The sequence below is a fragment of the Paenibacillus terrae genome (assembly GCF_005217525.1).
Lineage (GTDB): Bacteria > Bacillota > Bacilli > Paenibacillales > Paenibacillaceae > Paenibacillus > Paenibacillus terrae_C.
Window position 1 is genome coordinate 138,877 of the sequence record NZ_PNXQ01000016.1, and the last position, 57,671, is coordinate 196,547.

At 44.8% G+C, this 57,671-nt stretch carries 48 protein-coding genes and 1 pseudogene (1 of these 49 running past the window's edge); 33 read left to right on the forward strand and 16 right to left on the reverse strand.

All coding sequences use genetic code 11. From position 1 onward, the window contains the following. From C1I60_RS25800 to C1I60_RS18260, 3 genes are all read left to right on the forward strand, one after another. Positions 1-997, forward strand: a 997-nt coding sequence (locus tag C1I60_RS25800) for an HAD-IC family P-type ATPase (RefSeq protein ID WP_252361773.1), incomplete at its 5' end; no start/stop codon positions are given. Between the two features lie 37 nt (positions 998-1,034). Beyond that, complete coding sequence (locus C1I60_RS18255; RefSeq protein WP_137063025.1) at positions 1,035-1,298, forward strand: DUF5132 domain-containing protein; 264 nt, start codon at positions 1,035-1,037, stop codon at positions 1,296-1,298. A gap of 13 nt (positions 1,299-1,311) precedes the next feature. Further along, positions 1,312-1,536, forward strand: coding sequence for a hypothetical protein (locus tag C1I60_RS18260; RefSeq protein WP_137063026.1), 225 nt, complete (start codon positions 1,312-1,314; stop codon positions 1,534-1,536). A 74-nt stretch (positions 1,537-1,610) separates the two neighbouring features. On the opposite strand, the gene C1I60_RS18265 is transcribed toward C1I60_RS18260, so the two are convergent. Together C1I60_RS18265 and trhO are read right to left on the reverse strand one after the other, a co-directional pair. Continuing rightward, positions 1,611-2,537 carry an AEC family transporter gene (locus C1I60_RS18265; RefSeq protein WP_137063838.1) on the reverse strand — a complete coding sequence of 309 codons (927 nt, stop codon included), beginning with the start codon at positions 2,535-2,537 and terminating at the stop codon, positions 1,611-1,613. 222 nt (positions 2,538-2,759) lie between these two features. Then, positions 2,760-3,653 carry an oxygen-dependent tRNA uridine(34) hydroxylase TrhO gene (gene trhO / locus C1I60_RS18270; RefSeq protein ID WP_137063027.1) on the reverse strand — a complete coding sequence of 298 codons (894 nt, stop codon included), beginning with the start codon at positions 3,651-3,653 and terminating at the stop codon, positions 2,760-2,762. A gap of 222 nt (positions 3,654-3,875) precedes the next feature. Between trhO and C1I60_RS18275 the strand changes: the two genes are divergently transcribed. The 4 genes from C1I60_RS18275 (at position 3,876) to C1I60_RS18290 (ending at position 9,204) form a co-directional block, all read left to right on the forward strand. Continuing rightward, positions 3,876-5,165, forward strand: coding sequence for a glycoside hydrolase family 27 protein (locus C1I60_RS18275; protein ID WP_137063028.1), 1,290 nt, complete (start codon positions 3,876-3,878; stop codon positions 5,163-5,165). A 207-nt stretch (positions 5,166-5,372) separates the two neighbouring features. Then, positions 5,373-6,416, forward strand: coding sequence for a carbohydrate kinase family protein (locus C1I60_RS18280; RefSeq protein WP_137063029.1), 1,044 nt, complete (start codon positions 5,373-5,375; stop codon positions 6,414-6,416). Between the two features lie 61 nt (positions 6,417-6,477). Next, positions 6,478-7,158 (forward strand): P-loop NTPase family protein, encoded by a 681-nt coding sequence (locus tag C1I60_RS18285; protein ID WP_137063030.1) that lies wholly within the window; start codon positions 6,478-6,480, stop codon positions 7,156-7,158. Positions 7,159-7,497: 339 nt separating this feature from the next. Further along, positions 7,498-9,204, forward strand: a complete 1,707-nt coding sequence (locus tag C1I60_RS18290) for a proline--tRNA ligase (protein WP_137063031.1) — start codon at positions 7,498-7,500, stop codon at positions 9,202-9,204. 108 nt (positions 9,205-9,312) lie between these two features. On the opposite strand, the gene C1I60_RS18295 is transcribed toward C1I60_RS18290, so the two are convergent. Further along, the gene (locus tag C1I60_RS18295; protein ID WP_137063839.1) at positions 9,313-10,077 is read right to left on the reverse strand and encodes a spermidine synthase; all 765 of its coding nucleotides are present in this window, start codon (positions 10,075-10,077) and stop codon (positions 9,313-9,315) included. Between the two features lie 27 nt (positions 10,078-10,104). Beyond that, positions 10,105-11,028 carry an alkaline phosphatase family protein gene (locus tag C1I60_RS18300; RefSeq protein WP_252361842.1) on the reverse strand — a complete coding sequence of 308 codons (924 nt, stop codon included), beginning with the start codon at positions 11,026-11,028 and terminating at the stop codon, positions 10,105-10,107. Positions 11,029-11,230: 202 nt separating this feature from the next. Between C1I60_RS18300 and C1I60_RS18305 the strand changes: the two genes are divergently transcribed. Beyond that, positions 11,231-11,902: a response regulator transcription factor gene (locus C1I60_RS18305; RefSeq protein ID WP_137063033.1), complete on the forward strand. Its 672-nt coding sequence runs from the start codon at positions 11,231-11,233 to the stop codon at positions 11,900-11,902. Continuing rightward, complete coding sequence (locus tag C1I60_RS18310) at positions 11,899-13,305, forward strand: HAMP domain-containing sensor histidine kinase (RefSeq protein ID WP_137063034.1); 1,407 nt, start codon at positions 11,899-11,901, stop codon at positions 13,303-13,305. Before C1I60_RS18305 ends, C1I60_RS18310 begins: the two co-directional genes overlap by 4 nt. 65 nt (positions 13,306-13,370) lie before the next feature. Here the strand turns inward: C1I60_RS18310 and C1I60_RS18315 are convergent, their stop codons facing one another. Further along, entirely contained in the window at positions 13,371-13,994 is a 624-nt protein-coding gene (locus C1I60_RS18315; RefSeq protein WP_252361774.1) for an undecaprenyl-diphosphatase, read from the reverse strand. Between the two features lie 348 nt (positions 13,995-14,342). On the opposite strand from C1I60_RS18315, the gene C1I60_RS18320 reads away from it, so the two are divergent. The 3 genes from C1I60_RS18320 (at position 14,343) to C1I60_RS18330 (ending at position 16,738) form a co-directional block, all read left to right on the forward strand. After that, the gene (locus C1I60_RS18320) at positions 14,343-15,062 is read left to right on the forward strand and encodes a YebC/PmpR family DNA-binding transcriptional regulator (protein ID WP_137063841.1); all 720 of its coding nucleotides are present in this window, start codon (positions 14,343-14,345) and stop codon (positions 15,060-15,062) included. A gap of 204 nt (positions 15,063-15,266) precedes the next feature. Beyond that, on the forward strand, positions 15,267-15,851 hold the full coding sequence (locus tag C1I60_RS18325) for a TetR/AcrR family transcriptional regulator (protein WP_137063035.1): 585 nt from the start codon (positions 15,267-15,269) through the stop codon (positions 15,849-15,851). 122 nt (positions 15,852-15,973) lie between these two features. Then, complete coding sequence (locus tag C1I60_RS18330) at positions 15,974-16,738, forward strand: NAD(P)H-binding protein (protein WP_137063036.1); 765 nt, start codon at positions 15,974-15,976, stop codon at positions 16,736-16,738. Here C1I60_RS18330 and C1I60_RS18335 read toward each other — a convergent pair. After that, positions 16,724-18,445 (reverse strand): hypothetical protein, encoded by a 1,722-nt coding sequence (locus C1I60_RS18335; protein WP_137063037.1) that lies wholly within the window; start codon positions 18,443-18,445, stop codon positions 16,724-16,726. The genes C1I60_RS18330 and C1I60_RS18335 overlap by 15 nt on opposite strands. 279 nt (positions 18,446-18,724) lie before the next feature. After that, positions 18,725-19,561 (reverse strand): COG4705 family protein, encoded by an 837-nt coding sequence (locus tag C1I60_RS18340; protein ID WP_137063038.1) that lies wholly within the window; start codon positions 19,559-19,561, stop codon positions 18,725-18,727. A 277-nt stretch (positions 19,562-19,838) separates the two neighbouring features. On the opposite strand from C1I60_RS18340, the gene C1I60_RS18345 reads away from it, so the two are divergent. From C1I60_RS18345 to C1I60_RS18355, 3 genes are all read left to right on the forward strand, one after another. After that, the gene (locus C1I60_RS18345; RefSeq protein ID WP_170970844.1) at positions 19,839-20,285 is read left to right on the forward strand and encodes a CcdC protein domain-containing protein; all 447 of its coding nucleotides are present in this window, start codon (positions 19,839-19,841) and stop codon (positions 20,283-20,285) included. A 65-nt stretch (positions 20,286-20,350) separates the two neighbouring features. Beyond that, the gene (locus tag C1I60_RS18350; RefSeq protein WP_170970845.1) at positions 20,351-21,607 is read left to right on the forward strand and encodes a sensor histidine kinase; all 1,257 of its coding nucleotides are present in this window, start codon (positions 20,351-20,353) and stop codon (positions 21,605-21,607) included. Further along, entirely contained in the window at positions 21,604-22,278 is a 675-nt protein-coding gene (locus C1I60_RS18355; RefSeq protein WP_137063041.1) for a response regulator, read from the forward strand. The genes C1I60_RS18350 and C1I60_RS18355 overlap by 4 nt, the downstream gene beginning before the upstream one ends. 35 nt (positions 22,279-22,313) lie before the next feature. Here C1I60_RS18355 and C1I60_RS18360 read toward each other — a convergent pair. From C1I60_RS18360 to C1I60_RS18390, 7 genes and pseudogenes are all read right to left on the reverse strand, one after another. Then, positions 22,314-23,433: pseudogene (locus tag C1I60_RS18360) on the reverse strand (IS3 family transposase). Positions 23,434-23,684: 251 nt separating this feature from the next. Then, positions 23,685-24,440 carry a COG4705 family protein gene (locus C1I60_RS18365; RefSeq protein WP_137063042.1) on the reverse strand — a complete coding sequence of 252 codons (756 nt, stop codon included), beginning with the start codon at positions 24,438-24,440 and terminating at the stop codon, positions 23,685-23,687. Positions 24,441-24,606: 166 nt separating this feature from the next. Then, positions 24,607-25,800 (reverse strand): oxalate decarboxylase family bicupin, encoded by a 1,194-nt coding sequence (locus C1I60_RS18370; RefSeq protein ID WP_137063043.1) that lies wholly within the window; start codon positions 25,798-25,800, stop codon positions 24,607-24,609. 88 nt (positions 25,801-25,888) lie between these two features. Beyond that, on the reverse strand, positions 25,889-26,368 hold the full coding sequence (gene ybaK / locus C1I60_RS18375) for a Cys-tRNA(Pro) deacylase (RefSeq protein WP_137063044.1): 480 nt from the start codon (positions 26,366-26,368) through the stop codon (positions 25,889-25,891). Between the two features lie 81 nt (positions 26,369-26,449). Continuing rightward, on the reverse strand, positions 26,450-26,785 hold the full coding sequence (locus C1I60_RS18380) for a ribosomal protein L7/L12 (RefSeq protein ID WP_137063045.1): 336 nt from the start codon (positions 26,783-26,785) through the stop codon (positions 26,450-26,452). Between the two features lie 263 nt (positions 26,786-27,048). Next, the gene (locus tag C1I60_RS18385) at positions 27,049-28,824 is read right to left on the reverse strand and encodes a sensor histidine kinase (RefSeq protein WP_137063046.1); all 1,776 of its coding nucleotides are present in this window, start codon (positions 28,822-28,824) and stop codon (positions 27,049-27,051) included. After that, complete coding sequence (locus tag C1I60_RS18390) at positions 28,821-29,573, reverse strand: response regulator transcription factor (RefSeq protein WP_137063047.1); 753 nt, start codon at positions 29,571-29,573, stop codon at positions 28,821-28,823. The genes C1I60_RS18385 and C1I60_RS18390 overlap by 4 nt, the downstream gene beginning before the upstream one ends. 212 nt (positions 29,574-29,785) lie before the next feature. On the opposite strand from C1I60_RS18390, the gene C1I60_RS18395 reads away from it, so the two are divergent. From C1I60_RS18395 to C1I60_RS18460, 14 genes are all read left to right on the forward strand, one after another. Further along, entirely contained in the window at positions 29,786-30,802 is a 1,017-nt protein-coding gene (locus C1I60_RS18395; RefSeq protein WP_252361775.1) for a peptidoglycan DD-metalloendopeptidase family protein, read from the forward strand. Positions 30,803-31,033: 231 nt separating this feature from the next. Continuing rightward, a complete protein-coding gene (gene treC / locus C1I60_RS18400) occupies positions 31,034-32,761 on the forward strand; it encodes an alpha,alpha-phosphotrehalase (protein WP_137063843.1) in 1,728 nt (575 codons plus the stop codon). 96 nt (positions 32,762-32,857) lie between these two features. Beyond that, a complete protein-coding gene (gene treP / locus C1I60_RS18405) occupies positions 32,858-34,882 on the forward strand; it encodes a PTS system trehalose-specific EIIBC component (RefSeq protein ID WP_137063048.1) in 2,025 nt (674 codons plus the stop codon). Positions 34,883-34,959: 77 nt separating this feature from the next. Then, complete coding sequence (gene treR / locus C1I60_RS18410; RefSeq protein ID WP_137063049.1) at positions 34,960-35,721, forward strand: trehalose operon repressor; 762 nt, start codon at positions 34,960-34,962, stop codon at positions 35,719-35,721. Between the two features lie 220 nt (positions 35,722-35,941). Further along, the gene (locus C1I60_RS18415; protein WP_137063050.1) at positions 35,942-37,360 is read left to right on the forward strand and encodes a glycoside hydrolase family 1 protein; all 1,419 of its coding nucleotides are present in this window, start codon (positions 35,942-35,944) and stop codon (positions 37,358-37,360) included. Between the two features lie 203 nt (positions 37,361-37,563). Then, complete coding sequence (yfcE, locus tag C1I60_RS18420; protein WP_137063051.1) at positions 37,564-38,115, forward strand: phosphodiesterase; 552 nt, start codon at positions 37,564-37,566, stop codon at positions 38,113-38,115. Positions 38,116-38,282: 167 nt separating this feature from the next. Continuing rightward, positions 38,283-39,314, forward strand: coding sequence for an agmatine deiminase family protein (locus C1I60_RS18425; protein ID WP_137063844.1), 1,032 nt, complete (start codon positions 38,283-38,285; stop codon positions 39,312-39,314). A 30-nt stretch (positions 39,315-39,344) separates the two neighbouring features. Next, positions 39,345-40,220, forward strand: a complete 876-nt coding sequence (gene aguB / locus C1I60_RS18430) for an N-carbamoylputrescine amidase (protein WP_137063052.1) — start codon at positions 39,345-39,347, stop codon at positions 40,218-40,220. A 359-nt stretch (positions 40,221-40,579) separates the two neighbouring features. Beyond that, positions 40,580-41,671: an AI-2E family transporter gene (locus C1I60_RS18435; protein WP_137063053.1), complete on the forward strand. Its 1,092-nt coding sequence runs from the start codon at positions 40,580-40,582 to the stop codon at positions 41,669-41,671. A gap of 191 nt (positions 41,672-41,862) precedes the next feature. Then, positions 41,863-43,092, forward strand: coding sequence for a sensor histidine kinase (locus C1I60_RS18440; RefSeq protein WP_137063054.1), 1,230 nt, complete (start codon positions 41,863-41,865; stop codon positions 43,090-43,092). After that, positions 43,089-43,739 (forward strand): response regulator, encoded by a 651-nt coding sequence (locus tag C1I60_RS18445; protein ID WP_137063055.1) that lies wholly within the window; start codon positions 43,089-43,091, stop codon positions 43,737-43,739. The genes C1I60_RS18440 and C1I60_RS18445 overlap by 4 nt, the downstream gene beginning before the upstream one ends. Before the next feature lie 164 nt (positions 43,740-43,903). After that, positions 43,904-45,328: an efflux RND transporter periplasmic adaptor subunit gene (locus C1I60_RS18450; RefSeq protein ID WP_137063056.1), complete on the forward strand. Its 1,425-nt coding sequence runs from the start codon at positions 43,904-43,906 to the stop codon at positions 45,326-45,328. After that, complete coding sequence (locus tag C1I60_RS18455; protein WP_137063057.1) at positions 45,325-48,426, forward strand: efflux RND transporter permease subunit; 3,102 nt, start codon at positions 45,325-45,327, stop codon at positions 48,424-48,426. Before C1I60_RS18450 ends, C1I60_RS18455 begins: the two co-directional genes overlap by 4 nt. 147 nt (positions 48,427-48,573) lie before the next feature. Next, the gene (locus tag C1I60_RS18460; RefSeq protein WP_137063058.1) at positions 48,574-48,927 is read left to right on the forward strand and encodes an Asp23/Gls24 family envelope stress response protein; all 354 of its coding nucleotides are present in this window, start codon (positions 48,574-48,576) and stop codon (positions 48,925-48,927) included. Between the two features lie 210 nt (positions 48,928-49,137). On the opposite strand, the gene C1I60_RS18465 is transcribed toward C1I60_RS18460, so the two are convergent. Together C1I60_RS18465 and C1I60_RS18470 are read right to left on the reverse strand one after the other, a co-directional pair. Then, on the reverse strand, positions 49,138-51,417 hold the full coding sequence (locus C1I60_RS18465; protein WP_137063059.1) for an alpha-galactosidase: 2,280 nt from the start codon (positions 51,415-51,417) through the stop codon (positions 49,138-49,140). Positions 51,418-51,440: 23 nt separating this feature from the next. Continuing rightward, positions 51,441-52,445, reverse strand: coding sequence for a LacI family DNA-binding transcriptional regulator (locus tag C1I60_RS18470; protein ID WP_137063060.1), 1,005 nt, complete (start codon positions 52,443-52,445; stop codon positions 51,441-51,443). 166 nt (positions 52,446-52,611) lie between these two features. On the opposite strand from C1I60_RS18470, the gene C1I60_RS18475 reads away from it, so the two are divergent. From C1I60_RS18475 to C1I60_RS18490, 4 genes are all read left to right on the forward strand, one after another. Further along, positions 52,612-54,420: a sensor histidine kinase gene (locus tag C1I60_RS18475; RefSeq protein ID WP_137063061.1), complete on the forward strand. Its 1,809-nt coding sequence runs from the start codon at positions 52,612-52,614 to the stop codon at positions 54,418-54,420. Then, positions 54,413-55,516 (forward strand): response regulator, encoded by a 1,104-nt coding sequence (locus C1I60_RS18480; RefSeq protein ID WP_137063062.1) that lies wholly within the window; start codon positions 54,413-54,415, stop codon positions 55,514-55,516. Before C1I60_RS18475 ends, C1I60_RS18480 begins: the two co-directional genes overlap by 8 nt. A 194-nt stretch (positions 55,517-55,710) precedes the next feature. After that, positions 55,711-57,012, forward strand: a complete 1,302-nt coding sequence (locus tag C1I60_RS18485; RefSeq protein WP_137063063.1) for an ABC transporter substrate-binding protein — start codon at positions 55,711-55,713, stop codon at positions 57,010-57,012. A 79-nt stretch (positions 57,013-57,091) separates the two neighbouring features. Further along, positions 57,092-57,671, forward strand: the 5' portion of a protein-coding gene (locus C1I60_RS18490; RefSeq protein WP_137063064.1) for a carbohydrate ABC transporter permease. It continues 299 nt past the right edge of the window; the window shows 580 of its 879 coding nt (coding positions 1-580); the start codon lies at positions 57,092-57,094; its stop codon lies off the right edge, out of view.

A 57,671-nucleotide genomic window follows, 5' to 3' on the forward strand; every position in this document is an offset into this window, starting at 1 on the left:
GCAACTCGGAATTTACAGTGATGATGCGCAGAGTGTTATAACTGGGCATGAGCTTGACCGTTTATCAGACGAAGAGTTGAGCCAAATTGTGGAGCAAGTATCCATTTTTGCCCGGGTCACGCCTGAGCATAAGCTTCGCATTGTAACAGCGCTGCAAAAACGAGGACAAATCGTTGCTATGACTGGCGATGGCGTCAACGATACGCCTGCTATCAAACAAGCCAACGTTGGTATCGCAATGGGAAGAACAGGAACGGAAGTAACGAAGGAAACTGCGGATATGGTGCTAACGGAAGATCATTTCGGCACGATTCTGGAGGGGGTCAAAGAAGGCCGAACAATTATTGGAAATATTCGTAAGGCACTCGGCTGTTTATTAACCGGAAATCTGGCTGAGATCATCGTCACCAGCGTTGCCGTGATGGTTGGATTGCCGATCCCTTTGGTTCCTATTCAAATTCTGCTGATGAATTTGTTGACCGATGCTTTGCCGGCAATGGTTCTCGCTGTAAATCCAGGGCAGAAAACGAAGCAGCAGAAACGAATCGATTTCATCGATAAAGACCTGTACCAGAAAGTGATTACAAGAGGGGTTCTGCTGGGATTGGGATCGCTCGGCTTATTTGCTGCAAGCCTTGCAGTCGGTACGCCAATGCCTGTCGCTCAGAGCGTTGCTTTTGCAACATTGGTCTCAGGGCAATTGATCCAAACCTTTTCGTGGCGACAAGAAGGCTCTGAAGAAACAGTGCGCGATTGGACGAAAGATCGCTTTTTGATCGGGGCTCTCTGCGTTTCTTGGCTGGCTCTGCTAGGAGCGCTGTATATTCCGCCATTGGCTGGGTTTTTCCATACCGCCAGTCTGCCGCTGAAATATTGGATTCCCATCCTTGGTGTAGCCGGATCGGTATCTCTTTTGTCCAAACCGATTTTGGCTCTAATTTCAAAAAAGCAAGCAATCAGGGCTTTGCCTGCAAATCAAACCTATGCTGCGGCTTAAACGGCCGCAGTAATACTTAATTACTAGGAGGATCACGATGCTGCAAAATAACATTGATAAAATTGTAATTGGCACTGCGCTCGCCTTTGCCGCTTCTGCTTTGCTTCCTATTGCTAAAACTACTTTCCGCCCTCTTGCCGAAGCTGGTATGCAAGGCGGAGCCAACTTGATCAATCGGAGCAAATCTTACATTGAATTAGCCCGGCAAGAAGTGGAAGATATCGTTGCCGAGGCCCAATTTGAAAGAATGAAAAAGCAGCTTGACCAAGAAATCGCATTGCTTGACAATACCCAAAAATGAGGAGAACAGATAAATGAACGAACAAAGTATAGATAATCATTTACGCGAAGCCTTATTGCACTTGGAATCTGCCTTAAACCAGAGTGTAAGATGCGTCCTTGAAAACGATAGCACGAAAAAAGAAATAGGTTTAAAGTGGGAACGATTCCTTGGAGAATTTATGGGACAAATCCGGGAAAAGGGAAAAAAATCAAGATTAAATCTGCTGGGCTGGATCAGTTTTCCACGAATACGCTAATCAATTGTATGCAGCCTAAGTCGACAGCAGGCTGCATACTGGATTCTCTATACCCCAGAGAGTCTTTTTTCTAGCTATCCTGCTACAATCATAATGAGGATAGGTAAAATCAGGAATGAGGCTAAAGTGCTCCACAGGATACAGGTGGACACGAGTTTGGGCGATGCATTGAATTTTTCTGCCAAGATGACAGCATTCACGGCAACCGGCATGGAAGCCAGGATAAAGAGCACGGAGAACAAAAGGCCCGATATCCCCAGGATCAGCATGGCAAGACAGGCCGCAAGCGGAGAGAGCAGAAGCCGAATGATAAGCCCTGCGTAGCTGGCTTTTTTAATAGACGGCTCCAGCTTGAATATTTTTACATAAGCCATCTGGGTGCCAAGGATTGCCAGCACGACTGGAGAATAGGCTGCTGCAATCATCGAGACACCCGATTGGATGCCGGAGGGCAGATGCCAATCCAGTAGTCGAAGGCTCAGCGCGAGTAATGCCGCATAGATCGCAGGCAGCGAGAATACGGACTTAACGGCGCTTTGAACGGAAAATTCAGAGCGGGCCGCAAAGTAAACTCCAAGGGTATTGACCAGAATCATCTGGATGACAACATACACAGAGGCCTTGTCCAATCCAAGCTGTCCAAAGGCTAGTAAAATGAGCGGTAATCCATAATTTGCACTGTTGGTCAGCGTGGAGATCAAGGTGAGTCCAGCCGTTTCAGGGGCGCTTAGCTTAAAAATTTTTCCTGCAAGCTGTGCAATTCCCCATAACAGCAGCAGATTCAAGATCGAAAAGGCGGCTGTTTGCGCCACATCATGCAAAGAAAGCTGTGCCTTGAGCAACGTGTCCAGAATCATCGCGGGACTTAAAAAATATAAGTATAAAGTCGAGAGCGGTTTCGTTTCCAGCTTCATGAATTTGCCGAGTAAAAAACCGGCGATTACCGGAATGGACAGTGGAACGATAACGGATAGAAGGGTTGAAAGTACGATTTGAATCATGAAATCCACCAATCCTTTCTGTAATGACATTTTTCATTATAAGGCGCAGCTTTTAAGCCCGTCCAAGATGAAAATGCGATCAAGGCTATAGGTATATACTATGAATCTTTAGACAGCTATTCTAATTCGCAACGAGTAGAATAACAAAAAGGGATGCCCAGAGCCATGTTGATAGGCTAGTGGGGCATCCCTTTTTACGATGAAACCAATTATCCTGCTAATTTATGCAGAAGCAACGGCTTCTGCTTTGGTCCGGCATTCATCAGAGCAATAGTGTTGATGCTGCTCTTCACAGTCTGGACATACGATATGCTGGAGATTGCACACCGGGCAGTTGATATAATGATCGTTTGGCGTTTCACAATGGAAGCATGAGCCGACAATAACGTCCTCGTCGGTATGGTTGATCGGGATCGAGATGCGTTCATCAAACACATAACATTTTCCGTCAAACAAACGGCCTTGAACCTCCGGGTCCTTGCTGTAGGTTACAATGCCGCCATCCAGCTGGCCCACATCATCAAATCCTTCTTTGATCAGAAGACCGGACAGCTTTTCGCACCGGATTCCGCCAGTACAATACGTCAGTATTTTCTTGTCCTTGAACTGACTCATATTGTCGCGGATCCACTGTGGAAACTCACGGAAAGACTCGACTTCCGGACGAATGGCTCCACGGAAATGACCGATGTCATATTCATAGTCGTTACGTCCGTCCAGCACAACCACATCTTCACCTTGAAGCTGCTCATAAAATTCCTTCGGTGACAAACGCTTGCCACTGATTTCGTTAGGGTCCAGTTCATCCTCATGACGCAGCGTAACCAACTCCTGACGATGGCGTACAAATATTTTCTTGAACGCATGACTGTCAGACTCATCTATTTTAATAACGATATCGTGGAATTTCGGATTGGCGCGCAAATCACGGATGTATTGCTCGGTTTGCTCTACCGTACCAGACAGTGTTCCGTTAATTCCTTCCTGAGCGATCAAAATTCTTCCCTTGACGCCCAACTCCTTGCAGTAAGCCAGATGCTCTGCCGTAAAGGTGGCAGGATCTTCAATATTGACATATTTGTAAAACAACAAAATTCTGTAAGCATGCTTGCACACGTAAAATCACCCTCTGATTCAAGTCAAAGTTTTTTAACAACCAATTTTAAATGTACCACATTCTTTAAGTTAGTCAACTAATTTGTATGAAAAGTGGGACTGGAAAATAAAGAGGCAGGTGACGAGCGACAAAAGTAAGGGTTTACATTATAATAATACCGTAGTGACGAGGTGGATTTTGGCAGCAGGATGAGTATTCTTATGATGAAAGGATGAATCGGAATGAAGCATCATTTGGTAGCGCATACACCACCAATGGGGTGGAATAGCTGGGATTGCTACGGCGCAGCGGTGCGTGAGGAGGAGGTACGGGGAAATGCGCAGTATATGGCAGAGCACTTGAAGGAATACGGTTGGGAATATGTCGTGGTGGATATTCAGTGGTATGAGCCGGGAGCTGTTTCTTCACAATATCGCTCCTTTGTTCCACTGGAAATGGATTCATTTTCACGTCTCATTCCAGCGGTGAATCGTTTTCCTTCCGCAGCAGATGGACGCGGCTTCCAGGCTCTTGCGGAATATATACACCGTCTGGGTTTGAAATTTGGTATACATATTATGAGAGGCATTCCGAGGCAGGCGGTGCATCAGGATACGCCGATTTTGGGAACTCAGGCAACAGCAAAGCAGATTGCACATCCCAACTCCATTTGTCCCTGGAATACAGATATGTATGGGGTAGATGCTACCAAGGAAGGCGCACAGGAGTATTATAACTCGCTGTTTGATCAGTATGCCGAATGGGGTGTCGATTTTGTAAAAGTGGATGACATTGCGGCCTCCCGACTCTACGGCATTCATCTGGCGGAAATTGAATTGATTAGGCAGGCCATCGCCCAATGCGGGCGTCCGATGGTTTTGAGTCTGTCGCCCGGTCCGGCACCCCTGGAGCATGCAGCCGAATTAATCGCCAACGCCAATATGTGGCGCATGACAGACGATTTCTGGGATGTATGGCCTTTGCTGCATGGCATGTTTGAGCGCTGCGAGAAATGGGCTGAGCACGTGGGGCCAGGCCACTGGCCGGATTGCGACATGCTGCCACTGGGTCATCTGGGTATTCGCTCGGTAGATTCTGTAGATTCCGGTAGCCATGACCGCTGGACACGCTTTACGAAGGATGAGCAATTGACGATGATGACCCTGTGGAGTATTTTCCGATCCCCGCTGATGTTTGGGGGAGAATTGCGGGATAACGATGCGTGGACGCTTTCTCTGCTGACCAATGAAGAGGTGCTGGATGCTCACCGCAACGGTTTGGATGCCCGGCAGGTGTACAGAAAGGATGAACATATTGTCTGGACTTCGCATAACGAGGAGGGTCATGTATATGCGGCTTTGTTTAATGCTGGAGACAAAGCCTCGCGGGTCTGTGTATCGCTGCACGACCTGGGCATTGAAGGACAGGCCTGTGGCAGAGACTTATGGAATCGTGTGAATCTGGGCACTTTAGAGCAAGAACTGTCCGCAGAGCTACCTCCTCATGGAGCTGCTCTATTTATTTTAAAATAGCATATTGTAACGAAGGATTTAGGCTGTATTTTAAACCAAATCACCTATTCGTAAAAGGCTGGTATTTTTACGAATAGGTGATTTTTTAATGCAATCGACATTATTCTTGAGAATTTGACATTTGGAACATGTTAATTTGATATAGTACCTATTTCTGTACAAATTTAAAACATCCAATGCCCATAGACTTGCGAAAGGAGTCAAATGATGAAATTAAAACAGATTCACAAAAATGAACTGGACGAGCCTTGGCCCTCTAGACAAAAAATACTATGTATCGGGGGGGCTAATCTTGACCGTAAAATTATGATTAAAGGTACATTTCAGCTTCACACCTCCAACCCGAGCAGCACCAGGCAGCAATCATGTGGTGGGGTGGCTCGCAATGTAGCCGAAAATTTGGGGAGGCTAAGCCAACAGGTCAGTCTGTTAACCGCAGTTGGGGATGATGCGGAAGGCGAATTTATAGTCGAGCAGTCTAGACATTATATGAAAGTGATTCCTCTGCAAGTCAAAGGTGAACCGTCAACAGGAGTTTACACTGCTTTGCTGGACGAGCGTGGGGGCCTGATTGTAGCGACAGCAGAGATGGAAATTTATGATCAGATCCTTCCTTCAGTAATCTTTGAAAATACTCCTTTGATCGCCTCGTCCCGACTAGTGCTGCTGGACACGAATTTCTCTATGAACGTAATTGCTTCCATTATACGGCTATGCCATGAACATCGGATTCCGCTTGTCGTTTCTTCAGTGTCCGCTTCCAAAATGAGAAGGCTTCCTCGAAATTTGAATGGGGTGAGTTGGCTGGTATGTAACCAGGTAGAAGCTGAATCCTATTTGGGAATAGAACTTACGGATGATCAGAAAATGCTGGACGCAACCCGAATTTTTCATCAACTCGGGGTTCAAAATGTAATTCTTATTTGGGGAGCTGACCGTGTTTTGTTTGCCTCGCAGGATGGATCTCATGGACAAATTTTGATGCACCCAGTTCAGGAAGTTAAGGATGTCACGGGCGCAGATGATGCTTTTATTGCCGGAATGATATATGGCATTATCCAAGGATATCCTATGGAGCAAGTGTGTCAATTCGGAATCAGCTGTGTCGCCTTAACTATTCAAACAGATCGGACGGTTTCAGAGACTATTTCTCTAAATAATCTTCATTCCATGTTCAAAGAGCTGTACGGCATACATCCGCGAAATTTTGTGTTTTTTAAGGGGGTTTATTTTAAGGAGAAAGATACATAAATGAAGAAGAGAATCTAACCTACTTTTTGTTGCTGAAACTGTAAAAGGAGCAGGCCGCTTGATGAACAGTGTGAAATACGCTATCGTTTTTCTGCCGCTGTTCCTCCTGTATGTGTTTTTAAAGGGAGGTTCTTTCGTGGTAGGTTCGCTTTATCGACTGATCTATACAATGCTGCCCTTACATCGAAGGCTGAATGACGAAATTTTTGCTGTGCAGCACGCCAAACGTATTATCGTGATCGGTTCGCCGGGGAGCGGCAAAACCTTTTTTGCCAAACGTTTATCCAAGTGGACTCATTTGCCATACATCTCTCTGGATGATTTGTATTGGGGACCGGAGTGGAAGCGGAGCACGGATGAACAATTTTTCAAACAGCTGGGCGAAGTGCTCGAAAAGGAAGAATGGATTATCGAAGGGAATTATCATGATTATTATTTTACAGAGCGGCTCCAGCGCTCTGATACGATCATTGTGATGGATGTCAGCACGATTGAAGCGATAACAGGAGTTATTACACGATCGCTTAACCGTTTTCTCTTCTCCAATGAGTTGCCCAAAGGAATAGAACAGGAAGCGATTCGTATTTGGGACATTTCGCCTCGTTTTATCCGCTTTGTTTTAGGCTTTCGCAGGCGTATACGTCCTAAAATTTGGCCATTCATTATGCAATATGGAAAACAACGAAGTTTAATTATTTTGAAATCAAAATATCGTTCATGTCTCTGGAAGAATTCCAGATAGATAATTATCTGCTTGACCACGGCTTCCGTTTCGTGTAATGTAATGAAAATTGTAATATACAGGAATAGTGTAGACCAAGGACCAAAGGTTCAACAACCGCCGTACAGAGAAGAAATCCATGGGCTGAAAGGTTTCTCGCCGCGAATGAACGTTTCCCTGCCTTGCGAGCTGTAACGGTGTGTATTTTAGACCGTTACCGGTTAGACGCCGTTATCTGATGAAGGGCCGTTCCATACTATGGATATGGTCAAATTAAGGGTGGTACCACGACACATTCGTCCCTGACGGATGTGTCTTTTTTGCGTACATTTTATCGTCCATACAAGGAGGCAGCCACACATGCGCCAAAGTCGATTATTACTGACAACATTACGTGAATCGCCCGCAGAAGCCGAAGTGATCAGTCATCAGCTTATGCTGCGTGCAGGGTTTATCCGGCAACTCGCAGCCGGAGTGTATAGCTACATGCCACTCGGCAGACGTGTTCTCCGGAAAGTGGAGCAAATCGTACGGGATGAGATGGATCGTACAGGAGCTGGGGAGCTGTTAATGCCTGCATTGCAGCCTGCTGAGCTGTGGCAAGAGTCAGGGAGATACGATGTGTATGGTCCAGAGCTGATGCGTATTCAAGACCGACATGATCGGGAGTTTGCCTTGGGTCCTACCCATGAAGAGGTCATTACGTCATTAGTGCGAAATGAGGTGAACTCCTATCGAAAATTACCTGTAATGCTGTATCAAATTCAAACCAAGTTTCGGGATGAACGACGGCCACGATTTGGCCTGCTCCGTAGCAGAGAATTTTTGATGAAGGATGCCTATTCGTTTGATGCGAGCTGGGAAGGGCTGGATCAAGCTTATTGGAGTATGTTTAAGGCCTATCATCGTATTTTTACCCGTTGTGGCCTAAACTTTCGCGCAGTTGAAGCAGATGCGGGTGCTATTGGCGGCGAAGGTGGAACACATGAATTTATGGCGCTGGCTGACATTGGCGAGGATACGATTGCTTCTTGTAATTGCTGTGACTATGCCGCTAATCTTGAAAAAGCCGAGCCACGAAGCATGGAAAAATCAGAAGCATTAACTGCCGCAGATAAAATGGGAAAATTTCACACTCCAGGTCTGCGCACGATAGATCAACTGGTTGAATCGCTGCAAATACAGCCACAGGATATGATCAAAACATTGATTTATATGGCTGATGATCAACCTGTTGCTGTAGTCGTCAGGGGAGATCATGAGGTCAACGAAGTGAAAGTTAAACATATTTTAGGTAGTGAAAAATTCGAAATAGCAAGTTCAGATACCGTATCAAAGGCGACTGGAGCCCCTTCGGGGTTCATAGGTCCCTGGGGCTTGACGATCCCTGTGTGGGTGGATTACGCCGTTGTTCAAATGTCCAGCGGTATCGCAGGCGCGAACGAACTGGATTATCATTATCGGCATGTGAATCCAAGACGCGATATGGACCTTCGTCATGTGGCAGATTTACGCAACGTTATGGAAGGGGACCTATGTCCTCGCTGTGACAAAGGGGAATTGAAGCTTCATCGTGGAATTGAGATTGGACACGTGTTTAAACTGGGCACCAAATACAGCGATAAGCTGGGTGCGAATTTTTTGGACGCGTCTGGAGCAAATCAGATGATGATTATGGGCTGCTACGGCATTGGCGTTTCCCGAATCCTCTCTGCCATCGTTGAGCAAAATCATGATCAGAACGGAATGATATGGCCTCATGCGCTGGCCCCGTTTCAAGTTCATATTATTCCGATCTCTGTTAAAGACAGTCTGCAAATGCAGATGGCTGAGGATTTATACAACCAGCTACAGGATCACGGTGTCGAGGTGTTGATGGATGATCGAGAGGAACGCCCCGGGGTTAAATTCAAGGATTCTGATTTAGTGGGTATTCCCGTGCGCATCGTTGTGGGCAAAGATGCTGAACACGGGAAAATAGAGCTAGTAGATCGGAGAACCAGCAACAAAGAGACGATTCATATCAAAGATGTAGAGAGACGGATATTGGAGCTTATTCAACAATAGCTACTCAGCTTATTCATTTACAGGCCTGTACCACCTACGCTCCCACAATTCAATACGCCCGGACTATAATCGTGTGGGCGTATCTTTAACAACAATTACTATATATCATCAAGTATCTCTGTCTTGTAGAATGTGACCTTCTCCAAGTGCAATCTCATTGAAGCCAGCCATATGGCGTGCCTGAAATCGGATCGGCTTGTCTCGGCCTATCATAATGATATTTTGCAGGTCAGCAGCGCCTTCCGAGGGGAGGGAGAAAGCTGTGACATAAGCGAATACCCCACGCAACGTTGTATGAATGGCATTCATCAGATGATCGTGTTCACTTTTGCCCATTACATTCATAATCATGGACCCTTCCAAATCCAGCTTTTCTTTGACGATCCCGAAAAATTCTCTGGATATTAAATGCGGCGGCGTTCCCTGATCTGTGAAGGCATCTAAAATAATATAATCATAAGCATCTGGCGCTTCTTTCTCCAAAATGAGGCGACCATCACCGACAGTCACATTGTCCTTATTGTATCCAAAGAATGTACGACTGAACTCCACGACTTGTGCATCCAGCTCGGCAATCTTAAAACGTTTATCTGTAAAATGACCCGCAATCGTACCTATACCGTGCCCGATTACAAACACGTCTTCAAATGACGGATCGTTCAGCTCCATGAGATGGATGATTGCTCTCGGATATTCGAACAGAATGCGTTGAGGATGATTCAAATCCACCGCGCCTTGTACGGCTGCATTTGAAAACTGCATCACCCGGAATAATCCTTTTTCACCATACAGCTCTGTGGTATCGTATACCGTTATTTCATGATTATTGCTCAACTTTTTATATAGTACATCCAAGTGATCTATCCCCTTCAAGTCATACTCCACCATCATATTAGACATTTATGAGCCTGTTGTCCATATATTAAGCGGCGGTGCCGTTCTGCTCTTGCCCAGCAGCTCCAATCCGTATAATTGTTCGATCATGCGCAGCACGGAGAAATGATTGCTTTTCTCGTTGTATGGGCCGTTTTTCAAATGAGGACCTATGATCATAGTCGGGATTTTGTTGTTGCTGCTCATGTCATCTTCGTCCCATGTTACGACTAAAAGACTGTTATGCTGCGGCGCCCAGCGGGCATAAGAGGACAAGTGGGCTTGCAACCATTGATCTGCTTCCCGGATCGTGCCGTCGTGCATATCGTGGTTCAGGTTGGGAATGACAAAAGAAACGGCCGGCAACTGATTAAAATTTTGCGGAAAGCTGGTTAAAGGCATATTGATCGAGGCAGGCAGGTTGGTGAAATTCACCCACGGATTATGTTTTCTGGCATATCGGGTTTTCAGATCATAAGGGCCTGTAAATCCGGTTTTGGGCAGTCCCTCTGAGTAGCCCCCAAACGTATATCCATGTTTCGTAAGCTCCAATGCCAGATTGTTGGCGTTCATCTTCTTGGGAGTCAGGTCATTATTCACCCCTTGATTGGAACCGGAAAAAAGATCCAGATAGTTCGGTTGACTCGGGTGTTCGATCGCATAATGATTCATCAGAGAAACACCGTTTTTCATCAGGTCATTCATAAAGGGTGCGGAAGAATTGCCTGATATTTTTTTCGACGAATGATTTTCTTCCACAACAATGACGATATGATCCATACGGTGCGGAGACTTGGCGGCATTGGACTGCGTTGTTTCAGACTTGACGGGTGTGACCGCCAAAGCCGAGGGTTGAACGCCCTTAGCATCAGAACGGTTCGTAAACCAGTCGGAATGAGACATTATACAAAAGGCTACCGTTAGAGCGATGGCGGTCAACAGTATTTTCATTTTCAACAGAGGAACCTCATTTCATGATTAATTGATCACAGAACTGTGTTCATAGATTCATGATCAAGCTTACTCAGGACACATTAAAATATCATGAGAAAAATAAAGTGAAAAGATCATTATTTTTTAATGTACATAGAGTAAACTTATTTCTATATCAAGCATACTAGGAAAAGACGCCCCGAGCATAGAAAGGATAGCTATGAAGAAGATACTGCTGATCGAGGATGAGAAAAATTTGGCCCGTTTCATTGAACTGGAACTAAAGCATGAATCTTACGAGGTAACCGTCAACTATGAAGGTCGGAAGGGGCTGGAGTCTGCGTTAAACGAGGAATGGGATATCATCCTGCTGGATTTAATGCTTCCAGGTCTCAACGGAATCGAAGTATGCCGACGGATTCGCAAAACGAAGCAAACTCCCATCATTATGCTGACCGCCAGAGACGGTGTGATGGACAAAGTGATGGGGCTGGACAGCGGGGCAGATGATTATATCCCTAAGCCATTTGCTATTGAAGAGTTGCTGGCACGGATGCGTTCTTTGCTGCGACGCAGTGGCTCTGTGGAGGATACCAATCAAATTATCTACAATGGATTGGTGTTGGACAGCGAGGCCCGCATTTTGACCAAAGACCAGCAGATTATTGAGTTGACGAAGCGTGAATTTGATCTGCTGTCCATATTAATGCAGAATATTGGGCGCGTCATGACCCGGGAGAGGCTAATGGAACTCATATGGGGCTATGATTCAGAGGTGGAAACGAATGTCGTCGATGTATATATTCGTTATCTGCGAAGCAAAATCGACGAGCCTGGGGAACCGAGCTTTATTCAGACACTACGCGGATTGGGGTATGTGATCCGAAGATGACAACGTTAAAATTCATATTCTCCCGACTCCCTATTCGTTGGAAATTGGCGGTGTGGTCTTCGTTGCTGCTATGTATTCTGTTTGTTTTGTACAACGGTGTCCAATATTTTACGATTAACCAATGGATGATCAGCGAGGGAGAAGTGAGCATCCGCAAGAGTATGAATGAAATCCAAAACTTTTTTCAGGAAAAACAGATGTCTGCGCAGGAAATAGTAAACAGTCAACGTTTTGTTGAGGATATGAATGATCCGCATCAAATGATCCGCATATTGAATCAGCAAGGAACCCCGCTATTGAGCGTCAGCGATGAGATGCCTGAGGATTGGTTTCCGCCGCAAACGGCGCAAAGCACTCGGATTATGACTGCCTGGCATCTGGAGGACCAGGTTTTGATCATGCGAAGTCCGCTGAATTCAGGTGGTTTTAGGGGAACAATTGAAATTATCAATAATATGGAAAATTTAGAGAAGGTGAGTGACAAAATAAAAGGTGTCATGATTATGGGCGGTATAGGTGCTATTCTATTAAGCGCTCTAGGAGGAGTTTTTCTTTCACGCCAGTTAATCCGGCCGATTCAGTCCATGACGGATACGATGACAAGAATACGGAAAAAAGGGCTGCATGAGGAACGTGTCCAAGTATCCGATAACAATGACGAGCTGTCAAATCTGGGAAGAGTGTTTAATGGGCTGATTGATCAGTTGGAGCGTTCTTTTCTACAGCAAAAGCAGTTTGTTGAGGATGCCTCCCATGAATTACGTACACCCATTTCGATTATTGAAGGCCATATCTCCTTATTGAACCGCTGGGGCAAACACGATCCGGCCATATTGGACGAGTCGCTCAGTGTGTCCGTCCAGGAGCTTGAGCGTTTGAAAGGCATTGTAAACGATCTTTTGGAGTTGACGCGGGCCGAATCGGGAACTTCTGAACAGAATGTGCCTGTAATAGAAATCCGTCACACCGTTCAGTATACGCTCACCAATTTTGCCATGCTGCATCCTGATATGATATTCCGGGAGGAACTGACTCCCCTCGAAAAGGTGCAGATTCACATCACGCCTCAGCATCTGGAACAACTGTTACTGATCGTGCTGGATAACGCCGTTAAATATGCTGGCTCTTCGAAAGAAATCCTTGTAACGGGGACGCTGGAACGAGACGAGGTTTATATTCATATTACCGATTACGGAATCGGAATTCCGGCGGAGGACTTGCCATATGTATTCGACCGATTTTATCGGGTGGATAAGGCCAGAGGCCGCGAGCAGGGCGGGACAGGTTTGGGCCTTGCGATAGCCAAGCAGCTGGTCAAGCGATATAACGGTAACATCAGAGTAAGCAGTATTGAACATATAGGGACAACCGTAACGCTTTGTTTTCCAATATACAGACTCTAAATAGGTTAGATAAATCAAAGAAGCTCCGTAAGCCATATCCATGGTTTACGGAGCTTCTTTCACACTCAAGCATCGTCAGCTTGTGGTTTGTTTGATCTGTTCCAGATTTTATGTTCCATTTTTTCGTACAGGTTCAAGCAAGAATTTACCAGTTTCCGAGGATGTTTGAAACGCAGGAGAAGATATCGGGTACTAACTGCAGACAAGGTGCCAATCAGCGCACCAGCCGCAATATCTGACGGGTAATGAACGCCAGTCCAGATACGGGAAAAACCAATAAGTAAAGCTGCGGCGAGCCACAACAATCTAAACCTCTTACCGTACAGCCAAAACGTGGCCGCCAGCGCAAAAGCTCCAATGGCGTGGTCGCTCGGGAAGGAGGCATTGGCCGGGTGCTTGATTAGCTGAATGACGGCGTGGGTGACGAAGGGACGATCCCGATACACAAGATGTCCGATGATAAAGCTGATCCCCATGCCCAGACAAACGGATACCACCGCCGAGATGACCATTTTCCGGTTAAGTTTATTTCTTGAAAACCAGTACAGGAGCAAGGCCAGGGCGAACACATATTGGGCATCTTCGGCGAAAAAACGCATCAGCCCATTCAGAACAGAAAAGCTGTTCGCTTGTTCATTAATGAGGTGAAAAATCTGATAGTCCAGGTTAGATAACATATTAGATAACATATTAGGGATTACTCCTTTTCTTATGTGATTCAAAAGTAGAAAGTAACATGATCTTAACTCTTGAACATGGGAGCACCCTTAGATGAAAATTAGAATTTCATGAGAAAATGAGATATTTTTATCACTAAATCCTTTGAACTTGTTCAAGTGTCCTTTAGGAGATATAATATACAAGGCAGCATTTTGCATCATTCGATTCCCGACGCTTGAAAGTACAATATATAGACGAACTAAACCGTTTCGATCTATATATTGCTGATCTAAAATCGCTCTTGGGATTTATGCAAAATGCTCAAGGATATAATGAATACCGTTGTGTATATTCATATAGAAAGAGAGCGGGATATTATGGGACGTAAGTGGAACAATATTAAAGAAAAAAAGGCATCCAAGGATGCTAATACGAGTCGTATATATGCTAAATTTGGCGTAGAAATTTATGTAGCAGCCAAACAGGGTGAGCCTGATCCTGAATCCAATCGGGTTTTAAGAGTCGTACTAGAACGTGCAAAAACGTACAATGTACCGAAAGCCATCATTGACCGAGCGATTGAAAAAGCAAAAGGCGCCGGAGATGAAAACTATGTTGAGCTTCGCTATGAAGGCTTCGGACCGAACGGTTCCATGGTCATTGTAGATGCACTCACCAATAACGTAAACCGTACGGCATCTGATGTGCGTTCTGCTTTTACTAAAAATGGCGGCAGTCTGGGTGTAAGCGGATCTGTAGCCTATATGTTTGATTCAACAGCGGTTATTGGTCTGGTAGGTAAAACCGCAGATGAAGTGTTGGAGCTGTTGATGGAGGCAGATGTAGAGGTGCGTGATATCATCGAAGAGGATGAGGCTGTTATCGTATACGCGGAGCCTGACCAATTCCATGCTGTACAGGAAGCTTTCAAGCAGGCGGGAGTTACAGAATTTACAGTGGCCGAACTTACCATGCTTGCCCAAAATGATATTACTCTTCCAGAAGATGCACAGCTTCAATTTGACAAATTGATTGATGCATTAGAAGATTTGGAGGACGTTCAGCAGGTTTACCACAACGTAGACTCTGAGGAATAGTTACTTCAGGATTTTGCAAAATCCTCACTTATGAGCAACATAAAAACATCGTATTCCGATACGGTGTTTTTTGTGTAAATACAGCTATTTCTGTGTAATTGGGCAACGGGCCCTGGTTTGTTGAATGGGAGAATTGGCGTTTTTTCTAGGCTGATTAGTCTGATAAAAGGTATGATCATAGGCAATCGGAGGTGAAAGTGAAGTTTGGGAAGAGCTAAAGAATTCGATACAGAGAGTGTCTTGCGAAAAGCCATGGCTGTATTTGGAGAGCATGGCTATGAGGGAACTTCTCTTGCCATTTTATTGGATCAGCTCGGTATAGCACGGCAGAGTCTTTACGATACCTATGGGACGAAATATGATTTATTTTTTTCGGCTATTCAGCTCTATATGGGTGACAAAACTGAAGTCGTAGTTCATCTTCTAAGTCAACCAGGGAGCATTAAGGAAGCCATAGCGATGATTTTTAATGAATCTGTCAGGGTTTTGACGGACCCCAAGCTATCCAAGGAATGCTTTATTATGAACAGTGCTATTGAACAGGTTCCGCATCATCATGAAATCAAAGTTTTTATATCTGCGAATACAGAAAGGCTTGAGCTTGCTTTCTACAAGGCCCTGGTTCGTGCCCAAGAAGAGGGAGAGATTCATTCTACGGAACCTGAGCTATTGTCAATGGCCAGATTTCTAAATCATGCCCGGCTATCGTTGACATTTACTGCCAAAACGGGCGCAAGCCCTGATGTGCTTAAAGATATCGTGCGTACGACGTTGTCGATTTTGGATTGATTTTATTTTGAGCGCTTTATAGCGTTTATTTTTTGATGATTTCGGACCGATTAGTCAATTTTTTTTGGATATTCCAGACTGTTTAGTCTGAAAAATTTGTTTTCGATAAGGAGATAAGTCCAATGACAGACACCAATATTGCGTTGATTACAGGGGCAAGCGGCAAAACCGGTAGTCGCATTGCTGCCAGACTTAAGCAGTTTCAGCATCCAGTCCGGTTAGCGGGACTTAGCAACTCGACAAATTTGCCCGGCTCAGATCATGTACATTTTGATTGGTACGATGAATCAACACATACAAAAGCGTTGACGAATGTAGATAAAGTTTATTTGGTTGTGCCTGTATTAGACGTAAATCCCGCCAAAGTCATGATTCCTTTTATTGAAAAAGCCATCCATGAAGGCGTGAAAAGGTTCGTGCTTCTGGGCAGCGCATCTGTCCCTGCGGATGGCCCGGTATTCGGACCGGTGCATCAAGCCCTCAGCAATTTAGCTCCTGAGTGGACAGTATTACAGCCATCCTATTTTATGCAGAACTTTACCGAAGGTCAGCATGTTAGCACCATCAAAAACACCGGCACGATTTATAGTGCGACAGGGGATGGGAGAGTGGGTTTCGTCAGCGCAGATGACATTGCAGAAGTGGGGGTAAGAGCCCTGATTGACGATAAGCCTCATAACACAGCTCATGTAATCACTGGACCTCATTCGTTGACATATGGTGAAGTTTCTCAGTTGATCGGCCATGTTATAGGAAAAACGATTCAGCACATTTGTGCAAACCCATGTAGTCACCTGGAAGTAAATGTAGGGGCGTCTCAAACAGATCTGATAGCCTGGTTGAGACGCCCTTGTCAGTTGGCGACAGACACTTTACATAATGCTTGATGTTACCTTCCAGTTATTGAAATCATAGGTCCGTCTCTCTCTGTCATGAACCAAATTGAGTTTATTTCCATTATAATTCTGATGCATCCACGGATCATCCAGCAGAGGCCAATTAGCATAATTGACTTCTGCACCCTGAATTTTACGTGAGGTGGCATATACGATTTCCATCTCTTTACCTGTTAATGCTTTGTAATAGACCCGGGGATTGGTATCGTTAACACCGCTGAAATCCACTACGGTTTTCGTCAGGACAGCCTCAGCAAACCAGTCAAGCTCTCTAATGCAAGAACCGCCTGCGTAGTCCATAAGAGGTGCTGTTTCAACAATGACCGCATTTTTTGCCCCGTCACTCCGCAACGCTCTCTGATAACCTCCGTATTTCCACGATTCCGTGTCATAAGGCCAATCGTAAGGTTGTGCCGTTCTGACAGCCATCAGCATTTTACCTGTATGGAAGAATACCCAGCCGTTCCTGTTGAATGGGTCCTGTTCGATCGTTGCTTTGATTCCGTTATATGAAACAGGGCCGTCGATCCATGTATTTGAATTTGTGATATTGTATACCGCAATGAGTGCACCGTCGTCCTGAAGCACTTCCTCCATATTCGTTCCGCCAATCCAATATTCCGAGTTGGACGGATTCAAGTTAATCGGCTCACTGAAGTGTTGCTTCATGAAGAACGTATTTGGTTCGTCACTGTATGTATCTCCCACCCATTTGATGCCCCAACGATGAAGCTGGTTTTGTGCGAGTCGATTGTCCTTTTGACTGAATACGGCGTAATCCGGGGTGATGTAGCTTGTCTTATACGGTTTGTTACTGTTTCTAGGCATCCGTTCCTTATGTGTGTAAGTTGTAGAACGGGCTGTCGCTATACTCTTGAAAATGTCTGGTAACTCGTAGTTCGCAACCGTAAATGGAATCGTGGTAAATTTCAGATTGGTTTCATTGCCGAGATATATCGGCTTACGACTGTCTCCAAACAACATCCACAGTAGCACTGCACTCTCATCAAGTGTATATCCCGGCTCTTGCTGCGCATTATAAGTTCTGGCCTGACTGGTCACCCAGTACCCATGCAGCCACTCCCCTACGATACTGGCAAAATACCACTCCAACGTCAGTTTGGCCATATTCCGCAATGTCGCATCTTTCAAGTGTTCGGTAATGAACAATAGCGGTCCTACATGATGGATAAAATATGTTGGGGAGTCGTATTCAAAGTACCCCTGTTTTGTAATTGTGGAAAGTTCGGACAGCAGATAGCTTCTGGCGATGGTAGCATAATTCACCGGATAATCTGGCCATTCTTCCGCTCCGACAACCCCGACTGCCGCATACATGAGCCGTTGATTTTCTGTATTTCCCGACAGAGCCGTCCCATCGGCATTCAAAATGTTAAAACTTAGCATTTTTGCTTTTACTTTATCCTTTAATGCGGGGGAGTAATACTCTTTATACTTCATATAAGCTTCCATTACGTTAATTCCCCAGAACATGTCTTTGTTTCGATCCAAATGAATGTTGACGTAGGCAAGTCCAGTGCTGATATTTCCTTTGGAAAATTGCGCCATAGCCGCATAACCACCGACCTTTCGGCCCTGATCATACTCACTATAAGGGTAGCCCAATGCTGCTACATCGTCGATTACGATCTGTTTGCGCTCCTGTAGTGAGCCTGTTAAAATCTCATTTTTAAACATAATTAAAGCCACTCCCCTGATAATGGAATAATAGCGCAAAAATAGTGTAAATTTAGTGATGTGAGAGAAAGAAAAACCTGAACATAAATTTGGCTGATAATTGCGAATTTTAATTGTTAGAAGAGATTATTTGTTGTAATTATAAGATGTTTGGTTATTAATCTCAATATTTTTACTATATTTTTATTGTGAAAATATAGCATTAGAATCAAGATGAAATCTACCCGGGATTATTCCGGCTATGTCCCGGGTACGTTTTCTTCTATGCTTTTTAGCTGATTATGATGATGGTTGGGTTTGATCTATTCCGGATTTCGTCAGGTAGATCACCAAGGTTAAAATAGTTACGAGAAAAATCACGCTGGTTCCGGCCGTACCCAGGCCGAGTCCGCCATCGGTGTGAGATTGTGACAGATAATCCCCAAGAGAGGCGCCGAGAGGCCGGGTCACAATGTACGCCATCCAGAAGGACCACACGGCATTGAATTTAAACCGATAGCGGGCAATCGTTACGATACCAATCAGTGAAGCAAACATAAGCGCTGACCTCCAATAACCTAAGTCAAGGCCCTCTGATATAAGATCACCAGCCGCTGTACCCAAGGCAAAGGTAAAGAATATCGTTGCCCAGTAGAATATTTCACGCTTGGTCGTGTAAATAGAATGAATGGATAATGTTTTCTCGCTCCCATACCAAATCGTAAAAGTCACCAGGAGAGCAAGGGCAAAGACAGTCGTGGTAACTTGCAGCGAGATCCCTATGTGGTCCACAAGGTTATCTGAGACAAGCGTGCCCACAACACTGATGAGAGTCACCACGAGCCAGTAGATTCCAGGTATATATTTGCGCGACCTGAACTGAAATAGAAGTGTGACGAGTAAGAGAACAACCATGACCACAGTTGTACGAGTCAAGCCCCAATGCAAATTAAAGTTAAGAAAGTCGGCAGCGGTTTCTCCCACGGTCGTCGTCATAATCTTAATAATCCAAAACAAAATGGTGACCTCCGGCACCTTGTTTAGCATTTTGCGGATTATGGATATGTTCGCCGTCTCCTCCGTGGAAATGGAGAGACTTTCGCTTTTCATGTTCTGATCCTGTTCCTCTTTTTTCATTGATAATCCTCCTCATGTTCTGGGGAACCTATTTAGATACTTGTCCCTCCTGAACAATGTACATAAAGAACATGAAACGATAGTGAGAATTACATGTGAAAAAACATAGAACATTTAAGCTTAGATTAGAAACTGATTAGGAATGAGGGACTTCAATGTATTCAATGCTCCATCTAGGGAAGGAAGAAAATCAACCTGCAGATGGACTCCAAAGCGACTGCTATGGGTTAAACTGGCTACGTGCAGCTGAGAAAAATAAGGAATGTGGGGGGAGAACATGGGCAGCTATGTCATCATTTTGGTTATCGTCGTTTTTTTAATGCTAAAAGAGAAAGAAATTCGCCCGTCCCGTTTATGGATCACACCAGCGTTGTTCGCGTATCTAACTTTTTCAAGCATGACCGGAAACACCCTGACAGCAGGAAGCTTCTTTCTGTACTCGATTTGTTTGCTTGTTGGGCTTGCTATCGGCGCATGGAGAGGGAAGCTGGATAAGGTTCGAATCCATCCTGTAACCGGAAAAGCAACCTCTCAAGGCTCCATTGCCGGGGTTATTCTTTTCATAGTAGTTATGCTTCTTCGTGTATTGGCGGGTTCACGGGGAGCACATCATACTTTTCTGTCTTTAAGCACGGCTCTCTTATTTATTCCGTTGGGCAGTGTCATTGCACGTCGATATTTCATTTATCTAAAGTACAAGCAATTGCTGGGACAACGCAGTTAGGTATTAGGGATGACCAGCTGCTATAATCTGAGCAGTAAAAGAAAATAATGGAGAAGGTGTCACCAATGAAAATGTCACCTATGCCGATTCAACAAAAGCTGGCGGTGCTTTGGCAATATATAATGGCCCACTCCCGAAACATGATTTTAAGCCTGATTTTGTTATATGCTCTTGCAGGAATGCTCAACACGTCTTCATTATGGAGCGCGATGGCAGGTCTGTTATTAGGAATCGTCTATCTGGTTTTGCTTTGGAGCGCAAAGTGGTTACTTCATAGCGGAAAACGAACGATTGCTGTCATTGGAATCTGGATGTTAACAGCCTTTTATTGGATAGCGTTCGATGCGGGTGAATTGGTGTTTGCCCTGCTTTGCTATCTCATTGCTTATATCGTACTGCGATTGCCAATCCTGGTCTCTGTTCTACTGACCCTCACGATCATTACAGCGGATGCAGCCATTCTCCACATGCAGCATGTGTACTCAAGTGATATTATTGCGTATTCCGTAATGCATGCAGGTATATACATCCTATTCTGGGGAACGAGGATCAAGCGGGAAGCCGCCGAAACGAGCAAACGGCATTATGAGCAATTGCGGGAAGTTCATGCGGAATTAGAGGATGCCCACCTTGAGCTTCAAGAAACGCATCGTGAACTGGAGTCGGCTACGAATCGTTTATTGCATTTTGCAGTCCTGGAAGAACGAAGCCGGATATCGCATGATCTTCATGATAGCATCGGACATGGATTAACCTCCGTCATTGTTCAGCTTCAGGCATTGCCTTATATGATGAAAATGGATGCTGTTGAAGCCGAGACAGCTTTACGGACCGTTTTGGAGGTGGCACGCGGCTGTCTTCAGGAGGTGCGTTTCGTCGTTCACCAGATGTCCATCGATAAAACGGGGCTTGGTCTGATTGCTCTGCGAAGTTTGGTTAAGCAAGTTCAAGAGCAGGTCGAATTTCATATCAGCTTCTCTGTAAATGGACGAACTGGAAAATGGGAATCTACCATATCCGAATTACTGTATCGGATTCTTCAGGAGGCACTCACCAATGTTATTCGGCATGCGCAAGCGTCCCGGGTTGATATTACAGTCTCAGATCATACAGGGAAATTGACTATGATCGTAACCGATAATGGAGGATGGACAGGGGCTGATCAGAATTATTCAGGTTTTGGGCTTTCAGGCATAAAGGCACGGTGCGAACGGGCAGGGGGATCTTTAAAGATTCTAACGGCTGAGCCGCATGGAATGAAGCTCGTGATTCAGGTGCCGATGGCCCTTGGGAAAACTGAAATGAAGGGTGAAGAGGAATGACAGGACCATTGATCCGGGTAATCCTTGTGGACGATCAGTATTTGGTCCGGCATGGTTTACGATTTATTATTAACGCTCAGGAAGATATGGAAGTAGCGGGTGAAGCATCAGGCGGTCGCGAAGCGGTCGAACTGGCGAAACACGTCCGGCCACATGTGGTGCTGATGGATGTTCAAATGTCAGAAGGGGGAGGAATTGAAGCAACCCGTGACATTATAGACGCTATACCGGATTGCAAAGTTGTCATTCTGACCACATTCGATCAAGAGGATTATGTGTATGATGGCATCCGTGCGGGAGCAGTAGGGTATTTACTAAAGGACGCGGCACCTGATGAACTTGTTGATGCGGTTCGGGCAGCCAGCCGGGGAGAAGCGATCTTCAGAACTGCGATTGCCGCCAAAGTCATTGGGAAGGCCATTCGTTCAGCACATGACTTTCGGGCACCAGATCAGATATCAGTTACTATGCCGCCTGAACCATTTACAGATAGGGAACTGGAAGTTTTGCAACAGATGGCTTACGGATTACGTAACGAAGAGATCGCCGCCAGGCTTTATATCGGTGAGAGCACGGTTAAGACACATGTTCATCGAATCCTTCAAAAATGCGCGGTCGAAGACCGCACGCAAGCGGTTGTATTTGCCATTCGTAACGGAATTGTAAAGTAGATAAACACGGGATGAGTTTGATTTTATACAGTAAATCAGACAACTTTTTTAAGGGCTTTTTGGCGATACTGAACAGGCGTCATATAGTCTAAGGTTCCATGGATGTGATGCTTGTTGAACCCGTTGACGTATTCGTATAGTTCGAGTTCCAAGTGACGAAGGCTCTGGAAGTTCATCTGGTTCACAAACTCTGTTTTCATGATCTTGTAGGTGGCTTCAGCCACAGCGTTGTCGTACGGACAGCCTTTCATACTTAGCGATCGACCGATTTCAAACGTCTCCAGAAGCTCGTCCATCTTTTGATTTTTGAACTCACTGCCACGGTCGGTATGAAGCCATTGAATCTGATGTAATCACCCTTAACGGTCGCGAAGGCACGGGTAATCAGAGCAGCGTCCTTGTTCGGGCCTGCACTATGACCAATGATTTCTCGATTAAACAGATCCACCAGCACACAAATGTAATGCCATCGGTTCTGGATTTTCACATACGTCAAATCACTGACGACGAAGCGTTTAGCTTCCGTTTGCTCAAACTCCTGCTTCAAAACATTCGCTGTCGTTGCTTCGTTACATGATGTTTTATGGGGCTTATATTGTGCCACCATGTAGGTGGAAACGAGCCCTTGCTCTTTCATGATGCGGCCCATGCGACGTCTGGAGACGATCAACCCACGCTCATGGAGCTTCACTTTGATCTTGCGTGTGCCGTAGGCTTTTCGATTCTTGTGAAAGATATCCACAATAGCTTCGGTGACATCGTCTTCAGTGGCTCGTTCTTGGGCGTCATAATAAAATGTACTTCTTGCAATTTGTAGGACGTCACACATGGCTGATACCGAGTATTTATCCCGATTATTCTGGATGATAGCTACTTTCGTCCCATGATCAGCGCGGCTTGCTTTAAAATATCCACTTCCATTTTCAGACGCTGGTTCTCTTTTTGCAAAGCGATCAGCTCATTTTCTTCTGATGAGCGATTGTCCTTCTCTTTGAAGGAACCTGTCGCCTGAGCTTGTTTGATCCAGCGGTCTAAAGCTGAGGCTGTGAGGCCATATTCCTCCACAAGGGCTGCTCTGGATTTCCCATTTTCATAGAGTCCCACCATTTGTTTTTTGAATTCTGCTGTAAAGGTACGTCGTTGTTGTTTTGGCATTGTAGAGATTCGCTCCTTAACATGATAGGTTTATTCTACAAGCCCTTATTTTTTCTGTCCAACTTAGCTTAAAGAGTGGATACAAGATTCGCAAACGTCATTACCGAAGCAACTCCTGTGACGATGACCGATAGTCCGGGCAGTACACCCCGGAATATTCGTATTTAGAGTAAGAAAAGACGCCAAGCCGGTCATGCTCAAAGGCTTAGCGTATATTTTCGTTAAAATGTTGGCGGGACCCCGTTAAATGATTAACTTGCGTTTAACTCTGGTGTTTGTTTCATTTTAGAAGCATTTAGAGTAGTATAGATAATTAAAGCTATAAGAATTGTAACCAGTACCAGCGAAGATCCCATAGTCCCTAAATCCAATCCTCCCTTTGCGTGGGATTTGGTAAGAAGGTCTCCAAATGTCGCTCCAAAAGGACGTGTTAATACAAATGCTAGCCAGAACAGAAATACTCGTGAAATATTTGTGAAATAAGTTAATAGTAGAATAATACCCAGCAAGCTACCTATTAAAACCGCTCCTCCTACAAAACCAAGACCGGAACTATCCGCCAGAAAATCACCTAAAGCAGTACCTAAAGTGTTTGAGAACAAGATGGCAATCCAATAAATCAATTCTACTTTCCGTGTAGTAATATTATTGACGTTCAATGATCGCTCACTAAAATACCAAAATGAAAAAATGGCTAACAATATACATACTAAAATTAATGATCCCGTTGCATAACCCAACCCTAGGCTACGATCCATGTAGTCAGACATGGTCGTGCCAGCAGTGCTCGTTGTAAGAATTACAGTCCAATAAAGAAATGGATGGTACTTCTTAGAATAAAGTTGAAAAATAAGACTAATTAAAAAAACACTAAACAAAATCATGGAACTAATGGCATAGCCTACATTAAGGGTTTGTGACAATAAGTCACCTGCGGTTTCACCCAGCGTAGTAGCGCAAATCTTCATAATCCAAAAAAAGGCCGTGACTTGTGCAATTTTTTGCATCTTTCATTTCTCACTCCCCGAATTTTAATAGCCTTTTATTTTTATAAAGTGCTATTTGCTTTAATATATTCGGAGATAATTAAATTCACATTAGAAAGCAGTAAGAAATGCATGAGGATATGCTTTTTTCTGAGAGCATGGACAAGACGCACATTCACCGAATTCTTCAGAGTTCATCCTTTGGATAAAAAGAATAACCTGGATACTTGACGACAGGCCATTTTAACTTCCGCAAATTAGAGGTCACATCAGCACCAACATTTAAATTGCTCTGAATGAGCTCTGTGGGGGTAAGAGCCATCCATTGATTCAGGGAAACATCCGCGTAACGGTCACTTTTAAACATTTCAAGAAACCATAACGTACTTGAGCCTGTATTTTGGATGTAATGACCGTAAGCAAAAGGAACATATCCAACATCCCCGGCTCTGAAATCAAACGTGCGCGCCGCGCCATTTCCGCCAAAAACAGTCATTCGGCCTTGCCCGGTAAGATAGTATTGCCATTCGTCATTATTGGGATGCCAGTGCATTTCCCGCATGGCTCCAGGCTCAATCTCAACAAGAGCAGCGGCGATCGTTTGGGATATCGGAAAAATGGAAGAATCGACGATTCGTACGCTTCCACCCGGCGTTTTGATGGGGGGCTGAGCGAGTAATTCATATTTAAAGGATTGAGGTATCGTACCATAGGGAGAGGAAACCGCCTGGCTTTGGATTGGACCAGGAACGTTATCCTGATAAATGTATACTTGTTCTTGAGGAATGGACGAAAAATCAGCTTCAGGAACGCCGAAATTGGCAGACAGTACATCTTTTGGAGTATGTGCAAACCAATCGGAGATGGATAACGTGTTCAGATCAGAAAAGTTGCCGTCATCAAAAACTAGCAAAAATTCACAGCCTTCCTCAAGACCTTGTATAGAGTGTGGAATGCCGGGTGGGAAATACCAGAGATCACCAGGACCCACATCAGCAATAAAATTCCGACCATTTTGGTCGACGGCTGTAATACGGGCACTCCCCAACAGCATATAAGACCATTCTGCCTGCTGGTGCCAATGAAGCTCGCGTACGCCGCCTGGTGTCAAACTCATATTAACTCCGGCAAGAGTGGTTGCAATGGGTAGCTCCCTTGCGGTTATTTCTCTTGACCAGCCACCGTGATTCAACTGCATATGGGCATCTGAAAAAGAAAACCTCATGTTCGGGATGAGTCCATTATCTGTTACGGGTGGAACCAGCATGTCAGGATTTTGCAAATCCCTCATCACATCCCGGGGACCCTTATCAATGCCTCCAGCGCCATCACTTCTGATGGGTTGCGGCACTTTGGAATTTTTCGAGCAATCATTATGCATTATTTGATCTTCCTCTCCAAGTTGGGGCTTCATCAATCTTAGAATAAGAAAAAATCCGCATAAAGATTTTATGAACTCTTGGAGGGTTTTATGCCTTCTGAGCCAGATCAGCAAACTGTGCATCCATGAGCTGAACTAAATCCTTCGGACTTAATTCAAGTTGGGTTCCAATTTTCCCGGCGCTCACAACAATGGTTTCCAACTTTACTGCGGGTTGGTCAATAAAAGTAGGATAGAGCTTTTTCATTCCTATAGGAGAGCAGCCACCCCTGATATAGCCCGTATGCTTTTGCAACTCTTTGACTGGAAGCATTTCGATTTTCTTTTCTCCCGCTGATTTGGCAGCCTTTTTGAGATCAAGCTCTTTATGTACAGGAATCACAAAAACAAACAGATGTTGTTTGCTATGTGCAACCAATGTTTTGAAAACTGCTTCTGGGGCTTTTCCGATTTTCTCGGCTACATTCATACCATCTATTTTTCCATCCTGATGATCATAACTCAGAATTTTGTAGCTTACATTCTGTCCATCCAATATTCGCATCGCGTTTGTTTTACTCACACTCATTTTATATCGTCGTCCTTTCTAAAGCTCTTGCCGAGGCAATTGTTGCAATCCTATACCCCGGCAGAATCATTCTACTCTTACTTAGAGGCGTTGCAAGTCATCTACATAGTCCTTTGCTTCCTTTAAAGAGAGGTCTTTAGCTACTCTTAGCTCTTTTATTGCCTGAATCTTTTTGCCTTCTCTAATCAGCATGAGCAGTCTTTCATTGATATCCTCTGAAACTTCTGTGTTTAGCACATGTGGTGGTGCAGTAGCAGTTGGGCCAGATAGTGATATTCCCGACGCTCCAGAACGATTCTCAAGACGATCTATATCGGCTTTCAGGTCATTAAGCCGAGTTTGCAAGCTGTAGACTTTGATCAAAAGTATGATGGAAATAATCAACGCGATCAATGCTATAAATTCCATAGTTTCCACTAATGTTCCCCCTTTATTTCCTTATTTCTGCTTAAAACTGACACATTAATAATCGTTTAATTACAAATAGTATAGCATGAGAAATTCAATTTCCCATCACTGAGGTTGCCTCGTGGCTACAAATTGACTTTTTGCAGACAGAACGTTATAACAGATCTTATTTTAATTAACAATAAATCATACCCGTGAAAAAGAGCCGTCCTCAAATCGATCGAGGGCGGCCTTTATACGTGTGCATCCTATACTTTTTATTTCCTGCCCAATCAACTTTCACTGTTAGCCATAACGTCATGCCAAATAAGGCGAATGACCGTGCCTTTCCCTAAAGCCGTGTCGACCGTAATTTGCCCTCCCATGGCTTCAATCAGCCCTTTGGATACAGCCATACCAAGACCTGTCCCATTCGGCGTAGTAGAGGTATTGGTTCCCCGGTAATAACGTTCAAATAATCGGCTTACCGTATTTTCATCCATTCCTCTACCGTTATCAGCAAATTCAATCGTGAACCCTTTACCACCTTCGCTGGATATAACCGAGACGGTAAGTGTCGTTTCAGGCGGATTATGAAGCAGAGCATTGGCAGTCAAATTGTTAATGACCCTTTCTAGCCAAGGCGTATATAGCTTAACAAAGATGTCGACAGGAGCAGGCCGGAACAAAATGGCTTCTTCCTTATAAAAAGGGTCGGTACCTACCTGCTTTAACGTTTCACGTAGCCAGCTATTCAACTCAATTTCCTCAGATTCCGGGGGACGGGCACCGCTTTTTAAGCGATAACTCATGGCAAGATCATTAATCAACATATCCATGTGCGTGGATTTTTCCAACATTGTACCCGAAAATTTACGAACTTCCTCTGCGGTCCAATCAAATTGCGGCTCAGCCAGTAAGTGAGCGTAGCCCTTGATGGAAACGAGCGGTGTTTTCAGATCATGGGTGATCCCGGCAATCCATTCCTCTCTGAGACTATCGGTTTGCTGACGCAGTACCTGATCTCTTTGCAGGGTACCTGAGAGCTTATCAATAGAATTCATCACATCCGCAAAAATGAGGTAACGTCGCTTCCATTTGCCTGAACCCATTCGGCTGCGTTGAATGCCTCTATGATCAACAGGCTCTTGATATTCGGATTTACCGAGTGCATCGAGCCAGGAGAGCATATGAAGTAACGGGACTCCAAAGCGATGCGCCTGCCATAGTGAGAGAAGCAGGAATAAAAGAAAAATAGCCGAGAACATGGCGACTATGGACTTTAGTATCGTTCTCTCTTCCTCAGGAGGAAGCCAGCTATTGCCTGTAGCAGCACCGCCAGCATTCGGAAGACTAATGACCCATGTACGACCTGTTTCTTCCATATATTCGGAGGAAAGATGGAAGCCGTATCTTTCACTGTACATGGTGCGAAGGGAAAGCTCCTGAAGAGTATAGGCTGTCGGTGCAGATATCGGGCGATTGTAGGAAGCAAGCTCCGACCCGGTTGCGTTCAGTAACTGTACGTAGCCACCAAGGTGTTTGAGACGGGCAGTGACTTCATGGGGTAATATCAGCTTTCCATCCGAAGACAATGTTCCCTGACTGCTTACTGTTTTTAATAGGGTTCCCATAGGATTAGGCTGACCGTATAGCAGCGTAAAAGTTCGACCATCCTTCTCCTGAACCCAAAGAGAAAGCGCATAGGGGAAGGAGCGGGTACCTGTCCAATAAGAGACGAACTCGCCGGGTGCATATTTCTTCGGTACATCTTGCGGTGTATTGTAGGACTGATTCACCTGCCCGTTTTCGTCAAGACTTTGCAGCCAGCCGCCGTTTTTCTTGACCTGCTCTAGCAAAAGTGGATCAAAGTGTATGCCATCCTTGCCTATTTCGGAGGACGCTACAAGCTGTTCTAATCCAGTAGAGGCAAAATCATTGGAGAGGCGGATATCGACCAAGCGTTGATATGCCCAAAAGAACGTAACAGCAGCAATCAGGAACGCAAAAGCTTCAGCGGTAGCCAACTGAAGCACGAATCGCATCATTAGCTTGCGTTTAATATTCATAATCGTTGGGAACTCCCTATTTTCGCTTGTACGAGCTTATAGCCAAGTCCTCTAACATTTACGATAAAGCTTGGATTGGCAGGATCAGGTTCAATTCGTTCCCGGATGCGATGAATATGTACCATGACGGTATTGTCATCGCTTAATGCTTCTTCTCCCCAGACGGCTTCATATAGCTCGCTTTTGCTGAAAATTCGATTGGGGTTTTTGCATAAGAAAAGCAATAATTGGAAGACTAGCGCAGGACAGGCTACGACTGTTTGCTCAACACGAAGCTCGCCGGCTGTTTCATCGATCTGAAAATGTCCATAGTCATAAATGGCGTTCATTTTGCTGGAGGGCTGTGCAGATCCAGATTCTTTGGTTGTATTATTAATGGTCAAGTAACGCCGTAGTTGTGAACGTATGCGTGCGACAACCTCTAACGGATTAAACGGTTTGGTAATGTAATCATCGCCGCCAACAGCGAACCCAGTCAGCTTATCAAAATCAGATTCCCGAGCGGTTAAAAACAAGATGGGTGCATCCGTCGTTTGACGGAGAAACGGACATATTTCGATTCCACTGCGTCCTGGCAACATGACATCTAATATGATCAAATCGTAGATTTTCCCTTCACAGGCAGTAATGGCCGCTTCACCGGTCATTACTGTATCGACATTTGTGTAGCCTTCCTTATGTAGGACGGTCAGCAAGAGTTCAAGAATAGATTGCTCGTCGTCGACAAGTAAAATTGCCGCATTGTTCATGCTTTCATTCCTTTCTTCTATATCTTTATCCCTTTCATCATATCATGATTCCTCAGGGATGAACGAAGCGTTGTTTAACGGAAGCTTAATTGTGCTCTGTAGATCTGAAAAAGAGTTAAGGCTTAGTTAAAGTGATGTTACACGGGATCTAAGACCGTCTTGTTAGAATGGGGTAGATAAAATAATAATATACACAAAACGGGGGTGCAGCAGTGAAGAAGGCAACTAGAAAGAACAGGATAGAAATCTTCCACTATGGCAAAATGGTACTGGTGGCAAGTGCGTTTGCTGCTTTTATAACGGCATGCGGAGGAGGAGGGAGCTCGGAAGTGGCCAAAGACATACCGAATGAAACAACAAATACAAAGGACCAAACGGTAAAGCCCGAGGAGGTACCGGAAAAACTGCTTGAGGGCAAGTATGCGGAGGTTTATGACCAATTCAGCAATGAGTTTAAACAACGACTGAGCGAAGATGATTTTGAAAAATTGGCTCCTGACTCTCTAAAAGGTGTTGATTCATTTAAGCAGGCGTCAGTCATGAAACTCAATGGCAGCGAACAACGTTCATGGATAAGCGACTCAGGGAAAATAGGGCTGATCACTGTTTTTGATGAGAAAGGAACTATATTGGGGCTTCAAGCCAAGAAACTTTCCCCTTCGCCGGAAACAGACAATCGCCTGACCAAATTCAAATACGATTGGCCATTGAAGGGGGAATGGTTTGTTACCTGGGGTGGAACCAATGCGCTTGTGAATTACCACTATGAATATGAAAGCCAGCGATATGCCTATGACCTTATACAGAAAAAAGATGGCTATTCCTATAAAGGTGATCCGCTGAAAAATACAAGCTATTATGCTTTCGGCCAACCGATTCTTGCGCCGGCAAGCGGAACCGTGGTCTCGGTTGTAAATAACATTCCTGATAACGAACCTGTCGGCGTGATGAACGAGAAGGTGCCTGCTGGGAATGAAGTTGTGATTGACCATGGCGGGGAATATAGCGTGCTAGCTCATATGAAGAAAGGCTCTGTTAAAGTGAAGGTAGGAGATAAGGTGAAGAGTGGCGATGAAATCGGGCTACTTGGTAATTCAGGCAATTCCAGCGAAGCCCATCTTCATTTTCAGGTGTCAGACGGTGCAGATTTATTCAAGTCTCGTTCGATCAACATCAATTGGAAAAACCGAATTGCTCCTGTGCAGGGAGAGACAATAACCGCCGAGTAATTTCAAAAAAATTCAAACGCTCAGACAAAGGTTGATCTTCAGTTTTATGATGATCAACCTTTGTTTTTTTTTGTTATCCGACAACAAGTTATTGAAAAATATCGTCTTCATTACAAATCAGAATGCGATTTTAAATCTGTTGACAACTTGTATATACATGATATATTCTTGTATATACAAGAAACGTGAAAGCGTTATAATGTTTAATTTAGGGAGAAAGGAACGAGTATGATGCAATCGATAAACAAAGCTTTGATTCATCAAGATACAGACTGGTGGCGCAAATCGGTGGTCTATCAGGTTTATCCCAAAAGCTTTAATGATACAACAGGTAATGGAACAGGTGATATACGAGGATTAACACAAAAGCTGGATTATCTATATGAACTGGGCGTTGATATTATCTGGTTACAGCCGGTATATGTCTCCCCGCAGCGTGATAATGGGTATGATGTAGCCGATTATTGCAGGATCAACCCCGATTTTGGAACTATGAAGGACTTCGAGGAATTGAGTCAGGAGATCCAAGCACGTGGAATGCATCTGATGATAGATATTGTAGTAAATCATTCTTCGACAGAACATGTCTGGTTTCAGGAGGCACGACAATCAAGGGATAATCCATATAGGGACTATTACATTTGGCATGATCCTGCACCCGATGGTGGGCCCCCTAACAACTGGAAGTCTAAATTCGGTGGATCCGCTTGGCAGTATGATCAAACAACAGATCAATATTTTCTAACCCTGTTTGACAAAACTCAGGCAGATCTAAACTGGGAAAATCCGAAAGTACGTCAGGAAGTCGTAAAACTGCTGGAGTTTTGGGCTGAAAAGGGAGTCAGCGGATTTCGGCTGGATGTGATTAATTTAATTTCCAAAGATCAGCGATTCCTGAGTGATGATCACAGCACTGCTCCGGGCGATGGACGCAAGTACTATACGGACGGTCCGCGCGTACATGAGTACATTCACGAATTATATGAAAAAGTATTTCAAAAGTATAATAACTTAACTGTGGGCGAGATGTCCTCTACGTCGCTGGAGCACTGCATCCGTTACTCCAATCCAGAGAAAAAAGAATTGTCCATGACCTTCAATTTTCATCATTTGAAAGTAGATTATCCGAAGGGTCAAAAGTGGGAACTGATGCCCTATGATTTTGAAATGCTGAAAAGCCTATTCTCGGAATGGCAAATGGGCATGCAACAGGGTGGCGGCTGGAGTGCATTATTCTTTAACAACCATGATCAGCCACGAGCGATCTCCCGTTTTCTAGATGATAGCGTATACCATGCCGAAAGCGCTAAGCTGCTGGCGACCACACTACACGGACTTCAAGGAACGCCCTATATATTCCAAGGCGAAGAAATTGGTATGGCCAATCCGAAGTGGTCAGATATCGAAGAATTTCGAGATGTGGAATCTCTAAATATGTATCGTATTCTGCAAGAACAGGGTAAGAGTGCTGAAGAAGCATTAAATATGATCCGGGAGCGATCCCGCGATAATTCGAGGACGCCGATGCAATGGGATGATAGTCCAAATGCGGGGTTCACTTCAGGTACTCCCTGGATCAAGATAGATGAGCGTTATCCACAAATTAATGTGCAGGCCCAGTTAAAGGATCCGAACTCCATCTACCATCATTACCAAAAGCTGATCAGACTGCGCAAGACGGTGCAAGTCATTACCGATGGGAATTATCAGCGACTGGACGAGGCCCATCCTCAGATATATGCCTACCAACGCAGCAATGAAAAGGAGACTATGATCGTCATCTCTAATTTTAGCGGGCAGGAGGCCAAATTCCATATACCTGATTCATGCTACTTACAACTAAAAGATCAGGCATTGGTTTCTGCTGAACTGTTAATTGGTAATACCGAACAAGTTCTTGAATTAAAGCAGTCTATCACTTTGTCCCCATATGCTTCCTATATGTGGCTCGTTCGTTAGACGCAGTTTATAGTGTAGCAACAACCAATAGCTCCAGGTTCCTTCACTGTTATGGCAACCTGGGCTGCTACTTTATTAATTAAGGGAGTGGGTTAGATGTCGATTGAAAGAGCACAGGTGGAACGAATTATAGAAGCCGTTGGCGGCAAAGATAATATTGAGGCAGCTACCCATTGTGTAACCCGTCTGAGGTTTGCCCTCTATGATGACAAACAGGTTGATAAAGATGCATTGGATCAAAATGATTTGGTCAAAGGCCAATTTTCCTCACAAGGACAGTATCAGGTAGTCATTGGGCCAGGTCTGGTCGATAAGGTATATGACGAAATGATGGCAATTACAGGCGGCAACAGGGCTTCCAAAAATGATGTTGAAAATGCGGCCAGCAAGAAACAGAATCCTATTCAGCGTGCCATCAAGTCACTGGCAGATATTTTTATCCCTATATTGCCCGCGATTGTGACAGCAGGCTTACTGCTTGGCATTAACAATATTCTGACGGGTCAGGGGATTTTTTTCGAGGGAATGTCTCTGGTTCAGGTCTATCCTGAATGGACTGATTTTGCTGCTATTATTAATACGATCGCCAGCACTGCATTTACGTTCTTGCCCGCCTTGATCGGATGGTCGGCAGTTATCCGATTTGGTGGCAGCCCATTACTCGGGATTGTACTTGGTCTGATTCTGGTTCATCCAGACCTGCTGAGCGCTTACAGTTATGCAGATGCAGTGACTAAGGGAACGGTTCCGGTATGGAATCTGTTTGGCTGGGAAGTGAACAAGATTGGTTATCAAGGACAGGTTTTGCCGGTTCTTGTATCCGCTTACGTGTTGGCACAAATTGAAAAATTCTTGAACAACAGAATAGCTGATTCATTTAAGCTGTTATTGGTCGCGCCGATTACATTATTAATTACGGGATTTCTTGCATTTACGGTTATCGGACCGGTTACTTTTATGATCGGTAATGCTATTACGGGTGGACTTGTATACGTTTTCGCTCAAGCACCTGCGCTGGGAGGGCTGATTTATGGAGGTCTTTACGCGCTGCTCGTCATCACGGGAATGCACCATACTTTCTTGGCCGTAGACGTACAATTAATTGGAACACATGGCGGGACCTTCCTATGGCCGATGCTGGCGCTTTCCAACATTGCTCAAGGTGCTGGTGCACTGGCAATGATGCTGGTATTAAAGGATCAGAAGGGCAAAGGGTTGGCCTTTACTTCATCCGTGTCTGCTTTTCTGGGTGTAACGGAACCGGCGATCTTTGGGGTAAATATCCGTTATAAATATCCATTTGTGTTCGGAATGATCGGTTCAGGTATTGCGGGTGTATTGCTAACAGTGAATCATGTTATGGCTTCTTCAATCGGTGTTGGGGGTATTCCAGGTTTCCTGTCTATTTTCCCTATGAACTGGGGCGTGTTCTTCATTGGAATGGCGATCGTGTTAATTCTGCCGTTCAGCTTAACTTTAGCGTATGGAAAATTATTAAATAGGCGCCAACAACAATCAGATCTTACTAAGGAAGAGTCGCCAAATGCTAATCATTCAACTTCTTCATTCACAAATCAGAACAGTCCAGCTAACATACCTGCCGATACAAAAGGAACTGACCATAAGACTTCTGCGCTCGATGTACTTGAAGTCATGACTCCGGTACGGGGACGTATTGTGCCTCTGGAACAGGTTCCTGATCTGGCTTTTGCCGAGCGTCAGATGGGACAGGGAATTGCGGTGCAACCGGAGGAGGGTAAAATTTTTGCTCCTTTCAGCGGAAAGGTCATCCATATTATGATGAAGAGCAAGCATGCCCTGATTCTGGAACATGCGTCAGGTGTACAGATTCTGGTGCATGTGGGCGTTAACACCGTGTCGCTGAAGGGTGAAGGGTTCACTATGCATGTGAAGACAGGTCAGACTGTTGAACAGGGACAATTGCTGATGGAATTCGACCGTAATCTAATCCAGGAATCCGGATATCCGGTTATTACACCAGTAATTATTCCGGATGGTCAGGAAATGATTGAGTCTATTGAAGAACTGCCAGGTGAGGCGAACGATTTGCAGTATATCTCTATGAAAATTCAGTTAAAACCTTTATCTGTAGAGACATGAATAAATCACAAGCTTTAAAAGCATATAGGTCGCCAAATTGAAGTGAAAGAATGCTACAATAAACGTGGTGATGATAATTGACAACGAATATTTTTCTGCAAATTTATCAGGATTATTTGGAACGAATCCGGGCAGGTGAATTAGCCTCAGGCACGAAGATGCCCTCTGAAAATGAGTTGGCCAGGGAATATAATACTTCCCGCGAGACCGTACGTAAGGCACTTCACTTGCTTGCGCAAAATGGGTATATCCATAAAATAAAAGCTAAAGGTTCCTTTGTACTGGATATCGGGCGTATGGATTTTCCAGTTGGCGGATTGGTCAGCTTCAAAGAGATGTCCGAACGAATCGGGCGTAAATCACATACGATTGTGTATGAGAATCGCCTGATTCCGGCTTCAGACGAGATAGCCGGTCATCTTGAGCTCGACAAGCATAGGCATCTTGTCTGGGAAGTGATTCGCGCGCGAGAGATTGAGGACGAATCCGTTATTCTGGATAAAGATTATTTTCGATCAGACATTGTGCCTGTGCTTACCAGAGAGATTAGCAGCGGATCCATTTATGAATATCTGGAGAATGAGCTTCATCTTCAAATCAGTTATGCCAAAAAAGTAGTGTCCGTAGAAGATGCAAGCGAAGAGGATCAGAAGTTGATGGATCTCAACGACTATGTCCACGTGGTAGTTGTGCGCAATTATGTCTATCTGGAAGATACTAGCTTGTTTCAGTATACCGAGTCAAGGCATCGGCTGGACAAATTCCAATTTGTCAACTTTGCCAGACGTGCTCACGGGGAAGAGAAGAAATCGGATATATCCAGAAACCCCGTCTTTTGAAGACGAGGGTTTCTTTTCTCTATAAGTAGAAGTCGAAAAATGCACATTATAACGGATAAACCTTTATGAACGGGGAAAAGAATAATATTAAAAAAACACTTGACATGAAACGCGTTACAAAACTTAGAATTTAATATAGAAACACTTTATAACACATTAGCATAAGGGGACAAGTCCTACCCTGGTTAATGAAAAAACATAAGTAAAGGCGGAGAGAACAATGAGTATACAGTTTCCAAAAGATTTCCTGTGGGGCGGCGCAGTTGCTGCTAATCAGCTGGAAGGCGCTTATCAAGAAGATGGAAAAGGCTGGTCTATTCAGGATGTAACCCCTCGTGGTGGTTGGGGACCCGTTACGGATGTGCCAACAGAAGATAATATGAAGTTGATTGGTATTGATTTTTATCACCATTATAAAGAAGATATTAAACTTTTTGCAGAAATGGGTTTCAAGGTGTTCCGGACCTCTATCGCATGGTCGCGTATTTTTCCTAAAGGGGACGAGCTGGAGCCTAACGAAAAAGGACTGCAATTTTATGATGATTTGTTCGATGAGCTTCACAAATATGGAATTGAACCGCTCGTTACATTATCTCATTATGAAACACCGCTACATTTGTCCAGAGAATACGATGGTTGGGTAAACCGCAAGCTTGTTGATTTTTATGAGCGCTATGCTACAACGGTATTTAACCGTTACAAAAATAAAGTAAAATACTGGTTGACATTTAATGAAATCAACTCCATTCTTGAAGCTCCATTCATGAGTGGCGGGATTAGCACGCCAAAGGATCAGCTTACTAAGCAAGATCTTTATCAAGCCATTCACCATGAGCTTGTGGCGAGTGCAAGAGCGGTAAAAATCGGTCACCAGATCAATCCTGATTTCAAAATCGGCTGTATGGTGCTGAGTATGCCTACTTATCCGCTGACACCTAATCCAGACGATGTGATCGCTGCGATGGAGTTTGATCACAGAAATATGGCCTTTGCAGATATTCATGCCAGAGGTCAATACCCAGGCTACATGAAACGTTTCTTTAGAGAAAACGGAATCTCTATTCATTTTGAACCAGGAGATGCCGAAGATTTGAAGCATACCGTTGATTTTATCTCGTTCAGCTATTACATGAGCACTTGTGAAACGGCTGACGAAGCCAAGAAAACGAAAGGTGAAGGCAACATCCTCGGTGGTATCAGCAATCCGCATCTTGAGGCAAGCGAGTGGGGCTGGCAAATTGATCCTCAAGGTTTGCGTTATGTACTGAACACATTCTATGACCGCTTCCAAAAACCACTATTCATAGTTGAAAATGGTTTGGGCGCCGTTGACGAGCTTATCACCAATGAAAAAGGCGAAAAAACCGTTGAAGATGACTATCGGATCAACTATCTGAATGATCATCTGGTTCAAGTTGGCGAAGCTATTGACGACGGAGTAGAAGTTATGGGCTATACGTCTTGGGGTTGCATCGACGTTGTTAGTGCATCGACGGCTCAGCTTAAAAAACGTTATGGCTACATTTATGTAGATCGTCATGATGATGGAAGCGGCACACTTGAAAGATATCGGAAGAAATCGTTCCATTGGTACAAAGATATTATTTCGACCAATGGTGCAAGCTTGCGACGGAAATAAGATGCTGCTTGCTTGATCAAGGCAGCAATTCAACAAAATAGGATTTTATACAGCGACCGCTTCCTGCTATTGTTCAGGGAAGCGGTCGCTTAGTTTTGTTTGCATCACGATCAGGCCCTTAGCTGATAATTTTATTACTGACGAGCGATTGTCAGAAAGGCTATGATACGGTGAGAAGCATATTCAGAAAGGAATGAACCATTATGAAGCTTATGTTTGTATCGGATATTCACGGCTCGCTGCACTGGTTGCAGCTGGCACTGGAAAAGTTCAGGGAGGAAAAAGCAGACCGTCTTGTCCTGCTCGGAGACTATATGTACCATGGACCGCGTAATCGGCTACCGGAAGGGTATAATCCGGCAGAAGTGGCCGCTAAACTGAATCAGTACAAGTCGCATATTGCAGTGGCTGTACGAGGTAACTGCGATGCAGAAGTGGATCAGATGCTGCTGGAGTTCCCGATGATGGGCGATTATGCTTTATTGTACCATGAAGGTCGGCGCATCTATATCACGCACGGACATGGCTTCAGCATTGGGAACTTACCACCACTGGAAAAGGGGGATGTGTTCATCCAGGGACATACCCATATTCCGGTAACGGATGTGGAAAAGGGAGTCTTTGTGCTGAACCCCGGTTCGATAGCGTTGCCGAAGGAAAACTATCCTCCATCCTATGGGCTATTGGAGGGAGTGCAATTCACGGTTAAGGATTTTGATGGCGACACGATTAAAACGATCACATTTTCAATGTAATCCATTTTAGCTTGAATGGGATCCCTTCAAAACTTTTTCGATCTGATTGAGACAAAGATCATATTATTGTATGATAGGAACGGAGTCTGTCCGTCTTGTTTATTAGACAACGTTTTCCAGTTACAGAAAAGACTCAACATTATGATGAAGAAAGAGAGCTTCAATACATGCAAATTAAGGATTCACAGTATAAGATGCCGCCTGAATGGGCGCCGCATGAACGTACGTATATTTCTTGGCCTGTACAGTTTTCCATGGTTTACCCGGATATGCATGCCGATGTATGCATGGGCTACGCTGGAATTGTACGTGCCATGGCTGAGTTTGAACCAGTTACCGTGGTCGTAAATCCAGATGATCTGGAGAGCGTCCAGGCACTTGAGCTCGGGGAACGGGTGGAGCTGCTTCCAATAGAGCATAGTGATGCGTGGCTGCGCGACAATGGTCCTACTTTTCTAACGAATGAGCATGGACAGTTGGCAGGTGTGAACTGGAAGTTCAATGCCTGGGGCGGCAAATACGCTCCGTGGGATCTGGACGATCAGGTAGCGCCGCAAATTTTAGACACGCTTGGATTACCAAGATTTGATGCACCGCTTGTAATGGAAGGTGGCTCACTGCACGTAGACGGCGAAGGCACACTTATTACAACGGAAGAGTGTTTGCTGAATCCGAACCGCAATCCCGAATTAAGCAGAGAAGAAATCGAACGGTATGTCTGCGAATATACAGGCGTTGAGAAGATTATCTGGCTGAAACGTGGACTTAGTGGCGATGAAACGGATGGGCATGTGGACAATATTGCTTGCTTTGCTGCTCCCGGCAAGGTCATTATGCAAGTATGCGATGATCCTAAGGATGAAAATTACGAAATCACGCAGGAAAATCTGCGCATTCTGGAGCAGGCAACGGATGCAAAAGGCCGCAAGCTGGAAGTGATCCAAATTGGGCAACCACCGCGCGTGGATTTTGACGACAGCCGGTTGACGCTGAGCTATATCAACTTCTATTTTGTGAACGGCGGCATTATTTTGCCGGTGTTTGGAGGCACTGCTACTGAAAGCGATCGCGCAGCCGAGCAGGTCCTGGCCAATGTATTTCCGGAACGTACCATTCGTACCGTGGACGGCATGGCGGTCATACGTGAAGGCGGCAACGTACACTGCACTACCCAGCAGATGCCTGCTGCAAATAATTGAACTATATAAACATCCCCGAGGAGGACTGACGTGAGAAAAGTAAAAGTGGCAGCAACCCAAATGAGTTGCTCTACCAACATTGATGAAAATATAAGCAAAGCTGAGAAGCTGGTACGTGAAGCGGCTGCGGAAGGCGCGCAGATTATTTTACTTCAGGAATTGTTCGAGACTCCGTACTTCTGCCAGAAGGAAAAGTCCGATTATTTTGCATATGCAACCGAACTGGAGCATAACAAGGCGGTTAACCATTTTAAAAAGATTGCCAAGGAATTGCAGGTTGTGCTGCCAATCAGCTTTTATGAGAAAAAAAACTACGCCCGCTACAACAGCCTTGCTGTGATTGATGCGGACGGTGAAGTGCTGGGTAAATACCGCAAGAGCCACATCCCGGACGGTCCCGGGTATGAGGAAAAGTTTTATTTTAATCCGGGCGATACCGGTTTTAAAGTGTGGAATACACGATATGCCAAAATTGGAATAGGCGTATGTTGGGATCAGTGGTATCCTGAAGCTGCCCGTTGTATGGCGCTGATGGGTGCAGAGATTTTGTTCTATCCGACAGCGATTGGTTCGGAACCGCAGGATTCTTCCATTGACTCCAAGGATCACTGGCAGACTTGCATGCTCGGTCATGCTGCTTCCAATCTGATGCCAGTTGTTGCTTCCAATCGCATTGGAATGGAGACAGATGAGGACTCCAGTATCACATTTTACGGTTCATCCTTTATTGCTGGGCCACAGGGTAACAAAATTGCAGAAGCTGGTCGTACGGATCAGGAAGTGCTTACTGCTGAATTTGATCTGGACGAGCTGGAAGTGGGGCGGATTGAATGGGGCATTTTCCGTGACCGCCGCCCGGAACTATATAACATGATTGCTACCTATGATGGTGATTTAAAAGTATAACCTTTATACGAATATAGACAAAGTTCCCCTTGCTGATAAGCCAAGGCGTTTCCCACATTCGGATTCGCTCGGCTTTTCGGGAAGGGGATTTTTCGAATGCTTGAGCGAATATGACTAAAGATAAAATTAAGATTCTCCGAGGACTTTGCAAAGTTACAAAATAATAATTTGCCCTATCGTACATGAGGTGTATACCCTTAAGTACGATTTTTTTATTTGGTATTCGATTTAAGATGAATATAAGAAATCTAAGTAAATTAGCAGGATGTTCATAATGCGAATTTTCTTTTTATGATATGAAGGGTGTGGTCAGTTGAAGAAGTTCATTAAATATGTAAAGATAGAAGGGATTGGGTTTAATGACTAATCACACTTCCAAAATCAATAAGTTTTTTAAATGGTGTATAGGCATTATTTTTGTTCTCATCATTATATATTTGTGCACACTGGTCAATTTTTTATTTAAACCGCTAACTTCTTTAATCAGCATTGTCTTACTTCCATTAATATTGTCTGTTTTTTTCTATTATCTTCTGCGCCCGTTGGTAGATTTACTGGAAAAACACAAGTTAAATCGTTCTCTTGCGATCATACTCATTTATATCGCCATTGCAGTCATTTTAGCTGTCTTTGTTGTTGGTATTTGGCCTTCCATACGTAACCAAATGATCAATCTGGTGGAGAGCGCACCCAGTCTATTTAGTACATTAAGTAAAAAAGTTCAAGAATTAGAACAGAACGGGGCACTTTCTGCCATTTTCCTGGGCGACATTAATCCACTGTCACACCTAACCGAATACTTGAACAAAGGTTTCTTTTTAATTACGGATTATGTAACCGGATTGTTTAGTCTTGTTTCCAATGTAACAATCGCATTGTTTACCTTCCCTTTAATCCTTTTTTACATGCTGAAGGAAGGGAACAAATTCGGTCGCAAACTGGTTAGTTTTGTTCCTAAACGCTTTCTAATAGCTGCAAACGAGGTTTTGGATGATATTGATAGTGCGCTTGGCAGCTTTATTGTGGGAAGGGTAGTTATTAACTTGGCACTTGGTGTGTTAATGTATTTGGGATTCTTATTAATCGGATTGCCATATGCACTATTATTAACCGTGGTTGCGGTGATTATGAATTTTATTCCTTTTGTCGGCGCCATTTTATCATCAATCCCTATTGTTATTATTGGCTTCATTCAGTCACCGACTGTTGCTATATGGTCACTTATCGTTATTCTTTTGGCCCAGCAAATACAAGACAATATCATTTCTCCTTATATATTCGGTAAGCAGCTGGATGTTCACCCTTTGACAGTCATCATTCTCGTGCTGATTGGAGGAGATTTGGCAGGAATTACAGGAATCGTGCTGGCTATCCCATTATACATGATTATTAAAGTCATCTTTAGCAAGGTATATTTTCTTTTTTACAGAGAAAAATGGGAAAATTTATAATTGATATTGAATATTTAGCATACGAATATCTATTTTTGCCCAAACGTACACACGTCCTCGCCCATGTGTACGTTTTTTTTATCTCCATCATTTTGTAAAATGGTTTGAGAAACAGTTTACTTACTTATAACTAAGCTACAAAGTGATAAAATATAAGTATAATTTTTTTGTAAACATTAAAGAGGTGGACTATGGGCAAAGAATCCAGGGAACAAGACCAAGATGTAGACTTAAAGATACACAGTGGAGAAAATGATCGACTTGATATATCCAGAGTTCCTATTATATTATGGATCATTTTGATTTATCTCGACGGAATTATTTTTCAAAATGTTCCCCCACTACTACCGCTTCAAATTATATTATTCACTTTTACAATGTTTCTGCACGTACTTTTGTACTGGCATGCTCGTAAAATTCTACAGTACTTTTCATGGATTTATTTTATTATTCAAGCAGTAATTATCTTTTCAAGCGCATTTCTCCTGCCTGAGAGTTTTCCGATTGTGCTGATTGGATTAATCCCAATTTTAATCGGGCAGAGCATAGGTATTTATTATCAAACGAAAAAAGTTGTGTTGGTGTTTTTTAGTTTCTATTTTCTTTTTTGTGTTTCTATTATATGGCATCAAGATGGCAAGAACTCCGTGCTGTTTATTGGCTTGCTCATTCTTATTGTTATTGTCGTCGCTGCATATGCTATTCTTTTCTTCAGGCAAGTCAATGCGCGGATTCGTACCCAAAACTTTCTTACTGAATTGGAGCTTGCACATCAAAAAGTGGAAGAGCTTACGTTAGCCAACGAGCGGCAACGCATGGCCCGGGATTTGCATGACACACTGGCTCAAGGTCTTGCTGGCCTGATTATGCAGCTGGAAGCCGTAGATGCCCATCTGACAAAAGGCAGCTCACAAAGAGCACATGAAATCGTTCAGCAGTCCATGTCCCAGGCACGCAAGGCGTTGGCAGACTCACGCCGGGCTATAGATAACCTGCGTTCAAAATCGGCCTCGGAAGTCGACTTTGCTGATGCAGTCCGGGAAGAAGCGCAGCGCTTTACAATGGCTACCGGAATCCGAACAGCGCTGGACATCAGGATCAAATCCTCGGTATCAAGGCTATGGATGGAACATGGGCTACATATCATAAGTGAATGTCTAACGAACGTAGCCAAGCATTCGCATGCCAAGAACGTATGGCTGTATATTTTGGATGCACATGGTACAATTTCTATAGAGATTCGTGACGACGGAAAAGGATTTAACCCGGATATTATCGCCAGACAAGCAGGACATTATGGATTAATAGGCATTCATGAGCGTGCGCGTTTGCTGGGTGGAACCATTAATATCAACAGCACAGTAAGAGAAGGGACGTCGATTAAAGTAGAGGCTCCCCTTACTAAAGGAGACGTATCATGAAATTTAAAATATTAATTGTAGATGATCATTGGGTGGTTAGAGAAGGGCTAAAGCTTGTTCTGGAGACAAATGACAGCTATGAAGTTGTTGGTGAAGCTGAGGAAGGGGAAACAGCTCTTACCCTGATTGAGGAGCTTCATCCAGATGTAATACTAATGGACCTATATATGCCCCAAATGAGCGGGCTGGAGACGATGAAAGCTTTAAAGGAGAGGCAAAATGAAACGCCGGTTATTATCCTGACTACCTATAATGAGAATGATTTAATGATACAGGGACTATCCTTGGGAGCGAAAGGATATTTATTAAAGGATACCAGCCGTGAAAATTTGTTTCGGACTATTGAATCAGCATTAAGAGGAGAGACCCTTCTTCAGCCGGAAATTACAGCAAGAATTTTTGCTAAAACAAGTGAGAGAGAGCTCAAGAGCGAGCAGCGTGAAGAGCCAACAATCCTGACCGAGAAAGAAAGAAACATATTACAGTCTGTTGCACGGGGACTTAGGAGTAAAGAAATTGCGTTCGACATGGGGATTTCGGAGCGCACCGTGAAAGCACATTTAACGAACATTTACAATAAACTCGGTGTAGATTCCCGATCTGAAGCGGTGGCCGTGTCTCTGGAACGAGGCATTCTGCATCTTTAAAAATCGAAAATAAAAACATATATTCATTTTATTTTGCCCTATCGTACATGAGGTGCTTGCCCTTATGTACGATTTTTTTGTTTATAAACTGTTGTACTCTTAAAAGAGAATAAATGCAGTTTAGACAATGGATTGCTGAAACTGCTTAGAGGAAGTTGAGGAGGATGAAATTGTTGAATAGGACACGAATCAAAATGCTAGTCACGGGAATAACTTTCGCTATGGTGGTTTCCGGTTGCTCAAGCGCTTCGGAGGATTCCACTGTAAAATCCAGTCAGCCAGTAGAAATTCAAAAAGTAACGATGAAGCCTTTGGCTAATGAATTTAATCTGGCGGGAACATTGCAGGCCAGCAATCAAACCGCTGTTTCCTTAGAAGCGAATGGACGTATTTTAAATACAACGGTTGAAGTGGGGGATCAGGTACATAAAGGGGCTGTCCTCGCAAAAATGGACACAACCACTTATCAGTTACAGCTTGCTCAGGCCAAGGCAACTATGGAGAAGGCGAAAGCCGGTGTTAGCCAAGCGGACGCTTCTGTCCAATCGGCACATGCAAGCATTCGTAATGCACAATCCCAGATTAATTCAGCCCAATCTAAATTGCAGGAATTGAACAATGGAGCCAAAAAACAGGAAATTGCACAGGCGCAAAATGCGGTTACTGCGGCAACCAATATGTACAACAAGAAAAAGGCAGATGCCGCCCGGACCCAAAGTCTATTTCAGGCAGGGGCCGTATCATTAACGGAAAATGAAAATGCGCAGTTGGAAGTAACGAACGCACAAAAAAGTTTAAGTGATGCGCAAGAGCAATTGTCCCTTTTGCTTGCAGGGGCTTCCCAGGAACAGCGTACACAAGCTTCGGCAGGCGTCGATCAGGCCAGGGCGGGGCTGGAATCAGCTATAGCTACTCAGCAACAAGGGTTAGCGAGTAAAGCTCAGGCACAAGCTTCCTACGAGGATGCGGTAGCTGCTTATGAGCAAACGGCTTTAGCTCTTAAGAAAGCTACTTTAACATCCCCCATAGCTGGTGTTGTAATTGAGAAAAAGGTATCTGATGGCCAACTGGGCTCCAGCGGGAGTGAGGCGTTTATTGTCGGAAATATTAGTACTTTAAAAGTGCTCCTGCCCGTACCGGATAGTGAAATCTTATCGTGGAAGAAAGATCAAAAAGTAAATATATCTTTATATAATGAAATTAGAACAGGAACTGTTACCCAGATCTATCCATCGACTAATTCCAAAACGGGAAGCATCAATGTGGAAGTGAGCATTTCCAACCCCGAACTCAATTGGAAGCCTGGTCAAGTCATTAGTGCATCTAAAAGCATAAATCAAAACGAAGCGCTTTTAGTGCCCGTAGAGGCCGTAATTAGTACGGGAAATGACCCCTATGTCTTTAAGGCTGTAAATGGAAAAGCCGTTAAAACGGCGATTAAACTGGGGAAAGTGACTAATAATCAGCTCGAAGTTGTCTCTGGACTACAGGCGGGCGATCAAATCGTTACGCAAGGAGCTGGAACCTTATATAATGGTGATTTACTCGGGAATGATGTACTTGGGAAATCGGAGGAGTCGTCCGAATGATTAAATATATCGTTAAAAAACAGAAAATCACACTTATTTTCTTTGGCATGTGCATTTTGCTAGGAATTTACAACTTTGCATCGTTACCTAAACAGGAGATGCCTGATGTTGTTCCTATGGGAGCCAGTGTCACAACCGTGTATCCGGGGGCCTCGCCTGAAAGAATCGAGCAAACCATTACGAAGATTTTGGAACAGAAAATTAAAGAAGTGCAAGGTGTCAAAACAATTTCTTCCACTTCGTCAAAAGGCCAATCCAGTATAAGTATAGAAGCTTTGAATGAGGCCGATCCGACAAAAGTATGGGCTGATCTTCGTACAAAAGTACAGGATGCACAGTCTGAGCTTCCGGACGATGCGATGCAGCCCATTATTAATGATAGCATGGCAGGCTCCTTCATCGGATCATACGCAATCACTTCTGATAAAGTTGAAAATTTGTATGCGTTAAATGAGTTGATGAACACCTGGAAAGATCAATTAAAAACGGTTTCAGGTATTTCAAAAGTTAATATTCAAGGAATTCCAGAACAAGAAGTACGGATAAGCCTAAACACTCAAAAAATGCAGCAATATGACATCTCCTGGGAACAGGTCCTTCAAGCCATTAAAAATGAAAACGATAGAGTGCCTACAGGAAGTCTGGATTTCAATCAGCGTACCTATCAGTTGACGGTAGATGCTTCAACTGATCCGAATGTTTTAAATAACGTTCAGATTTCAAGCAACGAAGAAGGGTTTCCTATAGCCTTGAAGGATATAGGTACGGCCTCACTTGTTTTAAAAAAAACGGAGAGTTATACGTATGTGAATACCAAGCCTGCTATTTCAATCAGTTTGAGTGGAGATACAGGCACAGACGTACCAACGGTATCCAAAGCGGCGACAGCCAAAATCAACGAACTTGCGAGTAGCTTGCCAAAGGATGTACATTTTGAACTGCTGTTTGCTCAAAATGATCGCGTAAGTGAAATCTTTGGTAATCTGTCCAAAGAAATGATGATTGCTATTGCATCAGTTATTGTCATTTGTACATTAGGATTAAACTTGCTGACCTCTGCATTTGTGGCCTTGGCTATCCCTGTTTCTATTGCCATCGGTTTTATTGTCTTGCCGATGACAGGAACGACGCTGAATCAAATTTCAGTCATCGGATTAATCATCGTACTGGGGATACTGGTTGATGATGCCGTTGTGGTAAACGACAACATTGAACGCCGACGCTCTGAATTTGGAGAAGATGCTACGGAGGCGGCAATTAAAGGAACGAAAGAGGTATCCTTATCAATCATTACAGCCACGCTGGCTACAGTTGCAGCATTTGCCCCGCTTTTATTTCTGCCGGGCAATATGGGAGACTTTATTAAACCGATCCCTACCGTTATTTCGTTAACGATGCTGGCTTCCATGATTATGTCGCTTACGATCATTCCTATTTTCCGTCAATGGTACGATAAACGAAGTAAGGGCAAAGAACGTAGCAAACCGACCAAGCCTCCGGGGCTCCTCGGCAACCAAATTCAGTCCCTCTCTAATGCATACGCTAAAAACTGGATGCCAAGAATACTGCGTCGACCACTTTTCACTGCGCTTATTGGTCTTATGATTGGTACGGCAGCTTATGGACTGCTTGCTATTGTGCCCATTCAATTATTTCCTGAATCGGACCAACCAGATGCCACAATCAACGTAACGATGCCAGAAGGAACGTCGTTGCAGGCAACCAATCAGGTTATAACTGAGATTGAGAACTGGGTTAAGAAGCAGCCAGAAACAGAACATCTGGCAGCAACGGCAGGTGGTGGAGCACCTCAAATGTACAGTGACATAGTAGCCGGTAGTGGCTCCGTGGGCGCGGTGCACGGTCAACTTGCTGTTGTTGGAAAAGAGGGAGTCTTTGATATCAAAAAAACAGTGGACAGCTGGACAAGTACACTGCAAGCCAAATATCCAGCAGCATTAATAAGTATACGTGTTCCTCAATTAGGTATCCCAGTCGGCAGCGCAGTGTCTGTCCGTATTAAAGGAGAAGACCTTGGTAAGCTGCAAAACATGACAGCTAAAATAAAAGAAATCGTTGCGGGAACTCACGGGGCTGTAGATGTGACCGATAACATGGGGATGCAAAGCTATAATTTGAATTTTCAAGTCAACCAGCAGGCCTTGGATAAATATCAGGTCAACTATTCCAACTTAACCCGCACTTTGTTGCTAATGGGTGACGGAGTAAAGGTCACGGATTTTGATACGGGTAAGGAACTGCTTGATATCAATATGTACATGAATAAACCCAACCATGATCCTGAGGTGTTATTCCAACAGCTGAGTGTCACTAATGCGGGAGGAGAGCAGGTCCCGTTATCCCAGTTAGCCACGATGAAACCGGATTTTTCCATTCAGCAAATTCACCGCTATGATTTGGAACGGACGGTAACGATCTCAGCCAATGCAAATGGGCGTACGGCTACGGAGCTCACCCAGGATATCCGCAGCAAGCTTACAAGTACACATTTCGATTCGGGGTACACTTGGGAAATGGATGGGGAAACATCTACGCAGTCCGATTTGTTTAAGGATTTGGGCAAATTAGCCGTTATCGTTGTTTTTCTCATTCTGCTCTTGATCACCATGCAGTTTTACTCGGTTTCCACACCGCTCATTATTATGACGACTGTTTACCTGGCAGCAGCAGGAGGAGTGCTTGGAAGCTTTATTACAGGTATGCCAATCGGCTTTATGAGTATCATGGGTATCATTTCCCTTGCCGGTATCGTCGTGCGTAATGGTATTGTATTGATCGAGTTTATTGAAGACGCGCGGCGTGAAGGCGCCGAATTAACAGAAGCCATCTTAATGGCATGCTCTGCCCGTTTTCGTCCGATCTTTCTCACCTCGCTAACTGCGATCGTTGGTATGATACCGATTGCTACGATGGGAGAAATTCTATTCAAGCCATTGGCAGCGACTATTATATTCGGACTGATTTTTTCAACTATTTTAACGTTGTTTGTAGTTCCGACTCTTTATATGGTCGTAGCTCAACTGAAGCTGAAACGGAAGCAGAAGAAAGAAATGGAGACTAATAACGATAGCACATAATTATGCTTGAATATTACCCGATCGTACATTAAGCTGTTGCCCTAATGTACGATTTTTTTCTTTTGCTGGCGTAATACAGTAAGAGTAGTCTTATTATTCAAAAGCAGTATAAACAGAATTTTAGATGGTACCAAAGGAGAGCATTGTATGACTGAAAACGAGCAGCACGGCCACATTCAAATATCAGATGATGTTCTATCCCAAATTACTGGTTTGGCGGCATTGAAAATTCCCGGAATATCAGCAATCTACGGAGGGATTTCAAAAGAAGCAATCAAACGTCCGAATAGAAAAAATTTCAAAAAAGGAATTTCAGTGACAGTAAGCCCGGATGGAACGATTATTGATCTCAGAGTAGTCGTCGATTACGGATGCTTCATTCATGAGGTGGCCCGAGAGTTACAGAAAAATGTCATGGAGGATATAACTAATATGACAGGATTATCGTCGATCGTGGTGAACGTCAAGGTGGAGGGAGTTGCTCGCATACAGAATCCCTGAAGTAAAGAGCCAACGGTCGTTCCGAAATACATCGAGAAGCTGGCAAGTGATGAGATGGTTCCACGCACTGTGGCAGACAGGATTTGAAGCAAACGAAAGTGAATGAATATACCTAAATTATCGGATTAATAATGAAACAAGGCAGACCAGAGAATCAATCTGCCTTGTTTTAATTTTTTTATCGTCCTATTATCGTCACTAGCTGCTCCATTATCCGCAGGGGATAGCCTTAAGGCGGAAGGTAGAGCTGACAAAATCTCCTGACAGATCCGAGACAACAAGCCCTATTTTCATTAAGCGATCACCTCCAAAGATTTCGCCGCCGAACGCTTCGTGGAAAGGGGAACCGCCGTCTTCCGCCAAGGTATTACCTGTATGGTCTGCAGCATTGCCTGCTGCGCCGGCTTCGATCTTATACTTCTTCTCTGGGTCAAGTCCTTTTAAAGTTAATCGCAGGATTGGACCATTGGGCTCAGCCAGTACGCGGAAATAAGCAGCAAACGCTTCCGACTGGTCCTCGCTAACGAACATCCAAGCCGTATCGCCTCGGCCTTCAAACGGGCTAAGCAGCCGATACATATTCCCCTGCTGTACAAGGGAGCGAATTTCCTTATACTGGGCGATTTGTTTGGCAGCGAGCTCTTTTTCTTCCTTTGTAAATGCAGTAAGGTCAAGCTCGTAGCCAAAGTTTCCACTCATTGCCACGTCACCACGCATGGCGAGAGAGGTCATTCGTCCCACCTGGTGGTTCGGTACGCTCGATACGTGTGCTCCCATGGTGCTGGCTGGATATACGATGCTTGTTCCGTACTGGATAGCCAATCTTTCAACCGCATCGGTATCATCACTGGTCCATGTTTGCGGCATATAGTAGAGCATTCCGGGATCGAAACGTCCGCCTCCTCCAGAACAGCTTTCGAACAAGATGTCCGGGAACCGGGAGGTCAGACGTTCCAGCAGGTCGTAAAGTCCAAGCATATAACGGTGTGCGGTTTCCTTTTGACGTTCGCTAGAAGCTGTAGCCGAAGCAATCTCCGTCATATTACGATTCATGTCCCACTTGACATAAGTAATCGGAGCGATCGAAAAAACGGAGCTAAGCGTATCGTATAAATAATCGCATACTTCCTTGCGGGAGAGATCGAGCACTAACTGGGATCGACCTTCCGTCCGCCGCCGACCCTCAGCATGCAGGCACCAGTCGGGATGCTTGCGGTACAATTCACTATCAGGAGATACCATTTCCGGCTCTACCCACAAGCCAAATTGTAATCCTTGTTCATTAACCCTTTTGGCTAGGTCGGCAAGACCTCCAGGCAGCTTGCGGCTGTTTTCAAACCAGTCTCCAAGCGAATTATCATCGTTGTCTCGTTTGCCAAACCAACCATCATCCAGAACAAAGAGCTCAATACCGAGGGGCCCCGCTTCCTTAGCAATCGCTTCGATTTTATCGGCGTCGAAGTTGAAATAAGTAGCTTCCCAATTGTTTACGAGAATAGGGCGTTCTTTGTCACGATAAGCCCCCCTGGACAGTCGAGTGCGGTAGAGACGATGATAGGTGCGCGACATGCCTCCAAGACCTTCTTCGGAAAAGACCAGGACGGCTTCGGGGGTCTGGAATGATTGACCCGGTTCAAGTCGCCAGGAGAAGTCAAAGGGATTGATTCCGATACTTACACGGGTCTGGTTGAACTGCTCTACTTCTGCCTGTGCGACGAAGTTGCTGCTGTAGACCAGACTAAAGCCGTACACATCTCCGCGATCTTCAGTTGCATCCGGACGAAGCAGTGCCAGAAAGGGATTCATCTGATGACTGCTGGAGCCCCGACGGCTTTCCAACCGAATGGCCCCGGGTCCTAGGTCGCGGCGCTGGATATGTCTTTCGCGCACCCACGCTCCGGACAGGTAGAGAGCCTGGTAGTTGGAATCGGCGAAATCGACAGAGGCGCTCATTGCTTGCTCAATATTCATGACAGCGCTTCCCTTATTGTCAAAAAGGGTAGACCTAGCAATAGCACTGTGATTCGCAAATACAGTATAGAGCAGTGTAGTTTTAAGACCCGAGTATTTGTCCTCAAGCATCAGAAAGAGAGTTGCCGCTTCATCATCCGATTCGGTATAGACGGCAGGAAGTCCCTCAAGCTTTGGTTTACCTGGTACAATGCGGTAGCCACTATATTTTAGCTCCGTAATGCGAGTTCCTTCCGCAAGTGCAACCTGATAAGCGGGCTGACGAAAGTCGCTTGTTCCATACTGGGGATATTCCTGGGGAAGCGTATCCAGGGAAAGCGTACGATTGGAAGGAACAGGATTGGGAGAAAAGGAGCACCGCTCCCTAAGCTCCAATATACTTGCCAGACTTTTGTCATGATGAAGTCGTGCTCCCCAATAAACATGTGCGGGATATCCTTCTACAAGCTGGATAATATAACTGCAATCCTTGGACTGCAGGTGAAACAAACCAAGCGTCTCATCTACATGAATGTTCATGGTATTCACTCCTTGAGGATTCTTCATATCAATTTGTTTTCACGTATGTTTCTGCACGAGCTCTCCCGTATGACAAGCTTAGTCCCGATCACGCTGTGCGCAGGTGGTTCACGTCCCTCAAACCGTTCAGAGAGCAGTTGGACGGCAGCCTTTCCCATCTCTTCGGGGTAGGCGCGTACAGTGGTTAGCGGAGGATGTACGAAGGCCGCCATCTCAATGTCGTCAAAGCCGACGATAGCCATATCCTCTGGTACATTGACTCCATGCCCATGCAGGGCACGGAGCGCACCGATGGCGAGCGGGTCGCTTGCAGCGAAGCAGGCCGTCGGTCGTTCCTTTTTGACAAGGAGCTCGTTCATCATCAAATATCCATCCGCGGTGCTCCAGGCGCCTATACGAACGAATTGAGGATTGTACAACCCCCGTTCCCGCATGAACCGTTCAAAATAATGCACCCGTCGCTCTCCGTCGCTCTTGCCGCCGATAAACCCGATTTGTCGGTGGCCCAGCTCAATTAGATGTCCGAGTGCCTGATCAACAGCTTGACGGAAGTGGAGGCGTACAGAATCGTACTCCAGTTGTTCATGGTACTGGTCCACAAGGACAATGGAGTTCTTGTCGGGATGCAATTTGATCATCTCTTCAGGATCAACGCCGCCCACAACAATCAGACCGTCTGTCTTCTGCAAGGTGAAGATGGAAGAGCGGCCCCGCAGGGTCTGTCCCAACGTCAGGCCAAGCTCTTCACAGCGCAGCTCGATTCCACGACGGATCGAGGCGTAATACGGATCGTCCCGTTCCTCTTCAATGGAACACCACAACAGGAGGGAGACCGTCTTTCCAGCACGTTCCGTGTTCCGCTTTAATTGTCTCAGCCGGGAAGGCTTATACCCAAGCTGTTCGGCAATCGAAAAAATTCTGTTTTTGGTGTCTGGGCTCACGGACAGAGACAGATCGTTATTTAAAACCCTTGAAACTGTTGCGGCAGACACACCCGCTTCGCGGGCAATGTCTTTAATGGTTGCCAAAGAGCTCACACCTTTTTAGTTAATAATTTTACTAAAAATCAACTTCATCCTAACACATCCCCTTTATACTTTCAAGATAGCTGTTGAATTTACTTTTGATCTACTACTGTGCAGATTAGTTGTGTTAACATGATGAATATTCTCTTGAGGACGGAGGGGTTTCAAATTGAATATTCTGTCACTAGCTCGAAAATGGTTTGGTCGGCTTCGATTCAAAAGCAAGGTTATTACGGTATTTCTTCCGCTAATTATTGTTTCTCTGCTCATTCTTGGGCTGTTATCTAGCCAACTCTTCAGTCGTTCTTTGATAGACCGTACCACCAGCAACGTGGTGGACGAGTCTCAGCTTATCCTGTCTCGGACCGATTACATATTCAGCAGTGTGGAAACGGCGGCCAATATTATGGTCACGAATATTAACCGGGTGTATGATTCATACGGTGCCAAGCCTGATACTGCCATGGAGCGTATTCAGTTTGGAAACCTGATGCAGAGCCGCCTATCCATTGACTTGTCAATCTTTCGTGAGGTAGATGCCGCTGTATTCATTGATAATAAAGGGACAATTTTCGCATCTTACACCGAGAGTGGGGATGAGAGCAAAGTCTATAGCATGATTAAGCGGGTAAGGGAATCAAAAAGTTATGGACAGGCACTCTGGTTTGATATGGAGAGGAGAGATTTCCTAACTCCAGATCCGAACTTCCCGGTTTTGACGCTGGGGAAGACGGTCATTAATATAGACACCGGCGAACCCTATGGAACGCTTTTTCTGCTAGTGAAGGAAGAAGGTCTGTCCGCTTTTTTTCGTTCTAGTGATCCGGATGTGCCCAAATCCTATTATTTTTTGAATAACGGAACTCGCGTGGTCGTGGCAAAAGATAATGAGATGCTGATGAATCCGGTGAATCCACATCTGGCTGAGGCCATTCAACGTTGCGCCCCTGATATGTCCCAAGAAACGTGCTCTTTCGAGGATGAGGGCAATTTGGTAACGGTCATTGATTATGACCGGATGGATTGGAAGTTGGTCAATATTGTATCTCTCAGCCTGCTTACGGCTGATGTCCGGCAAAATGTTAGGCTGTCGCTTTTAATCGGCGTATTATGCCTTGTTTTTTCCTGGCTGGGTGCTAGCTTTCTGTCCAGAATGGTCGTTAGTCCTCTCGAACAACTGACTAAGGCAATGCGAAAAGTAGTAACCGGTGATTTGCAACCGGTTGCAACAGTCCGCACTGAGGATGAAATCGGTACCATTGCTGAAGCGTTTAACTTTATGGTAAGACGGGTTCGGGAGCTACTGGATGAGGTGAGGCAGGAACAGAACCGTAAGCGTGAATATGAGCTTGCATTGATGAGCGCCCAAATTAAACCGCATTTTCTATACAACACTTTGGATACCATTTACGCACTCAATGAGTTGGACCGTAGTGATGAGGCTAGAGATACTACAAAGGCGCTGGCAGATTTTTATCGAATGGTGCTAAATAAGGGACGGGAGCTCATTATTCTAGAGAAGGAAGCTCAGATTACCGATGATTACCTGACGATTCTGCAAATCCGTTATCCCGATGTGTTCCGCTATGAGGTGGATATTCCACCGGAACTTGCGGGTACACCGATTCCGAAGCTCTCGCTCCAGCCGCTTGTCGAGAATTCGATCTACCACGGTCTTAAGAAGAAAGGAACAAAAGGTTTTATCCGCATTTATGCCTTTAAACAGGGTGATAAGGTGGTCGTTCGAGTGGAGGACAACGGAGTGGGGATGGACGAAATCCAGGTTCAGACCATAATGTCCAGACATTTACCGGATGAAGGAATACGGTCAATTGGCACCTACAGCGTTCAGCAGAGACTGAGTCTGTACTTCGGTGAGGAGTATGGGATATCGGTGCAGAGTGTTCCCGGAGAAGGAACCATTGTTGACCTTTCGCTGCCGACGCTACCAAAGGGGAGTGAGCACAAAGATGTATAAAGTGATGATTGTCGATGATGAGCCGCTGTTCCGGGATTTTCTGCGAATTAAGATAGACTGGGAAAGTCACGGATTTCGGGTTTGCTGTGAGGCAAGGAATGGGAGGGAAGCGCTTCAGGAAGCCGAGCGACACCAGCCTCATCTCGCCCTCGTTGATATCAATATGCCCTTCATTGACGGAATTGAGTTAGCAGAGAGGTTGAAAGTCAAGTTCGAACGTATCGTTATTGTATTCATTTCCGGACATAACGAATTTGAATATCTACAGAAGGCGGTTCGAACCGGAGTGCAGGATTATTTACTAAAGCCGTTCAATGCAGAAGAAATGGTCTCGATGCTGGATCGTATTAAGCCGAAACTACCGGAGCTTCCGAGGGACAGCGAAACCGCAAAGTGGAGGGATCATAGTGAAGCGTTGCATAGTAGAGCATGTATGCCTGATTTGGGTCACCTGCGAGATGCGGTCGTGCTTGATCTCCGTATGAAAGACAGTGAAACGTTAGAGGAGGTCCGCAAGGCAATCCGTCAGCTAGGTGTATATGAGTGGGGAGATGAGTACGCTGATGCCATGATCATGGGGATCGTGTCACTTGCACTTTCCTTTGCAAGTGAACGCGGCATTTCTTATGATCGATTATGGGAGAACGGAGGAGAAAAATCTCCTTACGATCGACTGCGGGAGTTAGGTTCCTGGGAGGCTGTTGAAGGGTGGATGCTCACCCTCTACCGCAGGCTAATCCAGTTGATGGAGGATATGCGACCTACGAAGGCTTCCAATCTCTTTGCTGCGGCGATCGCCTATATCGAGGAGCATTATGCAGGCACAGAGCTGTCCGCTGAACAGGTTTCGGGCGGGGTATTCGTCGATCCCAGCTATCTGCGGCGTATCTTCCGCAAAGAGTCCGGCTTCTCCATAGTGGATCATATTACACACATCCGGATGAAGAAGGCCAAGGAACTCATGCTGAACGGAAATCGGAAGCTGTCGGAAATCGCTGAAAGCGTCGGATACAGCGACCCTAATTATTTCAGCAAGTGTTTCAAAAAACGCTTTGGCATGACGCCGACTGAATATGAGCAGCTCAAAAAAAGGTAGCTGTCCTAAGAGGCAGGAAAATCCAATTTACAGACAAGCGGTTCTCCTTATGGGAGGGCCGCTCGTTCTTTTGTCCCGTTTTTTACTGATAAGGCCCGTTTTATTCCTTAAAGAAGGAAAGAGTCAGGAGTATACTTTAGCCATGCAAATGAAAGCGCAATCAACAAAGAAACACATAAGGGGGATATAAACCAATGAAAAAAACTTACAAACGTTGGAGTACAGCATTGCTAGTGCTCACCATGTCCGTTGGATTGGCCGCTTGTGGCGGGGAAAACTCAAACTCCTCTGAAGCGAAGGCGGGAGACGGAACGATCAAATTGAAGGTATATGCGCAGCATTTCGATGACGATACCGCAAAGCCGTTCGATTATGCAGTGGAAGAGCTCAAAAAGGAAATGCCAAACGTCGAGATTGAACTGGATTCTGCTGTTCAGGACGGATACCAGAAGCTGAAGACTTATGCAGCAACGGGAAATATGCCGGATATCTATTTCACGGATTGGCCGACCCTGCAAACTTTGGCGAAATCGAAAAATGTCGAGGTGCTGGACAACTATGACACAACGGCCCGATTCAAGGAGAATCTTAACCCGGGTGTTGAATCGCGTTTAGTAGCTCCAGACAATCATGTGTATGCTTATCCGGATACCGGCATTGAATTCCAGCTTCTCTATTACAATAAGTCGATTTTCGAGAAGGTCGGAATCAAAACGCCGATTAAGACGATAGAGCAGATGGCCGAAGCATCGAAAAGGTTGGAAGCTGCTGGTTATGTGCCCATGTCGATCTTTGCCAAGGAAAAATGGATTACGACCGCTTTTTATAATGGGTTGGTCACAAGAGAGCAGCCGCAAGGATTCGGAGCACTTGATCAGGAAGGTGTAAAAGCATTGCCGGAAGCGTTCGTAACAGCGGCACAGCAGATGAAGCAATTGCAGGCAGCCGGATTGTTCGACGCGAACGCCACGAATACCAATTATGACCAGGCATCGTCCCTGTTCTATCAAGGCAAATCTGCCATGTTTGTGAACGGACAATGGGAAATTTACAGCTCGCAGGAAAAGCTGGGCGACCAGGTTGACTGGATGTATTGGCCTGCAAAGGATGAAGCAACATACGAGAAGTCCAAATACTTCATCGATGGCGCGGGGGCGCCGCAGGGTTATGCAGTATCGCCAAGTAGCAAGAGTAAGGAAACGGCCTTAAAGGTAGCAGCCTTCCTTGCAACAAAATCAGCCGAGTACAGATATACCCAACTTGGAAGTCCAATCATTTCGCCTAAGGTCGATAAGCAAATTGCCTCCAATGTTCCAACAATGATGCAGCGGGTCGCCAAAGAGTTGCTGCCAAACGCCCAAAAATATGCTCAACTTCTGAGCAATACAAAAATTCAGAACGTAATTAATGACAATACCCAGAATCTGATGGTGAACAACTTCTCGGCAGAGGATTTTGTGAACAATTTGAACAGTACATTGGAGAAGGAAAACTGATAATCCAGGGACAAGGCAACCCTTGGCGGCTTAAGTCGCTAGGGGAGGCTGTTCCGAAGATAAGGGGTGGAAGCAAGACATGAATAAATATTTGGGGAACAAACCGGCGCTGGCACTGTTTCTGCTCCCTGCTTTGATCCTGTACAGTGTGATCCTGATTTATCCGGTTCTGCAGACCGTTCTTCGTAGCTTTTATGATTGGGATGGCCTTAGTACGCCGACCTTTTCGGGATTGAGTAACTACCGGGAGTTGTTCTCCGATCCTCTACTTGCCAATTCGCTTAAGAACGGATTGATCTTTGCAATTGTGCTGGCGGTCTTTCAGATCGGCTTGGGAACTCTATTGGCGCTAATCTGTGCGGACCCGCGTACACGCGGGCGGAAAATACTGAAAACAGCTTATTTTATCCCGGTGGTTCTATCCGTGACCGTGGTATGCCAGCTGTGGATTGCAATCTACGACCCGACCAACGGACTGATCAACCGGCTGTTCGATCTCTTGAATATCCCATATCAGCAAAATTGGCTGAGCTCTCCGACAGCTTCAATCATTGCCATCGCCTTCGTTAACGCCTGGCAGTTTATGGGGTATCAATTCTCCCTGCTATATGCAGGGGTAAAATCAGTACCCGAGGACTACTTTGAAGCCGCGACGATTG

What these genes read in the sequence shown, in the direction of transcription:
- C1I60_RS18345 (WP_170970844.1), top strand. Translation starts at nt 19,839, where the DNA reads ATGGGCAGCTATGTCATCATTTTGGTTATCGTCGTTTTTTTAATGCTA.
- C1I60_RS18455 (WP_137063057.1), top strand. Translation starts at nt 45,325, where the DNA reads ATGATTAAATATATCGTTAAAAAACAGAAAATCACACTTATTTTCTTT.
- C1I60_RS18465 (WP_137063059.1), bottom strand. Translation starts at nt 51,417, where the DNA reads ATGAACATTCATGTAGATGAGACGCTTGGTTTGTTTCACCTGCAGTCC.
- treC (WP_137063843.1), top strand. Translation starts at nt 31,034, where the DNA reads ATGCAATCGATAAACAAAGCTTTGATTCATCAAGATACAGACTGGTGG.
- C1I60_RS18335 (WP_137063037.1), bottom strand. Translation starts at nt 18,445, where the DNA reads ATGTTTAAAAATGAGATTTTAACAGGCTCACTACAGGAGCGCAAACAG.
- C1I60_RS18435 (WP_137063053.1), top strand. Translation starts at nt 40,580, where the DNA reads ATGACTAATCACACTTCCAAAATCAATAAGTTTTTTAAATGGTGTATA.
- C1I60_RS18320 (WP_137063841.1), top strand. Translation starts at nt 14,343, where the DNA reads ATGGGACGTAAGTGGAACAATATTAAAGAAAAAAAGGCATCCAAGGAT.
- C1I60_RS18365 (WP_137063042.1), bottom strand. Translation starts at nt 24,440, where the DNA reads ATGCAAAAAATTGCACAAGTCACGGCCTTTTTTTGGATTATGAAGATT.
- C1I60_RS18310 (WP_137063034.1), top strand. Translation starts at nt 11,899, where the DNA reads ATGACAACGTTAAAATTCATATTCTCCCGACTCCCTATTCGTTGGAAA.
- C1I60_RS18290 (WP_137063031.1), top strand. Translation starts at nt 7,498, where the DNA reads ATGCGCCAAAGTCGATTATTACTGACAACATTACGTGAATCGCCCGCA.
- C1I60_RS18255 (WP_137063025.1), top strand. Translation starts at nt 1,035, where the DNA reads ATGCTGCAAAATAACATTGATAAAATTGTAATTGGCACTGCGCTCGCC.
- C1I60_RS18485 (WP_137063063.1), top strand. Translation starts at nt 55,711, where the DNA reads ATGAAAAAAACTTACAAACGTTGGAGTACAGCATTGCTAGTGCTCACC.
- C1I60_RS18330 (WP_137063036.1), top strand. Translation starts at nt 15,974, where the DNA reads ATGACAGACACCAATATTGCGTTGATTACAGGGGCAAGCGGCAAAACC.
- C1I60_RS18315 (WP_252361774.1), bottom strand. Translation starts at nt 13,994, where the DNA reads ATGTTATCTAATATGTTATCTAACCTGGACTATCAGATTTTTCACCTC.
- C1I60_RS18260 (WP_137063026.1), top strand. Translation starts at nt 1,312, where the DNA reads ATGAACGAACAAAGTATAGATAATCATTTACGCGAAGCCTTATTGCAC.
- C1I60_RS18340 (WP_137063038.1), bottom strand. Translation starts at nt 19,561, where the DNA reads ATGAAAAAAGAGGAACAGGATCAGAACATGAAAAGCGAAAGTCTCTCC.
- C1I60_RS18305 (WP_137063033.1), top strand. Translation starts at nt 11,231, where the DNA reads ATGAAGAAGATACTGCTGATCGAGGATGAGAAAAATTTGGCCCGTTTC.
- C1I60_RS18285 (WP_137063030.1), top strand. Translation starts at nt 6,478, where the DNA reads ATGAACAGTGTGAAATACGCTATCGTTTTTCTGCCGCTGTTCCTCCTG.
- C1I60_RS18445 (WP_137063055.1), top strand. Translation starts at nt 43,089, where the DNA reads ATGAAATTTAAAATATTAATTGTAGATGATCATTGGGTGGTTAGAGAA.
- treP (WP_137063048.1), top strand. Translation starts at nt 32,858, where the DNA reads ATGTCGATTGAAAGAGCACAGGTGGAACGAATTATAGAAGCCGTTGGC.
- C1I60_RS18275 (WP_137063028.1), top strand. Translation starts at nt 3,876, where the DNA reads ATGAAGCATCATTTGGTAGCGCATACACCACCAATGGGGTGGAATAGC.
- C1I60_RS18280 (WP_137063029.1), top strand. Translation starts at nt 5,373, where the DNA reads ATGAAATTAAAACAGATTCACAAAAATGAACTGGACGAGCCTTGGCCC.
- C1I60_RS18385 (WP_137063046.1), bottom strand. Translation starts at nt 28,824, where the DNA reads ATGAATATTAAACGCAAGCTAATGATGCGATTCGTGCTTCAGTTGGCT.
- ybaK (WP_137063044.1), bottom strand. Translation starts at nt 26,368, where the DNA reads ATGAGTGTGAGTAAAACAAACGCGATGCGAATATTGGATGGACAGAAT.
- C1I60_RS18265 (WP_137063838.1), bottom strand. Translation starts at nt 2,537, where the DNA reads ATGATTCAAATCGTACTTTCAACCCTTCTATCCGTTATCGTTCCACTG.
- C1I60_RS18350 (WP_170970845.1), top strand. Translation starts at nt 20,351, where the DNA reads ATGAAAATGTCACCTATGCCGATTCAACAAAAGCTGGCGGTGCTTTGG.
- yfcE (WP_137063051.1), top strand. Translation starts at nt 37,564, where the DNA reads ATGAAGCTTATGTTTGTATCGGATATTCACGGCTCGCTGCACTGGTTG.
- C1I60_RS18425 (WP_137063844.1), top strand. Translation starts at nt 38,283, where the DNA reads ATGCAAATTAAGGATTCACAGTATAAGATGCCGCCTGAATGGGCGCCG.
- C1I60_RS18460 (WP_137063058.1), top strand. Translation starts at nt 48,574, where the DNA reads ATGACTGAAAACGAGCAGCACGGCCACATTCAAATATCAGATGATGTT.
- C1I60_RS18370 (WP_137063043.1), bottom strand. Translation starts at nt 25,800, where the DNA reads ATGCATAATGATTGCTCGAAAAATTCCAAAGTGCCGCAACCCATCAGA.
- C1I60_RS18480 (WP_137063062.1), top strand. Translation starts at nt 54,413, where the DNA reads ATGTATAAAGTGATGATTGTCGATGATGAGCCGCTGTTCCGGGATTTT.
- C1I60_RS18355 (WP_137063041.1), top strand. Translation starts at nt 21,604, where the DNA reads ATGACAGGACCATTGATCCGGGTAATCCTTGTGGACGATCAGTATTTG.
- C1I60_RS18300 (WP_252361842.1), bottom strand. Translation starts at nt 11,028, where the DNA reads ATGAAAATACTGTTGACCGCCATCGCTCTAACGGTAGCCTTTTGTATA.
- C1I60_RS18440 (WP_137063054.1), top strand. Translation starts at nt 41,863, where the DNA reads ATGGGCAAAGAATCCAGGGAACAAGACCAAGATGTAGACTTAAAGATA.
- C1I60_RS18390 (WP_137063047.1), bottom strand. Translation starts at nt 29,573, where the DNA reads ATGAACAATGCGGCAATTTTACTTGTCGACGACGAGCAATCTATTCTT.
- C1I60_RS18415 (WP_137063050.1), top strand. Translation starts at nt 35,942, where the DNA reads ATGAGTATACAGTTTCCAAAAGATTTCCTGTGGGGCGGCGCAGTTGCT.
- C1I60_RS18450 (WP_137063056.1), top strand. Translation starts at nt 43,904, where the DNA reads ATGAAATTGTTGAATAGGACACGAATCAAAATGCTAGTCACGGGAATA.